Here is a 57671-nt window from a genome sequence, read left to right as displayed (position 1 = left end):
TGGAACATGAAGATCAGCCAGTGGCGCTGCGCGCGCGCCGAGTCCACCCCCTGGTCGAAATCGCGCGCCACCTGGCCCTGCGCCACCGGGAACACCGGCAGGTTGTAGCGATCGCCGCCATGGGGCGCCACGCTGCCCGGCTGCACCCCGCGCGCCAGGAACACGCGCGGTTCGGTCGCCTCGCGCCAACGGGTATCGCCAAACGGATAGGCCAGCGTCCACACCCCCGGCGCTTTGAGCGTGCCGGTGATCACGCGTTCGGCTGCATCGATGTCGCTGGCCGCATCGAACCGCGCCAGGCCGCCGCACGCCTGCCCGAACGGACAGTGATGCCCGGTGTGGTTGCCCAGCTCCCAGCCGGCCTTGCCCGCCTTGCGCCAGCTCGAAACGAAATCGGGCGCCGTCTGCATCGCGCTGCTCACGATATATTCCGTCATCGGCGCGCCGGTGGCGAGCAGTTCGTCGAGGTGTTCGCTTTGCGAGGGCTGGGCATCGTCAAAGGTATAGCTGACCGCCGCGCGCATGCCGGCCCAATCGAGCACACGCAGCTTGGCACGGGTGCCGGCGGGGCGGGGCTGGTCGGCCGCTTGCGGCAGGATCGGCAGATCGTTGGCCTGCGCCGCCATCGGGATTGCGAGGATCGCGGCTGCGGCAAGGATGGCACGGATATGTCGGCGCATGGTCTCTCCCAGTCTTTTGTCCGTGATAGGCTGCATAAAACGCGAATGATAGCGCTATCGTGATCATTTCGCCCGACGACCACATTTTAAGCCCGTAGGATTGCGCATGCCCTGGCTCAGGCGATGGCCACGCCTTGTGCGCCATCCCCGCCGCGATCCTTCATCAGGCGGGACAGGGCCTTGCATCTTCAGATATTTCACGATCCCAGCGGCCGGCGTGGTCGCTGGGTCAAGGCGGCTACGGCATTGCTGGGCGCGATCCTCGTCATCGGGCTTGGCGCCCTGGTGCTGGGCGTGGCCTGGCTTGATCATCGCGTGGCGCCGGTCTTGCCCGGCGGCAGGCCGGCACCCTCGGCGGTAGCCGAACGGCTCGACCGGGTTGGCGAAAGCAGCGAGGACAGCGCATGGCTGCCACCGGCCCGGAGCGGCGCAGCCGCGCCCTTGGCGGCCGAGCGCATCGGTTTTGTCATGGCCGGGGACCGCGCCGGGCGCCAGGCGCTGGCCGCGCACGCCGGCGCGCTGTCGGCCGTGGCGGTGGGGCTGGTTTCGGTGCGCGGGCCGCAGCATGCCTGGATCGAGGCGCAGGACGAGGAACTGGCCGATGTCCTGCGCGCGCAGCCCCGGCTGGCGGTGCTGCTGATGGTGCAGAACGATGCCGAGGGCGATGCCGGGTGGGATGGCGCAGGGCTCGCGCGCCTGCTGGCCGATCCGGCGCAGCGGCTGCGTTTTCTCGACCGGATCGAGGCAGCAATGGCGCGCTGGAACGCACGCGGCGTGGTGCTCGATCTGGAAAACCTGCCCGCCGCCGCGCATGGCGATTACCAGGCCTTTCTGGCGCAGGCGCGGGCGCGCCTCGCGCCACGCGGTCAACAGGTGCTGATCGCCGCGCCGGTGGCCGATGCGCAGTGGGATCTGGCAGCCTATGCGCGCGCTGTCGATCGCGTGATCCTGATGGCCTATGACCAGCACTGGCTGACCGGCCGTGCCGGGCCGATCGCCGCACAGGGATGGTTCGCCCGCGTGGTGGCCGAAGGGGTGGCGGCCGTGGGCGCGGACAAGGCCGTGGTGGCGCTGGGCAGCTATGCCTATGACTGGCCCGATGGCGGCCTGGCCGAACCGATCGGCCTCGATCAGGCCTGGCAACGCGCGCGCGAGGCGGGCACGGTGCCGCTGTTCGATGCGGCCAGCGGCAACAGCGGCTTTGCCTATCGCCGCGACGGGCGCCGGCACCAGGTCTGGCTGCTGGATGCCATGGCCAGTTGGAACCAGATGCAGGTGCTGCGCCGCCTGGCCCCGGCAGGCCTGGCGCTGTGGAAGCTGGGCGGGGAAGATCCGGGGTTCTGGTCCGCGCTGGCCGGTCAGGCGCAGGGCATGGCCGCCCTGCCGGCCCCGCCGGGCGTGGCCCTGCTGGGCGAAGGCGAAGTGCTGCGGCTGGGTGCCCCGGCGCATGGCGGCTGGCGTCAGGCCGCGCCGGCTGGCGATGGCCTGATCCACCAGGCCGCCTATCGCCGCCTGCCCGCCGCCAGCGAAGTGTGGCGCGGCGGGATGATGCGGCGCGAAGTGGCGCTGACCTTCGACGATGGCCCCGATCCGCGCTGGACGCCGCAGATCCTGGCCGTGCTGCGCCGCCATGGCGTGCCCGCCACGTTCTTCGTAACCGGCAGCAACGCGCTGGGCGAACCGGGCCTGCTGCGCGCGATCCTGGCGCAGGGCAGCGAACTGGGCAACCATTCCACCACCCATCCCGATCTCGATCGTCTGAGCGATGCCGCCGTGGCGCTGGAAATCAACGCCACGCAGCGGCTGGTCGAAAGCTATACCGGCCGCTCGCTGCGCCTGTTCCGCGCGCCCTATCTGGGCGATGCCGATCCCGATACCGCCGCGCGGCTGCGCGTGCCGCGCATCGCCGCCGGGCTGGGCTACCTGACCGTGGGCCTCAACGTCGATCCGCTGGACTGGACCGGGGCAGACGCCGCCACGCTGGTGGCGCGCACCGTGGCGCAAGTGGAAAGCGGCAATGCCCATGCCGCCCGGCAAGTGGTGCTGCTGCACGATTCCGGCGGCGATCGCCATGCCACGGTGCAGGCCTTGCCGCAGATCATCGCGCAATTGCGTGCGCGCGGCTATCGCTTCGTCACGGTGTCGGAACTGGCAGGGTTGTCGCGCGATCAGGCGATGCCCCCGCTCGCCGGGGCGCAGGCGCCGATGGCCCGCGCGGCGGGAGAGGGCTTTGCCGCGCTCGGGGCCGGCCGGCGCCTGCTCGGCTGGCTGTTTGCCGGGGCCATCGCCCTGGGCATGGCGCGGGCCTTGCTCATGGCCGGCCTCGCGCTGTGGCAGGCGCGGCGCCAGGCTGGGCGGCCCGCCCCGCTGCCTCACCGCGTGCCGGGCTTTGTCTCGGTGCTGATCCCCGCATTCAACGAAGCGCGGGTGATCGCGGCCAGTGTGCGCCGCGTGCTGGACTCGCAAGGGGTGCGGCTGGAAGTGATCGTGATCGACGATGGCTCGACCGACGAGACCGCTGCCGTGGTGGCACGCACCTTTGGCCACGATCCGCGCGTCGCGCTGCTGCGCCTGGACAATGGCGGCAAGGCGCGCGCGCTCAACCATGCGCTGGCCCTGGCCAAGGCGGACGTGGTGATCGCGCTCGATGCCGATACCCGGTTCGAGCCCGATACCATCTCCCGCCTCGCCGCCTGGTTTGCCGATCCCGCGATCGGCGCGGTGGCGGGCAATGCGCGCATCGGCAACCGGGTCAACCTGCTCACCCGCTGGCAGGCGGTGGAATATGTCACGGCGCAGGCGCTGGAACGGCGCGCGCTCGATGCCCTGGGCGCGGTTACCGTGGTGCCCGGCGCGGTCGGGGCCTGGCGCCGCGCGGCGCTCGATGCGGTGGGCGGCTATCCCACTGATACCCTGGCCGAGGATCAGGACCTGACCATCGCCATCCAGCGCGCCGGCTGGCGCGTGGCCTGCGATCCCCTGGCCGTGGCCTGGACCGAGGCGCCCGAAACCGTCGCCGCGCTGTGGCGGCAGCGCTATCGCTGGGCGTTCGGCACGCTGCAATGCCTGTGGAAGCATCGCGCTGTGCTGTGGCACGGGCAGCCGCGCGGCCTGGCGCGGTTCGGCTTGCCCCAGGCGTGGCTGTTCCAGGTGGTGCTCGGGCTGTTTTCACCGGTGATCGATATCGCGCTGCTGCTCGGGCTGGGCGATCTGGCCTGGCGCACGGCCAACCACGGCTTTTCCGCGCTGGAGGGGGATATCGGCCTGATGCTGGGGTTCTGGGCGCTGTTCCTGGCGATCGAGCTGGGCTGCGGCATGATCGCCTATCGCCTTGATGGCCAGGAAGGACGGCTGCCCGCGCTGCGACTGCTGGCGATGCGGCTGGGCTATCGCCAATTGCTCTATGCCGTGGTCGTGCGCGCGGTCTTTGCCGCGCTGGCCGGGCCGCGCGTGGCCTGGGGGCGGCAGCAGCGCAGCGGCACCTGCACCGCCCCGCTGCCGCCGATGGCGGAGGTTGCGCCGGTCGCTGCGGACGCGCCGCTGCCTGGTCCCTCGCTCGACCGGGCCGCTTAGGCCAGGCGCCGGGCGAGGGCGAGAAGCAAGGCGGCCGTCGCGGTGGCGAGGCTGCCGGTCAGCGCCATGGCCGGGCCAAGCCCAGCGCCGGGCCAGGCCTGCGACACGGCCCCCATGGCCCAGGGGCCAGCCAGCGTACCGCCCAGGTTGATCCCCACCATCAACAATGCCGTGGTGCGGGTGCGCTGCGCCTCTGGCACCACGGCCTGCAATGCCGCCATCCCGCCGCACAGGGCAAAGGCCGAGGCGGCTTGATGTGCCGCCACCAGCACGATGGCCAGCATGGCCGACGGCACCAGCGGAAACGCCAGGGCCAGCGGCACGACCGTGGCCACGGCCGCCAGCGTGATGGTGACCATCCCGCGTGGCCCGGCACGGCGGGCCATCGCGTCTCCGGCAAGGCCCCCGGCCAGAGTGCCCAGCATGCCGCAGACCAGGCTGATCGAACCGAGCAGAAAGCCCGCCTCATGCACTGCCCAGCCGAAATGGCGCTGGAGCAGGGTGGGGGTCCACACTTGCGCGCCGTTGCCGCCCATCACGAAACAGGCATAGGCCGCGATCAGCAGCGCCGGCAGCGGCGCAATGCGCCAGGGCGGGGCAACCCCTGCGCGCGGTTCCAGCCGGGCATCCCCCGGCCCCGGCGCCGGGCACAGCGCCAGCGCGGCCGCCAGTGCCAGCCCGGGCAGCGCCAGCAATGCGAATGCGACCTGCCAGCCGGCCAGGGTTCCCAGCACCGGCACGCGATGGGCGGCCCAGGGATCGAAATGCAGCGCGATCCAGCCACCCACCAGCAGGGCCAGGCCGTTGCCGAGATAGATCCCGCTCTGGAACACGCCGATCATCGTCGCCACGCGCTCGCGCGGGAACTGGCGGTTGATCCAGGCGAGCGCGGCTGGAGTCAGCCCGCCTTCGCCCAGCCCCACTGCCATCCGCGCCGCCGCGAGGCTCGCGAACGAGCGGGCCAGGCCACACAGGCCGGTGGCCAGGCTCCAGACCATCACCGACCCGACGATGACCCGCCTTGGCCCCACGCGATCGGCCAGCCAAGCCAGCGGAAACGCGGCGAACAGGTAGGACAGGGTGAAGCCCAGGCCATAGAGCATGCCCGCCGCCGCATCGCCGAGGCCCAGGTCGCGCCGGATCGGGTCGATCAGCAGCGCCAGGATCTGGCGATCGACGAACGAAAGCGTGTTGGCCGCCATCAGCAGCACCGGCAGCAGCCAGGGCCTCAGGCCAGCGCTCGCCGGGCGGGCGGTCGCTGCCGTCATGGCCCGTCCGCCGGTGCCCCGGTAGAGGCGCGCTCGATCAAGGCAAAATCGAGCACCAGGTCATCTTCCACCGGCTGTCCGCGCAAGCGGTTGATCAGGCGCGACAGGGCCTGTTCGGCCATGGCCTGCACCGGCTGGTGGATCGTGGTCAATGTTGGCCAGATGGTCTGGGCGATGGCTTCGTCGTTGAAGCCGGTCACGGCCAGGCGTTCGGGCACCGGCACGCCCATCTGCGCGGCAACGGCAATCACGGCAGCGGCCATGTCGTCGTTGCTGGCCACGATGGCGCTGGGCGGCGCGGTCCGTTCGAGCAAGGTGCGGGCTGCGGGCATGGCAGAGTGGAAGTGGAACGTGCCCGGCATCACCAGATCGTCGTCGGCCACCACGCCGAACGCGGCGAGGGCCTCGCGATAGCCTTGCAGGCGCGCGGCGCTGGAGGTGTGCCCGGCCGGGCCGGTGATGAAACCGATGCGGCGATGGCCTTGCTCCAGCAGCCGCGTGGTGAGCTGGCGCATCGCCAGCCTATCGTCCACCCGCACGGTGACCAGCCCCGGCATGGCAGAGCCGGCCGCGACCACCGCCACCGGCAGCATCGGCCCGGGCGCCGGCAGCAGCGCCAGCATTTCCGCATAGGGCGGCGACAGGATCAGGCCGCGCGCGCCATTGTCGCGCAGGCTGGCAATGGCCTCGGCCAGGCTCGCCACGTCGCCGCTGTTCACCCCGCGCACCAGCAATTGCGCGCCGTTGAGGCTGGCGGCCTGCAAGGCGCCGATCAGCATCGCGCCCAGAAAGCCGTTGTTCACCTTGGCATGGAGGAAGCCGATGCGCAGCGATGCCGCCCCGGCCAGGCTGCGTGCGGCGGTATTGGGGGCAAAGCCCAGCTCGGCGATCGCGTCCAGCACCGCCTGGCGCGTGGCCGGTGCCATCTTGCCGGTGCCGTTGATCGCGTTGGACACGGTCATCAGCGACACGCCCGCCCGCTGCGCCACGTCGCGGATCGTCACGCCCTGGCTGCCCCGGCGGCGTGTGCGGCGTTCTGGCTCGGCCTCCATGCCGTCGGTCTTGTCTGTCATCGTGCCCTTGTTCCGGTGCGATCGGCTGGCCCCGCATGGGGTCGGCCGGTTTTGCATATGCGGCGGCAAAAGCAAGCCGGGAGAATCGGGTTGACAGCGAAAGACAGATGGTAGATTTAGCGCTAAATCCCACGGCTGACGCAACGGCCTGGGCAATGATGACCACAACAGGGAGGATGTCTTGAAAACCCGTACCCGTATTCTGTTCGCCGCTGGTTCGATGCTGGCGCTGGCCCAGATGTGCGCCCATGCGCAAGAAGCCGCGGCAACCGGTGTCGCCAGCGATGCGGCGGCCACCCAGGCGGCGGTCGCCACGCCCGACAGCGGCGAAATCATCGTCACCGCCACTCGCGAAAACACGCTGCTGTCCAAGACACCGGTGGCGATCACCGCGATCGGCGGTGACAGCCTGACCAAGACCGGCGTGACCAACGCCACGCAGCTCACCGAAGTCGCGCCCAACCTGTCGATCGATCGCGGCGGCTCGGCCGGCTTGCAGATCACCATTCGCGGGGTGAGCAGCACCGACAATTCGGAAAAGGGCGATCCCTCGGCCGGCTTCGTGGTGGATGGCGTGTTCCTCGCCCGCCCGCAGGCGCAGGAAGTCAGCTTCTTCGATCTCGATCGCGTGGAAGTGCTGCGCGGGCCGCAGGGCACGCTCTATGGCCGCAACACCACCGCTGGCCTGGTCAGCCTGATTTCGGCGGCGCCGCGCCTCGGCAAGTTCAGCGCCAGCTTCGACGGCACTTATGGCAACTACAACACGATCCAGGCGACTGGCGTGGTCAACGTGCCGGTGGGTGAGTTCATCGCGGTGCGCGGCGCGGTGAACTATGATCGCCGCAACAGCTATATCCTGCAAGGCGTGTCGCCCTACACGCTCGATCCGGCCAAGGAAAACCTCTCGGGCCGCCTGTCCGTCCTGATCGAGCCGAGCAGCAGCGTGCGGCTCGTGCTGCGCGGGGACTACAGCAGCATGAAGGGCCATCCGGGGGCAGGCGTGCTGCTTTCCAATCTCTACCAGGCGCCGTTTACGGTGCCGGCCGATGGCCAGTTGGGCAACGATCCGGTTGTGCGCACCGGCCGCAGTGCCGACCAGGTGAGCACGCTGACCTATCCCGAGCGCTGGCAATCGCTGCGCGACAACAACACCTGGGGCGTGCAGGGCGATCTCAAGGTTGACCTGACCGACTGGCTCACGCTCAACTATCTGGGTTCCTATCGCGAGTTGACCCGCGACGAGCAGTTCACCGGCCTGACCGGCGTGAACCGCACCTCAGGCGCGGTGGTCACTTCGCCCCAGACGTTTGACGGCTCCTACAACCAGAATTCGCAGGAACTGCGCTTTGCCGTCAACACCGGCGCGCTCAAGCTCCAGACCGGCGCCTATTACTTCAAGGAAAAGTCGGACATCTCGTTCCTGCTCTATGGCACCCAGGGGTTTCAGCAGGGCCAGCGCGGCTATATCTTCGGCTTCCCGCAAAAGACCAATTCGGAATCCTTCGCCCTGTTCGGCCAGGGCACCTACAGCCTGGCCGACACCTTCCGCCTGACCGGCGGCGTGCGCTGGACCAAGGACAAGAAGCGTCGCGTGGGTGCCACGATCTATCACGCGACGGTCAACGATCCGCTGGATTTCACCACGGGCACCCAGCCCGGCACGACCAATCCGCGCGGCGTGCAGGATTCGCTCAACAATGCGGAAGTGAGCTACAGCAAGATCACCTGGCGCGGCGGCTTCGAATTCGATGCCACGCCCACCACGCTGGTCTATGGCACCGTCGCCACCGGCTACAAGGCGGGCGGGTTCAACGATGGCTGCCTGGCCGGCACGGCCAACTGCAACGGCAGTGCGGTGACCACGCCCGATCTGCTCTATTACCAGCCCGAAACGCTCACGTCGTACGAAGCCGGCTTCAAGGCGCGCATCGCGGGCAATGCCCTGCGCCTCAACGGCAGCGTGTTCCACTATGACTACACCAACCTCCAGCTTTCGCAGTTGACGCTGGTGGCTGGCTCGCCGGTCCAGCGCACGCTCAACGCTGGCCGCGCCAAGGTTGACGGGGTGGAGCTGGAAAGCGTGATCAAGCCGGCGCGCAACCACCAGATCGATCTCTCGGTCAACTGGCTCAACGCCCGCTATACCGATTACCTGATCGACTCCGCCGGGCCCCTGACCGCGCAGTTTGCCGGCAAGAAGCTGGACCGTTCGCCCGAATGGACGTTGTTTGCCGGCTATACCTGGACGATCCCGGTCGGCGATGGCGATATCCAGTTGGGCGCGCGCACCCGCATGTCGGCCAGCTACATGATCACCGCCCCGGCGCTACGCGCGCAGTTCCGCCAGCCGGCCTTCACCAAGACCGACCTGAGCGCGACGTACAATGCCCCCGGCGGCACCTGGTATCTCCAGGGCTTTGTCCGCAACATCGAAAACCGCCTGACGCTGTCGAGTGCGCAGATCGTTGCCAACTTTGGCGGCACGTTCGATGATGGCGTGGCGCAACTTTCCGACCCGCGCCTCTATGGCGTGCGCGCCGGCCTGCGCTTCTGATCCACCCTGCGGGGCCGCGCCAGCGCGCGGCCCCGGCTTTTCCCGTTGCCCCGGAAGCCTTGCCGATGACTCTGATTTCCCATCGTCTGCCCGCCCGCATGCTCGCCGTGCTGTTTGCCCACTTGCCGGTGGCAGCGCTGGCGGCGCCCGCAGCCCCGGTGCAGCCGACCATCGCGACCCAGGCCGGGCCGGTGTTGACCGTGGATGGCCTGCGCTTCCGCGATCTCGATCGCAACGGGCGGCTCGATCCCTACGAGGACTGGCGCTTGCCGGTGGCGCGGCGCGTGGCCGATCTGGTCGGGCGGATGACGCTGGAGGAAAAGGCCGGCGCCATGATGCATGGCTCGCTCACCGCGACCGACAGCGCCGTGGGCGCCTCCACGCGCGGCTATGACCAGGACGCCGCGCGCAAGGCGATCGCCGATCAGCACATCACCAGCTTCATCACCCGCCTGGCCGTGTCGCCCGAACGCATGGCGGAGGAAAACAACGCGATCCAGCGGATCGCCGCCGAAACCCGGCTGGGTATTCCCCTGATCATCAGCACCGATCCGCGCCACCATTTCCAGGTGACCGTGGGCGCCAGCGGAGCCACCCAGGGCTATTCGCAATGGCCCGAGACGCTTGGCTTTGCTGCACTCGGCGATGCCGCGCTGATGCGCCATTTCGGCGACGTGGCGCGCCGCGAATACCGCGCCACGGGCATCCACATGGCGCTATCGCCCCAGGCAGACCTGTTTACCGAGCCGCGCTGGCCACGCGGCACCGGCACGTTCGGCGCCAATGCCGATCTCGCCCGCACCATGGTGCAGGCCTATGTCGCGGGCTTCCAGGGCGGGGACCGTGCGCTGGCCCGCGATGGCGTGGCCACGGTGGTCAAGCACTGGGTGGGTTATGGCGCCAATCCGCAAGGCTTTGACGGGCATAACTATTACGGGCGCCTGGCGGTGCACGACAACGCCACGCTGAAAACCCATATTACCCCGTTCCTGGGCGCCTTTGCTGCTGGCGTGGCCGGCGTGATGCCCACCTATGACATCATCAGCGGCCCCACCGTGGCGGGCAAGCCGCTGGAGCCCGTGGCCGCCGGCTATAATGCGCAACTGCTCGGCCTGCTGCGCAAGGACTATGCCTACAAGGGGCTGGTCCTGTCGGACTGGGGCATCACCCGCGATTGCACTCCGGCCTGCCGCGCGCCCAGCCAGCCGCAGACGCCCAACGAGATCGCCATGCCCTGGGGGGTGGAAGACCTCACCCCGGCGCAGCGCTATGCCAAGGCGGTGCACGCCGGGATCGACCAGTTCGGCGGCGTGACCGAGCCGGAATGGATCATCCAGGATGTGAAGGCCGGCACGATTTCGCCCGCGCGCGTCGATGCCGCGGTGGCGCGCATTCTCACGCTCAAGTTCCAGCTTGGCCTGTTTGAAAATCCCCTGGTCGATCCGGCGGCGGCCAGCACGGTGGTCACGCCCGCCACGCTTGCCGAGGGCCGCCGCGCCCAGGCCGAGGCGCAAGTGCTGCTGCGCAACGAAGGTGGCATCCTGCCGCTCGCTGCCGGCACGCGGGTGTTCCTCAAGGGCATCGATCCGGCGCAAGCCCGCGCACACGGGCTGGTGGTGGTGGACCGCGCCGAAGATGCCCAGGTCGCCCTGATGCGCGCCTCCACGCCGTTCGAGCGGCTGCATCCCAACCATTTCTTCGGCTCGCGCCAGAACGAGGGGCGCCTCGATTTCCGCCCCGGCAATGCCGATTACGATGCCGTTGCCCAAGCCGCTGCCAAAGTACCTGTGGTGCTGGCGGTGTTCCTCGATCGCCCGGCGATCCTCACCGAGATCCTGCCCAAGACCCGCGCCGTGCTCGGCAATTTCGGCGTGAGCGATGAAGGCCTGCTCGATGTGGTTACCGGGCGCGAGACGGCGCGCGGGCGCCTGCCGTTCGAACTGCCGCGCTCGATGGCGGCGGTCGAACGGCAGAACCCGGCGGTGGGCGATGACAGCGCCGACCCGCTGTTCCCGTTCGGCTTCGGGCTGGGGGCCGCTCCCCGCTGACCGGTCAGGCTTGCTGCGGTGCTAGCGCCTTGGCCACGAGGCTGCGCCACGGCGTTGTCGGCCGGCCGATCAAGCGTGACAGGATGCGGCTCTGGTCAAACACCGCGCCGTCGCCCGACCGCGCGTCGGCATCGGCCAAGATCGTGGCCATGGGTTCGGGCAGTCCTGCCTGGACCAGGCCTTGGGCCAGGGCAGCCTCGGGCAGGTTGACGAAAGCGATTGGCTTGCCGGCCAGGTCGGTCAGCGCGCTGGCCAGGTCAGCCATCGTGAAGCTGTCATCGCCTGCCAGTTCCAGCACGGCGCCGTCATGCCCGCCCCGCAGCACGTGCGCTGCCGCCAGGGCATAGTCATCGCGCGCGGCTGCTGCGATGCGTCCCGTGCCGGCGGCCCCGAACAATTGCCCGCTGGCCAGCGCCTGCGCCGCGCTGCCCAGGTAGTTTTCGATATACCACCCGTTGCGCAGCAGGGTGTGGGGCAGGCCGCTGGCGCGCAGGTGCGCTTCGGTGGCGGCGTGGTCACGCGCCAGGATCATCGGGTTTTCCGGCGCGCGCAGCACCGAAGTATAGGCCAGGAAGGCCACGCCGGCAGCCTTGGCCGCGTCGATTGCCGCCTGGTGCTGGGCCACCCGGTTTTCCATTTCGGAACTGGAGATCAGCAGCACACGGTCCACCCCGGCAAATGCGGCGGCCAGTGAGGCGCTGTCCTTGTAGTCGCCCCGGCGTGTCTGGATGCCCTGCGCGGCGAAGCGCGCGGCGGCTTCGTCGGAGCGCACGAGGGCGATGATCGAGGCGGGATCGACCAGGGTGGCGAGATGGGCGATGGTCAACTGGCCAAGCTGGCCCGAGGCGCCGGTCACGAGATGGGTGGTCATGGCACGCATTTCCTTCTGTTGCAGAGTGCAGGTCTCAAATAGAGACCTTTGCTGAGCCGTGAAGGAGGCAGTTTTCCGTGACGAGGTTACCCCGAGAGAACCTGCCCGAAGGCATGGGTGGCCATGGCGGCACGCCGGTGTGGCGCCAGCCGGGGTTCGATCCGCACGATTGCCCGGTGCGCAACATTCTCGATCATGTCGCGGCCAAGTGGACGGTGCTGATCCTGCTGGAACTGCATATCGGGCCGCAACGCTTCAATGCGCTGCTCCGCGCGCTGCCGGATATTTCGCGCCGCATGCTGACGCAGGGCCTGCGCGATCTGGAACGCGACGGAATCATTGACCGCACCGTATTCGATACCCGGCCGCCGGCGGTGGAATACCGCCTGACGGCGCTGGGCCAGTCGCTGATGCAGCCGCTGCTCGCGCTGGTGCGCTGGTCGGCGGACCATGGCGATGTCATCGCGGTCGCCCGCCAGCGCTTTAGGCCGTAAACTCATAAATGGCACTCCCGAGGTTTGAGGCCAAAGGCCCCGTCGCGAGGAGAAAGCGCGCAGGAATATTCTACATATTTCAAGTGCTTTCGACGCTGCGAGGGGGCCTTTGGGTCAGCCGAAGGCCAGCGAAGCTAAACCGCGAAGCGGCGCCAAAATGGCTTCCATCTCAGCCCAAAGTGCCCTTGCAAAGGCTACCAGCCTTCGCTGCGGTCACTTTGGCCCGATATGTTCGCCATTTTGGCGCCTCGGAGGTGCCATTTATGAGTTTACGGCCTAACAGCGCGGCGGACGCCGCCTGACCGGGCCTTACGCGCCCGGCAGGATCAGGTATTTCGCGCCGGTGGCGCGGCGGGTGAAATCGCGCACCACGGCTTCGTCGAGAATGTGCGTTAGCGGCACCTGTGCCTTGTAGGCGGAGGCGAACAGGGTCGTCAGGTCCTGGCCCACGCGGGCCTGCATCCGCGCGCGCACGTCGGGGCCGAGCGCTTCCATCACCGGCGACAGCAGCCAGCCCGAAACATCCCAGACAAAGCCGATGTCGCGCGGCAGGGTGATCGGGCCGGTATCGAGCATGCCATAGACATAGGCGCGCTTCTTGGCGGTGGAGCCATAGCGCGAATAGGCGCCGGCGGCGGTGCGGCCAACCTGCTCCATGGTCGACAGGATCGTGCCCAGCAGCGGGCCGCCACCGATTGCGTCGAACACCGTGTCAGCGCCGGTTGCCTCGATCGCCTGGCGCAGGTCTTCGCGGAACGTGGGGCTGGAGCTGTCCACCACGTGGGCGGCGCCGAGGTCTTTCAGCAAGGCGGCCTGCTCGGGCTTGCGCACCACGTTGACCAGCGCGACGCCGTCCGCCGCACACAGCCGCACCAGCATCTGGCCCAGGTTGGAGGCAGCAGCGGTGTGGACGATGCCCTTGCCGCCCACCGCGCGCAGCGTTTCGACAAAACCCAGCGCGGTCAGCGGGTTGACGAAGGCGGCCGCGCCATCCTTTGCGCTCGCGCCTTCGGGCAGCACCAGGCACGAAGCCACCGGCACCACGCGATGGCGGGCATACATGCCGCCCGCAAAGGTTGCCACGCGCTTGCCCAGCAGGGCCTGCGCCGCCGCGCCGCTGCCTGCCGCGATCACCGTGCCGGCGCCTTCGTTGCCCACCGGCAGCACGTCGCCCAGTCGCCCGGACAGGGCGGCCAGCCCGGCCGGGGACAGCGGCGCTTCCACCCGTCCGGGGGCGAAGACGGCATCCTCGATCCGCGCGGAGCTGAACAGCAGGCCCAGGTCGGACGGGTTGATCGGCGCGGCTTCCACCGCGATGACCACTTCATGTTCCGCCGGAGCCGGCAGCGGCATTTCGGTCAGGGCGGCAACGATCTTGCCGTCTTCCTGGACCTGGCTGGTGAGGACGAGAGTGGTTTGCGGGACCATGCGAGAAGGTATCCAGACTGTTCGAGGGCTCTGCAACATGGGGGCGAGGGCGGTGCCATGCAACCGCGCCTTGTCCCGCTCCCGCCTCAGCCCAGCTTGCGCACCGGATCGCTGCCGTCCCAGTCGCGCGCGGCCTCGCGCATCATGGCGAACAGGCCCGCGCCGCCTTCCATCAGCTTGACATACTCGATCACGCCGCCCGGTCCGGCGCCGGCATCGGCATAGATCACCCCGCCGGTTTCGCCCACTTTGCCTTCGATCAGGATCGTCGCGCCGGCCTGCGCCAGGGCCGCGCGCACCGGCTCCAGGTCGTCCACCTCCACGCAGACGTGGTGCAGCCGGTCGGTCACGGCATAGGGGCCGGTATAGATCGAGGGCGCGTCGTTTTCGGGGCGGATCAGCTCGATCTGCATGTCGCCCCAATAGCCCCAGGCGGCGGTAAAGCGCGCGTCGCTGGGTTGGCCAAGATAGGTCATGTCGGACAGCGTGATGCCTTCCATCACGAAGAACGGCCCGGCGCCGACAACGCGCGTCCAGTAATCGATCGCCGCGTCGAAATCGGCAGGCAGGTAGGCCATCTGGAAGATCGGGCCGAATTGGGCCAAAAGACCGGGCCGGGTAAGCGGGCCGCGCTGGGGCATGGGAATCTCCGTGTGGACGTCAGGCGAACAGGCGTTCGGGGGTTTCGAGCAAGTCCTTGAGCGTGGCGAGGAAGGCTGCACCTGCTGCCCCGTCGATGGCGCGATGGTCGACCGACAGGGTCAGCGCCAGCCGCGTTTCAAATCCCACGCTGCCATCGGCCCGCTCGCAAGGGCGCCTCGCCGCCGCGCCCACCGCCAGGATCGCGGCCTGGGGCGGATTGATGATCGCGGCAAATTCCTCCACCCCGAACATGCCGAGGTTGGAGATGGAGAACGTGCCGCCGTCCATGTCTTCATAGGCAAGCTTGCCGGCCTGCGCCTTGTCGATCAGCGCGCGCGTGGCCTGCGCGATGGCGGCAATGCCCTGGCGATCGGCCTGGCGCACGATCGGGGTGACCAGGCCCTTCGGACTGGCGACGGCAATGGCGATATCGGCATGGGCAAAACGATGCACGCTATCCCCGTGCACCTGCACGTTGACATCGCCGTGCTGCGCCAGGGCCAGCGCGGTGGCGCGCACCAGATAGTCGTTGATCGTGGCCTTGCTGCCCAGCACCAGGTTGGCCGTCTTGCGCAGGGCGAGCAGTTCATCGAGCCGCGCGCTCGTGCGCAGGTAGAAGTGGGGAATCTCCTGCTTGGCCTGGGTCAGCCGCTGCGCCACGACCTTGCGCACGCGGTCGAACGGCACGACCGTGGGCGGATTGGGCACCGGCACGAACGGCGCTGTGCCGATGACGGGCGCGCTGCCGGGCTGTGGCACCAGGGCGAGCACATCGGCCTTGGAAATGCGGCCGCGCGGGCCGGTGCCCGTGATCGAGCCCAGGGCTATGCCATGGAGCGCGGCCAGCCGCCGGGCCAGCGGCGAGGCGAAGACCGCGTGGTCTTCCTCTGGCGCGGCCAGCGCACCCTGCAAGGCGGGGCGGGCTGGCGCGCGCAGCGCCTGCTGCACGTCCTGCAAGGTGATGCGCCCGTTGCGGCCCGAACCCTCGATCGGCTCGATATCCAGCCCGCTCTGTTCGGCCAGCTTGCGCGCTTCCGGGCTGATCGCACGGTTGGTCAGCAGGGGCCGGGGTGCGGCAGGTTCGGCAGCCGGGGCCGGAGCAGAGGCAGGCGCCGCAGCGCCGCGCGCGGCCACGCTGGCATCGGCCGGGCGGAACCCGGCGATGAAGGCATCAACGTCCTGTGCGCTCGCGCCAGGCTCGGCCAGCACGGCGAGCAGCGCACCCACCGGTTGCGGATCGCCGCCCGCCGGCACCAGCACGCGGGCCAGCACGCCGTCCCATTCGGCTTCCACTTCGTTGGTGATCTTGGCGGTTTCGATCAGGCACAGGAGCTGCCCACGGGAAAAGGCCGCGCCTTCCTCCAGCTTCCATTCGGCCAGGGTTCCCTCGGTCATCTCGATGCCCCACTTGGGCATGCAGAAGGGGCGGATGTCGGGCATGCGCGCCTCCTTCAGCGCCAGGCCAGAACGCGGCGCACCGCATCCTCGATCTTGTCGACCGAGGGCAGGTACGCGCTTTCCAGCTCGCGGGCGAACGGGATCGGGGTGTGCGGCGGCGTCACTTGCAGCGGTGGCGCCTTGAGGCTCGAAAAGGCCTTTTCCGCCACCAGCGCGCGCAAGTCTGCGGCCAGGCCACAGCGCGGCGGCGCCTCGTCCACCACCACCAGGCGCCCGGTCACTTCCACGCTGTCGAGAATGGTTTCCTCGTCGAGCGGGCTGGTGGTGCGCAAGTCGATCACGTCGCAGCCGATGCCCTCGGCGGCCAGGCGGTCGGCCGCGGCCTCGCACATGCCGAGCAACAGGCCGGTGGACACGATTGTCACGTCGCCCCCGGCGCGACACAGGCGTGCATGGCCGAAGGGGATCATGAAATCAGGATCATCGGGCACGTCGCCGCTGGTGGCATAAAGCGCCTTGTGTTCCAGGAAGATCACCGGATCATCGTCGCGGATCGCGGTGCGCAACAGGCCTTTCACATCCGCCGGCGTGGCGGGCATCACCACTTTCAGGCCGGGCATGCCGGTCAGGATCTGGTGAACCGACTGGCTGTGCTGCGCGGCGGCGTTGAACCCGGCGCCATAGGCCATGCGGATCACCGCCGGGCAGCGTGACTTGCCGCCGAACATATAGCGGAACTTGGCAATCTGGTTCCACAACTGGTCAAGGCACACGCCGATGAAATCGGCAAACATCAGTTCGGCCACCGGCCGCTTGCCCGACAGCGCCAGGCCCGCCGCCGCGCCGACGATGGCGCTTTCCGAAATCGGCGTGTCGATCACCCGGCCCGGGCCAAAGCGATCGTAGAGCCCGGTGGAGGTGGACCAGATCCCGCCGATCGCTTCCGGGCCGCCCGCCGTGCCCATGCCGCCCACCACGTCTTCGCCCAGCACGACCACATCGGGGTCGCGCGCCATTTCCTCCATGATCGTGGAAAGCACGGCATCGCGGTACATCATCTTGGTCATCGTCGTGTCTCCCGCGATCAATAGCTGATGTAGACGTCGGCCAGGACGTCTTCGGCCGTGGGGCGCGCGGCAGCGCGGGCAGCGCTGACCGCCGCCTCGATCGTGTCCATCACTTGCGTATCGAGCGCGTCGATATCGCTGTGTTCGAGCAGGCCGGCGGCCGTGACGGCGGCGCGGAATCGCGTCAGGCAATCGCGCTCGGCGCGGATGCGGTCGATTTCGCCCGGCCCGCGATAGCGCTGCGGATCGCCCTCGAAATGGCCGAAGAAACGCTCGGTATCGAACTCCACCGCCGCCGGGCCGCCGCCGCCGCGCACATGGGCGAGCACCTCGCGCATGGTCTCGTGCACGGCGAAGAAATCGGTGCCGTCGGCGCGCCAGGCCTTCATGCCGAAGGCTTCGGCGCGGCTGGCGATGTCGCGATCGGTGCCCACGGCATAGGAAAAGCCGGTGTGTTCGGAATAGTGGTTGTTCTCGAACACGAAAATGCACGGCGCCTGGGTCACGACGGCCAGGTTCATCGCCTCGAACGTGGTGCCCTGGTTGCAGGCGCCGTCGCCGGAAAAGGCGATCGCCACGTCCAGCCCGTCCGGCCCCGGCCCGTTGGCCCGGCTGGCCAGCGCCGCGCCCACCGCGATCGGTGCGCCCGCGCCGACGATGCCATTGGCGCCCAGCATGCCCTTGTCGGCATCGGCAATGTGCATCGATCCGCCTTTGCCCTTGCACAGGCCTTCGCGGCTGCCCCAGATTTCCTTCATCATCCCTTCCACGTCGCAGCCCTTGGCCAGGCAGTGGCCATGTCCGCGATGGGTGGAAACGATGCGGTCCCGCGTGCCGAGATGCTCGCACACCCCCACCGCCACGGCTTCCTGCCCGCAATAGAGGTGGGTGAACCCGGCGATCTCGCCGGTCTGGATTTCCACGTGCAGCCTTTCCTCGAACTCGCGGATGGTCTTCATCGCGCGATAGGCGTTCAGCAGGGCTTCCCGGCTCAGTTGCATTCCCGACTCCCGACGGTTCTGTTTTGCCTGTTGATGGGCTTAGAGCGTGATGACGTTTCGATGAGACGAAATCACGCTCTAAATATTTGTGGTCGTGCGATTTTTGACAAAAACCGGTTCCCACTTTTTGTCATCGCACTCTATAGATGCAGCACGGTCTTGGCGATGATCCCGGCCTGCACTTCGTTGGTGCCGCCAAAGATCGTCCAGGCCCGGCTGTTGAGATAGCGTGCCGCCGCAACCTGGCTTTGCGGGCCATGGACCGGCACGGGGGCATCCGCGCCATAGAGCGGGCGTTGGCGTTCCAGTTCCAGCCCGGCCAGGCCGAGCAGGTCCATCGCCAGAAGATCGATATCCTGCCGCAGGTTGGAAGCGATCAGCTTGACCAGCGAGGTCTGCGGCCCGGGTTTCTGCCCATGGGCGATTTCCGACAGGATCTTCAGCTCGATCATTTCCAGCGATTCCACGCCCAGGCGAATGCGCGCCACGCGGCGGCGCCATTCGGCATTGCCGGCCATGGTGCCGCCGTGCCCATCGGGCTGGTCTTGCGCATCGGCTTCGATCCGGCGCAGGTCATAGGCCAGCTTGGGCGCGTGGCACGAACCGCCGCGTTCGTTTTCCAGCAGGAACTTGGCCAGTTTCCAGCCATCGCCTTCCTCGCCCACGCGGTCGCTCACCGGCACTTCCACGTCTTCCAGGAAGACCTGGTTGACTTCGTGATCGCCCGCCAGGGTCAGGATCGGCCGCACCGAAATGCCCGGCTGGTTCATGTCCACCAGCAGGAACGAAATCCCCGCGTTCTTGTGCGCGCTGGCATCGGTGCGCGCCAGGCAGAACATGCGGTTGGCCCAGTGCGCATGGGTGGTCCAGATCTTCGATCCGTTGAGCACATAGCGCTCGCCGCGTTCGTCGCTCACCCGCACGGCGCGGCATTGCAGGCTGGCCAGGTCCGATCCGCTGGCCGGTTCGGAAAAGCCCTGGCACCAATAGTCCTCGCCCGACAGGATGCGCGGCAGGTAGTGCGCCTTCTGCTCGGCCGTCCCGAACGTATAGATCACCGGCGCCACCAGCTTGAGGCCCAGCACCGTCAGGTTCGGCGCGCCCGCTTCGGCGCATTCCTTTTCAAAGATATAGCGCTGCACCGGGCTCCAGCCCGTGCCGCCATGCTCCTTGGGCCATTGATAGGCCAGCCAGCCCTTCCTGTGCAGCACGGCGTTCCACGCCTGGCCGATGTCCGGCTCCACGAACACGGAAGGCGTCGCCGCCGCGCCATCGCGGATCGCGTCGGTCAGGTGTTCGGCCAGGAACGCGCGGACTTCGTCGCGAAAGGCCAGGTCTTGGGGAGAGAGATCGAGGTCCATGGGTGCTATTTCTGCAAGATGGTGACGGCCGAGACGCCCGGCGCGCCATAGACGTGGCTATAGGCCGTGCGCGGGGTGCCCGGCACTTGCCGCCCGCCGCCCGCGCCGCGCAGTTGCACGACGTTTTCATAGACCTGACGCAGGCCCGATGCGCCGATCGGCTCGCCACAGGCCAGACAGCCGCCATCGGTGTTGATCGGCAGCGTGCCGTCGATGCGGGTGCGCCCATCGGCCAGCCAGGCTTCCTGCTCGCCATCGGCGCAAAAGCCGTTCTCGGCCATGTGCATGATTTCCGCCCCCGCTTCGGTGTCCTGCAACTGCGCCACGGCGATATCGTCCGGGCCGATCCCGGCAGACTCGAACGCGGCGGCCGAAGCCAGGCGTGTAGCCGTCGCCGTGCCGCCACCGGTCGCGATGCTCGGCGCAAAGACCTCGAAGCTGCCCGGCGGGCGGGTGCGCATCGTCGCGGCGGCAAGGCGGATCGGCGTGGCGCCCAGTTCGCGCGCCTTGCGCTCGCTCGCCAGCACCAGGGCCACCGCGCCTTCGCCCGGCGAGCAGAACATGAACTTGGTGAACGGGTCAGAGACCATCGGCGCATCGAGAATGGCATCGAGCGCGACCGGCTCGCGCCGCCAGGCGTGGGGGGCGTGGGCCCCGTTGGCAAAGGCCTTTTCCGCCACCAGCCCCAGCGTGCGGCACGAAATGCCGTGCAGGTGCATATAGCGCATGATCTTGGCGGCGAAGAACTGCGTGGTGACCATGTAGCCCGCCGCGCCATACCATTCGGGCAGGTTGTATTCGGCGGGCAGGGCATTGAACGCGCCGCGCGGATGCTTGTCGAAGCCCAGCGCCAGGCCCAGCTCGAACTCGCCCGAGCGGATCGCCATCTGCGCGGAAAACAGCGCCGATCCGCCGGTGGCGCAGCCATTGCGCACATTGATGAACTGCACGCCGGTAAGCCCCAGGTGCGACACCATGCTGTCCGGGTTGCCGGCCGCGTCCGATCCGCCATAGGCAAACTGGATGTCGGCCCAGTCCACCCCGGCATCGCCCAGCGCGGCGCGCACCGCATAAACCCCCTGTTCCAGCCCGGAAAGCCCCGGCGTGCGGCCGAACGGGTGAATGCCGATGCCGACGATGCAGACCGCCGCGCTCACGCCGCCTGCTCCAGCGGGGCAAAGGCCGGCAGCCACAGCGGATCGTCGGCGGCCGCGTCCAGCGCCACTTTGGTCAGCGCCAGCGGCATGCCGATGCGGATATCGGCAAAGGCCACGTTCACCAGGCGCGCCTGCACGATCACTTCGCCCGGCAGGTCGACATAGCCCAGCGCCCAGGGCGTGAATTCTTCCGGCCCGGCATAGGGCGGCGTCTTGGGGCGAAAGCGCTGGATGGTATAGGACCACAGCGTGCCGGTGGGCGAGAGCGCCACGGCCTCGAAATCGTCGGTGCCAGGGTGCGGAAAGACGATCCGCCCATCGCCCTTCGCACGCCCGCCGACCAGTCGCAGCGGCGCATCGGGCATGAACAGGGCGGCGGCTGGCGACACGGGCTTTCCTCTCCTGGCAGGCGGATCGTGTTGCGATTCCGCCGATCCGATAAAGCCCGCCCCGGCCCCTCATGGCGACTCTTCAAAACGCTAGGGCTGGGCGAAAGGGCAGGGGCTGGCCAACGGCTCTTTTACTCCCCTCCTCTTCAGAGGAGGGGTTGGGGGTGGTGCGAAGCCCTGCGCTAGGCTGCCACCACCCCCCGACCCCCTCCTCTGAAGAGGAGGGGGAGCAAGACCCCCAGTTCGCCCTGAGCTTGTCGAAGGGCCGGTCTTGAGCCGGGCCTAAGCCCTTAGCGTTGCAGCGAAATGTACCCGAGTTGCGCCGCCTTGAACACGGTCTGGCTGCGGTTGACCGCGTCCAGCTTGATCGAGGCATTGTGGATGTGGAACCGCACGGTCGCGCGGCTGCGGCCGATGATCATGCTGATTTCCAGGTCGGTCTTGCCGATCGCGGCCCAGCGCAGGCATTCCACCTCGCGCTTCGACAGGCGCGATCCCGGGGGCAGGGCCTGGGCCGATCCCATGGTGTTGACATAGCTGGTGATGAACGTGCGCCCGACCAGCCCCAGCACATCGCCATAGCGGCGGAACAGTGGCGCCAGGTCGGTGAGCGACTGGTCCAGCGGATTGAACGAGACCGCGCCGATCTGCCCGAACGGCAGGTGCACCGGCACCACGATCGCGGCGCGGGTCATCGCCCGTGCTTCGAAATTGGTGAGATCGATCGCGGCGAGGTAGCGGTTGGGTGCGCGGGTGTGGCAGCCCTTCTCGTTCATCCAGAACGGCTCGCTTTCAAAGCGGCAGGCGGTGGTGATCGGCGAATCGAGCGCGATGCGCGGGTTCTGCCACCAGGCCTTTTCGCTGGTCCAGCCAAACACGTCGCGCGCCAGCACGCTGCCGTCCACGTCCATCGGCGTGCGCTTGTCGGCAATATTGTGCGCGGGCGCTGCCTGCATGCCGCAATTGCGCGCAAGCGTGTCGAGCGCCTGGGCGGCGCGGCGAATCTCGTCTGGCGCCGTTATGCGAACGGCATCGACCCATTCCAGGCTGGGAACATCCATCTCCAGGACCATGTGCTTGTGCCTTCTTGTGAGCGGGCGTTGGGGGCCATCCTAACCTTTTTCGCAGCGTGGTTGGCCTGACGGTAGTGCTAGATCGTCAGCCAAGGGAGCAACAGCCATGAATTTTGAGCTGAGCGAAGAAGAGACCATGCTCGCCGCGCTGGCTGATCGGTTCGTGGCCGATCGCTATGATATCGAGCGGCGCCGCACCTACCAGGCTGAAGCGACCGGTTTTTCATCGGAAAACTGGGCCTTGCTGGCCGAATGCGGGCTGATGGCTGCCCCGCTGGACGAGGCCGATGGCGGCATGAACCTGGAGCCGGGGGCGATCGTGGCGCTGTTTTCCGCGCTCGGTCGCGGACTGGTGGTGGAGCCTCTGGCCGAAAGCGTGCTGGTCGGCGCGCGGTTGCTGCTAGCCGGTGCGGGGGAAGACCTCGCCGCGCAGTGGCGTGAAGGATTGGCGAGCGGGACGCGGCGCGTGGCCCTGGCCCATGCCGAGCCGGCGCAGCGCGGCAACGCGGCCTGGGTCGAAACGCGCAGCCAGCCCGCACCCGGCGGCACCTGCCTGTCGGGCATCAAGCATTGCGTACCGGCGGGGCTGGGGGCCGATGCCTATCTGGTCAGCGCGCGCGAAGCCGATGGCGGCGCGGTTGCGTTTCATCTCGTGCCCGCCGATGCGCCAGGCCTGGCGATCACGCCGTGGCGCCTGATCGATGGCAGCGTGGCGGTGCACCTGGCGCTCGACGGCGTGACGGTGCCCGCCGACCATCGCCTGTCGGGTGGGCTGGACCTGATGCACGCAATCCTGCCGCTGGCCGACCTGGCGCGCGCCGCCGAGGCGGTGGGCGTGATGCAGCGCATGTTCGACGAGACGCTGGACTACCTGCGCACGCGCAGCCAGTTCAACACGCCGCTGGGTCGGTTCCAGGCGATCCAGCACCGCATGGTGGCGCACTATTGCGCGCTGGAACAGTCCAGGGCCTTGCTCAATCTCGCACTGGTCGGGGGCGAGGGAGGAGATTTCGGCGCGACCGACTTCGCCAGCGCCGTTGCCGGCGCGCGCGCTTTCATCAGCGATGTTTCGCTAGCTTTGGGACACGACATGATCCAGTTCCATGGCGGCATGGGCGTGACCGACGAACTCGCCATTGGCCATGGCCACAAGCGGCTGGTGCTGCTGTCCCGCTGGCCGGAAGACCCGCTGGCCAAGCTCGATCGCTATGCCGGCTTGGCGGCGTAAGCCGGCTGCTTCCTGCGCAGCCGAGGCAAACCTTGGCGACATAGTGAAAAATCGCCACGGGGGGATATTCGCGGCCGATCCGGCAGGATAAGAGCATGCGCGCGGAGACGAGGGGTTTCCGCTGGGCGCGCTCGTTCTTGGTCGGGATGGTGATGATGCGGATTTCCTTGGGGCGTCTGGTCCTGGCTGGCGTGGCCTGTAGTGCGCTGCTCGCGCTGGAAGGCTGCGGTCCGGCGCTGCTGCATCCGCGCGCTGCGGCTGCGCGTCGCACCCGTCCGGTCGAGTCGCCGGCTCCGCCGGCAGTCAGCCCCGTCGCATCCGAGGCAAACCCGGCGCCAACCGCTCCTGAAAGCACGCCGCCGGCACCGGAACCGGAACAGGCGCCCGATAAAGGGCCGATCGCCGACATGATCGTGCCGCCAGCCCCCTCTCCGGCGCCGGCGCCTTCCCCCACACCAGCGCCTGCATCATCGCCAGAGCCAGCGCCTGCACCCGTTGCCGCGCCTGTACCCGTCGCTCCGCCACCGCCGCCTCCCGCGCCGGCACCCGAGCCCGAAGCGCCGCCGATCGTCGTCAATCGTGCGCTCGATCCTCCCCCGCCGCCGCCGCCTCCGCCGCCACCGCCCCCGCCGGTCGATCTTTCCACGATCGTGGTCACGGTGTCGCCGCCGTCTGCCTGCAAGGATTGCGAGACGGTCAGGCTGTCGGTTTCGCCCACGGGCGAAGTGCTGATCGAGCGCGGGCAGTGGGATGTGATCCACCAGAAGTGGGACTATCGCCGCACGCCGACCAAGACCAAGGCGCAGAACGCCGCGGCATTCATCGCGGCGATGGCGCCCGATCGGCCGCTGGGGGTCAAGGCCATTTCGGGCAACGAAGCTTGCACCGCCACCACGGGCGATGCGGGCGGCGGCGTGGCGTTGCGCTGGGTCGATGGCCTGCGCGATGATCGCCTGACCGTCAGCTTTGCCTGCGCGCCTTACGCCGGCAGCACCTGGGAACGCCACGTGCGGGACGCGGCAGCGCTCCTCAAGCTGAGCCGCCCGATTTTCTAGGGTCTGCGGGGAATTAGCCCATGGCGGGCTGCGAACGGCCGCTTTTCGCGCTTCCGGTGCTTACGTACTGAAAAGTACGCTGCGCTCCGGATCACGAAAATCAGCCATTCTCGCTCCACCCTGACCTAAATCCCCGCAGACCCTAAAGGGTCACGCCGCGCTTCCAGATGCCGATGGCGCGCTCGTCATTGGCTTCGTTGCGCGCAGGGCTGCCGCTGGCGATGGCCAGGATCTGCGCCAGCAGGGCCTCGGCCGCCGCGTCCATGCCCAGGCTCAGCGCCTGCCCTGCGTCGAAATCGATCCAGCCGGGCTTGTGCCGGGCCAGCGCGCTGTTGGAGGCGATCTTGATCGTCGGCACCGGGCTGCCCAGCGGCGTGCCGCGCCCGGTGGAAAACAGCGTGAGCGTGGCACCGGCGGCGGCCAGCGCGGTGGTGGAGACGGCATCGTTGCCCGGCGCTTCCAGCACGGTGAGGCCCGGTTGGCTCAGCCGCTGGCCATAGTCGATCACGTCGGTCACCGGGGCCTGGCCGCCCTTCTGCACCGCGCCCAGCGATTTTTCCTCCAGCGTGGTGATCCCGCCGGCAATGTTGCCGGGGCTGGGGTTTTCCGAAACCGGTTCGCCATGATCCAGGAAATAGCGCTTGAAGCGATTGACCAGCGTTGAGAGCCGGTCGAACACCTCGGCGCTGGTGGCGCGCTCCAGCAACAGGGTTTCCGCGCCGAACACTTCGGGAATTTCGGTGAGGATCGCCGCGCCGCCCGCCTGGATGACGGCGTCGGTCATGCGGCCGATCAGCGGGTTGGCGGTCAAGCCGCTCATCGCGTCCGATCCGCCGCATTTCACCCCCAGGCGCAGCGCCGACAGCGGCACCGGCTCGCGTCGATCCTGCGCCATCAGGGCAAGCAGATCGGCCAGGTGCGCTTCGCCGGCGGCAAACTCATCGCCTTCTGATTGCGCGCGCAGCACGCGCAGCCGGGCGCGCCGCTCTTGCGGGATGCGCGCCAGCAGGGCGTCTAGCTGGTTGGATTCGCAGCCCAGGCCCAGCAAGAGCACGCCGCCGGCGTTGGGATTGCAGGCCAGCGCCGCCAGGATGGCCGCCGTGCCCTCCAGATCGGCGCCCAGTTGCGAGCAGCCGAACGGGTGGTTGAACGCATGGACGCCATCGATCTGCGCATCGGGCAGCGCCGCGATCATGGCCTGGCCGCGCTGCGCCAGCCGTTCGCCCAGCCGCCCGACGCACCCCACCGTGGGCAGAATCCACACTTCGTTGCGGGTGCCCACGCTGCCATCGGGGCGGACGTGGCCCAGGAACGTCGGCGCATCGGCGCGGCGCACCGGCATGGTGGGGGCGGCCTGCGGAGCAAAGGCATAGTCCACTTCACCGCGCAGCGCCGTCGCCATGTTGTGGCTGTGCACGTGATCGCCCACCGCGATCGCCACCGTCGCCAGGCCGATCCGCGCGCCATAGCGATGGACCGGCGCGCCCGCCGCGATGGGCACCAGCGCGAACTTGTGCCCGGCCGGAATCGCCTGGTTGAGCGTGATGCTGGCGGTGCCGACGCGCACCGTCTGGCCCGCTTCGAGCGGGCGTAGCGCCACGGCCACATCGTCGCGCGGGGCGATTTGCAGGGCATCGGGCAGGGGTGGGGCCAGCGTGTCGGGGGCATCGGTCATGCCGGTTTGATACACGGTTGCCAGCGCTGGCACAATCCACTACCAAGCCGGCAATTCTGCAAGAGGCCTGTTGTCCATGCCCCGTCTGGTCCTTCATCCCGATCGCCTGTTTCCCGCCGATCCGGCCACCCGCGCTATCGCGCGGGAGCTTTATGCCCTCGTGGCCAAGGCGCCGATCATCAGCCCGCATGGCCACACCGATCCGGAATGGTTCGCCACCGATGCGCCCTGGGCCAATGCCACCGAACTGCTGCTGGCGCCCGATCACTACCTGTTCCGCATGCTCTATTCGCAGGGCGTCTCGCTCGATGCGCTGGGCGTGCCGCGCCGTGGCGGGGCGCTGCCCGATACCGATCCGCGCGCGGCCTGGCGCACGTTTGCCGCGCACTGGCACCTGTTTGCCGGCACGCCTTCGGCGATGTGGCTGGGCCATGTCTTCGCTGAAGTCTTCGGGCTGACCGAAACGCTGAACGAAGCGAGTGCGGACCACTATTACGACGCGATTGGCGCAGCGCTGGCCAGCCCGGCGTTCCGTCCGCGCGCGCTGTTCGAGCGGTTCAACATTGAACTGCTTGCCACCACCGAAGGCGCGGCCGACGATCTTGTCCACCACCAGGCGATCCGCGCCTCGGGCTGGCAGGGCAATGTGGTGACGACCTATCGCCCGGATTCGGTGATCGATCCCGAACACGATTCCTTCGCGCGCGACATGGCGCGCTTTGCCGAACTGAGCGGCGAAGACGTGACCACCTGGAGCGGATACCTGGCCGCGCATCGCCGCCGCCGTGCCGATTTCCGTGCGATGGGCGCCACGGCCACCGACCATGGCTTCCTCACCCCGCAAACCGCCAACCTCTCGCGCGCCGAGTGCGAGGCGCTGTTCGCCAAGGTGATCGGTGGCCAGGCCGATGCCGCCCAGGCCGAGCTGTTCCGCGCCCAGATGCTGACGGAAATGGCGCGGATGAGCCTGGACGACGGCATGACCATGCAGATCCACCCCGGCGCCACGCGCAACCACAACGCGCGGCTCTTCGCCAGCCACGGGCGCGACAAGGGCGCGGACATTCCCCGCGCCACCGAATTCGTCGAGGCACTGCGCCCGATGCTCGATCTGTTCGGCAACGAACCGGCGCTCAAGGTCATTCTCTTCACGCTCGACGAGACGACCTATGCCCGCGAACTGGCGCCGCTCGCCGGGCATTATCCGTGCCTCAAGCTCGGCCCGGCGTGGTGGTTCCACGATAGCCCCGAAGGCATGCGCCGCTTCCGCGAAATGACCACCGAAACCGCCGGGTTCTACAACACCGTCGGCTTCAACGACGATACGCGCGCGTTCCTCTCGATCCCCGCGCGGCACGACGTGGCGCGGCGGGTGGACTGCGGCTTCCTGGCGCGGCTGGTAGCCGAACACCGCCTGGCCGACTGGGAAGCGGCCGAACTGATCGAGGAACTGACCACTGGCCTGGTGCGCCGCGCCTATGGCCTGCCCGTGCCCGCCGCCCGTCAGGCGGTGCCGGCATGACCCGGCTTTCCCCCGAAACGCTGGCCCTTTTGCCCGCAGACGTGGCGCGCCCGGCCTATGACCGCGCCGCCATGCGCGCCGGCGTGGTTCATTTCGGCCCCGGCGCCTTTCACCGCGCCCACCAGGCCGCCGCATTCGATACGCTGCTCGCCCACGATCCGCGCTGGGGCATCACCGGCGTCAGCCTGCATTCGCAGGGCGTGGCCCAGGCGCTCAACCCGCAAGGCGGGCTCTACACGCTGGCGCTGCTCGATGCACAGACCCGCTATCGCGTGATCGGCAGCGTGAGCCACGTGCTGACCGGCACCGAGCCGCCGGCGATCCTTGCCGCGCTGGCCCACGCCGACACGCGCCTGATCAGCGCCACGGTCACGGAAAAGGGCTATTGCCTGGGCGCCGATGGCCAGCTCGATCCTGAGCATCCCGCCATCGCGGCGGATCTGGCAAAAGGGCGCGAGGATGGCTGGGTGCCGCAAAGCTTCGTCGGCTGGCTGGTTCAGGGCCTGGCCGCGCGCCGCCGCGCTGGGCTGCCGGGGGTGACCGTGCTGTCGTGCGACAACCTCACCGACAATGGCCGCAAGCTGGAAGCCGCAACGCTGGCCCTGGCGCGCGAGCTGGACGGCGACACCGCCGCGTGGATGGCCGACCACGTCCGCTTTCCCAATGCCATGGTCGATTCGATCACCCCGGCCACCGACGATGCCCTGCGCGCGCAGGTGCAGGTGGCGACCGGCCTCGAAGACGCCTGGCCGATCCAGCGCGAGGGCTTCACCCAGTGGGTGATCGAGGATCGCTTTGCCGGGGAACGCCCGGCGCTGGACCTGGCCGGTGTTACGTTTGCCGCCGACGTGCGCCCGTTCGAGATGGCCAAGCTGCGCCTGCTCAACGGCGCGCATTCCACGTTGGCCTATGTCGGGCTGGGCCTTGGCCATGAAACCGTGGCCGAGGCAATGCGCGATGCCCCGCTGGCGGCTTTTGTCGAGCAACTGATGCGCGATGACATCGCCCCGGCGGTGGTGGCGCCACCCGGACTCGATCTGCCGGGCTACATCGCCGACGTGCTGGCGCGCTTTGCCAATCCGGCGATCCGCCACCTGCTGTCGCAGATTGCGTGGGACGGGTCGCAAAAGCTGCCCTATCGCCTGCTCGGCACGGTGCGCGAAGCGCTCGAAGCCGGGCGCCCGATCGATCGGCTCGCCGTGCCGATCGCGGCCTGGCTGCGCTTCCTCGAAAAGGCTGCCCACGAGGGGCGGACGATCACCGATCCACTGGCCGAAGAGCTCCTGGGCCGTGCCGCCGATTGGCGCGCGGTGCTGGCGATGCCGGCGGTGTTCGGCCCGCTGGGCCACGATGCGCGGTTCATCGCCGCCGTGGGCCAGGCGCACGAGGCGCTGGCACAGGGCCGCCTGCCGGGCTGACGACGTCTATCGCGGCGCCGGCCCGGTGCTTTCGGCCGGCGCCAGCGTCAGTTCGGGATGGAACAGGGGCGGCGGCGTGCCGCCCTCGATCCGCGCGATCAGGTGGCGCGTCGCCGCCGCCGCAATCGCGCCAAAGGGCCGCACCACCGAGGTCAGCGCGGGCGTGACCATCTGCGCCAGCAGGCTGCCGTCAAAGCCCACCACGGAAAGCTGCGCCGGCACGGCAAGCCCGCGCGCGGCGGCCACCTTGAGCACGGCGGCGGCCATGATGTCGTTGGCGGCAAAGATCGCGGTGGGTGGCGCTGGCGCGGCGAGCAGGGCCTGCGCTCCGGCAATGCCCGCCGCAAAGGTATAGTCCCCCGGCGTTTCGGCCAGGGTGACGCCCGGCGCCTGCGCGATTTCGGCAAGGAAGCCGGCGCGGCGCTCGCGGGCAGAGGCCATGTCGGCCGGGCCGTTGATCAGACCGATGGCACGATGGCCCAGGCCGAGCAGATGCCGCGCCACTTGCGCACCTGCTGCGCGCTCGTCGCTGGAAATGACCCCGGCAAAGCCATCGAGCGGCACCGATGAGACTGCCACGGCGGGAACCTGCACTGCATCGAGCGCCGCGGCCAGCCCGTCCACGCCGGAAATCGGCGGCAGCACGATCAGCCCGTCCACCCGCGAACGGCTGGCAAAGGCCACGGCATCGGCAATGGCCTCGGCCCCCTCGGGCGGCGTGGAGTGGACGATCAGCTCATACCCTTGCGCGGCCGTGACCGAAACGATCCCGCGCTGGATGGAATCGAGCACCAGCGCATTGCGATCGTTGTGGATCAGCCCGATCAGGAACGAGCGCCGCATCGCCAGCGCGCGGGCGCGCAGGCTGGGGCGAAAGCGCAGCGCAGCAATCGCCGCCTCGATCCGCTCGCGTGTCTGGGCGTTGACCTTGGGCGACTTGTTGAGCACGCGCGAGACCGTGCGGATCGAAACCCCGGCGGCGGCGGCCACGTCCTCGATGGTCGGTTCGCCCTGGCGGGCAGGATCGGGTTGGCTCGGCACATTCGCAGCGGTCATCGCTGCGTTCTAAGCCGATATCCCGTGATCAGGCCAGCCCCACCGTGGCTGCCCAGGCGCGCCACAAATCCGGCCAGGCTTCCACTGGCTTGCCGATCGCGCGGCGCAGGCCAAAGCCGTGGCCGCCATTGGCGAACAGGTGCGTTTCGACCGGCACGCCTTTTGCCTTCAGCGCGGCGCGCAGGCGCAGGGTGTTTTCCACCGGCACAGCCTCGTCATCCTCGGCATGGCACAGGAAATGCGGCGGCGCATCGGCGGGCACGCAGCGATCGGGGGAGTGCGCCGCTTCCAGTGCAGGGGTGGGCTTTGGCCCCAGCAGCAACTGGCGCGATCCGGCATGGGCAATGGCCGGGTCCATGCTGACCACCGGATAGATCGGCGCTGCGCTGTGTGGACGGGCAGACAGCGCATCGGCGGCATCGCGCGGCGTATAGACATTGGCGGCAAAGCGCGCGGCCAGATCGGCGCAGACATGCCCGCCAGCCGAAAAGCCCATGGCCGCAATCCGCTCGGGATCGATGGCGAAATCGCGCGCGCGATGGCGGACCAGACGCATCGCGCGCTGCGCATCGACCAGCGGCGTATCCGGCCCGCTCGACCAGCCTTCGCCCGGCAGGCGATAGAACAGCACGAAGGCGGTAAAACCGCGCGCGGCCAGCCAGCGCCCGATTTCATAGCCTTCCTTGTCCACCACGATCCAGCGGTAGCCGCCACCCGGCGTGATCATCACCGCCGCGCCGTTGGGCCGGTCGGGCCGGAACACCGCCATGCGCGGGCGCGTGATGCCCATCACCGCGCGATCGGTGACCAGGCGGTCGCTGGACCGTTCGTTGACCGTCTCGACAAGAGGGGTGGCCAGATGGCCGGGGGAACCATCTGGCCACAGGTCGAGAGTCTCGGTCGGTTGCGGCAGACCGGGGGGCGTGCCGTTTGGCCCGGCCGGGGGTGGGGTCTGCCCCCAGGCCGGCCGGGCCGCTGCCCATGCACTCGCCACCAGGCTCCGGGCCACCAGAGCGCGACGGGAAAGCGTCATGGGCAGATGCTCCTCAAGGCGTCACATCACAGCTTGGCGCGCGCGCCGAACAGGATCGTGCGGCCGAAGTGGTTGTTTTCATAGTTGCGCTGCGCCGACTGGTCGGTGAAGCGATAGCGATAGGCATCGGTCAGGTTGTTGCCGTCGATCGACAGTTCCAGCCAGGGCCGGATCTTGTAGCGCACCGCCGCATCGACGCTGGTATAGGCGCCATAGCCTTCGAACACGTTGCCCGTGCCGCTGGTGCCATCCACGAACGGCCCGCGATAGCTGACCGAGCCGCGAATGCTGAACTTGCCGTCGTCGTAATAAAGCGTGGCGTTCCAGGCCCGCTTCGACACGTTGAGCAGCGTCTGGTTGTAGATCGCCGAAACCCCTGCCAGCATGCAGGCGCCGGCGGTGTTGCGGGTGCAGGCGCTGACCGCGGGGCCGGTGATGGTATAGTCCGCGTCGCTCTTGATCAGCGTGGCGTTGCCCTGGAACCCAGTGTGGCTGAGGAAGCCCGGCAGGAACGGGAAGGGCAATTGCAGTGCCACTTCGATGCCCTTGAGCGTGGCGCCAGCACCATTGACCTGCGACGAGACCACATATTGCTGATCGGGATCATAGTTGATGTAGGCCGGCGAGCTGGGCGTCAGCACCGAGCGATCGAGCCCGAGCTGCGGCAGCGTGGCGACATAAGTGCCCGAAACCGGGAAGCTCTGGATCTGCTTGATGAACCCGGCCACCGACAGCAGCGCCTGCGGCGCGAAATACCATTCGGCCGAAACGTCGAAATTGGTGGCGCGATAGGGATCGAGGAACGGGTTGCCGAAGGTGACCTTGTAGTTGAACCCGTCGACCGAACCGCCCGGATTGAGGTTGCCGAGCGAGGGCCGGGTGATGACCTTGGCGATCGCCCCGCGCAGGATCACGTCGCGGTGCGGATAGAACGCGATGTTGAACGAAGGCAGCCAGTCGTCATAAGTGCGCCCCACCGTGGCCGCGATCCCGGCGCTATAGCCGGTGGAGCGCTGGTCGGTGTGGGCATAGCGGATGCCCGCGTTGCCGGCATATTCCAGGCCGAACAAATCGCCCTTCACGTCGAACTGGAGATATCCGCCCGAGGTGGTTTCCTGCACCTGGCGGTTGGAGCCGAGGTCTTCCACTGCCGTGCGGCCATAGAGCTTGGTATAGGCCGACGCGGCGTCGATATTGGCCGCGAGGAATTGCGAGGTCGTGCCGCTGGGCTGGCCGGCATCGCCCAGGCTGACAAGGTCGGAAATGCTGGAGGTGACCGGCAGGCCATAGACGCTGGACGAACAGGTCGTGGTGCCCAGGATCACGTCGGGCTGGCCGTTGGTCTTGCAGGCCACGGTGTCGCGCGTCCAGAGCTGGGTCTGGAAGTTGTAGCGCCGCCACACCCCGCCGATCTTGACGGTAAAGCCCTTGGTCACGTCCCATTCGGTGCGAAGTTGCACCGTCTTGAACTTGTTGGTGACATAGGACGGGCGATCGCGGATTTCGGCGAGCTGAAAATTGGCCGGGTTGGTCACGTCGATGCCATAGCTCAGCACCGGCGATTTCATGTTGCTGTAATCGAACGTGAAACCGTTGGCGCCCTTGCTGTCGTAGGCAATCGTGCTTTCCACCGGAATGTCGGCATCGGATTGCGAGAACCCGCCCAGCAGGGTGAAGCGCAAGGTATCGCTCACGTCCTGGTCCCAGGTCGCGCCCACCTGGTAGAACTTGGTCTGCGACTGGCGCAGATAGCTTTCGGTGCGGACATAGGCGTTGTTGAACGTGCCGCTGACCATGTTGCCGTTGCTGTCGTACGTGGGGTTGACCACGTTGAAGCTGCGCTCGTTGGAGCGCGCCAGCACTTCCAGCCACTTTTCCTTGCGGTCTTCCTTGAACGAGGAATAGAGCGCGTCGATCGAGATCTTGGTGTGGGTGCTGGGTTCGAATTGGATCGATCCGGTCAGCCCCAGGCGGCGGCGATCGTGCTCGACCACGCCATAGCGCGGAATGCGCGGGTGGAACGAGAGCGCGGCGGCGTCGCAGGCGGTGGACGGGCGATAGAACCCGCCGCTGTTCACCGGATTGCCGCCGGTGGCCGCTGCCACGGAATAGAAGCAGGGCGTGCCATCGACCGAATTGAAATAGGCCTGCGACCAGCGCACCGTGTTGTTGCCGGTTTCCAGCGTATCGGTGTGCGAATAGGCGGCCGAGAAATTCACGCCCAGCGTACCGGCATCGTTCTTCCACGAGAGCAGCCCGGCCACACGCGGGCCGACATTCTTCGACAGGTCGTTATACGATCCCTGCACGTTGAGCACGGCGGTCAGGCCGGTCTTGCCGGCCAGCGGATTGCCGGTGTTGAGATCGACCACGGCACCCAGCGAGCCTTCGTCCAGGCTCGCCTCGGCGGTCTTGTGCACCACCAGGCTGCTGAACAGTTCGGACGCGAAGACGTTGAAGTCGAACGAACGGTCGCGGTTGGCCGAGGCGCCGTCGGACGAGGTGGTGATCGTCTCCAACCCGTTGACGCGCACGCGGGTGAACTGCGCGCCCAATCCGCGGACGGTGATGGCGCGGCCTTCGCCGCCATCCTTCTGGATCGAAATGCCGGGAATGCGCTGGAGCGATTCGGCGATGTTCTGGTCAGGGAACTTGGCGATGTCTTCGGCCACCACGGCATCCACCGCCGAGACCGAGTTGCGCTTCACGTTGAGCGCGGCCTGGAGCGACTGGCGAAAGCCGGTGACGATGATCGCCGGGGTCTGGTCCTCGCCCGTGCCCGGCGCCGTCGCCGCGGCGGCATCGGCCGGCGGCGCGGCATCCTGCGCCATCGCGCCTTGCGGCAAGGCCAGCGCGCTGCCGGCGAACAGGGCGGTCTTGAGCATCGAAACTCGGGAAATATTCTTGCGCATCGTCACATCCCCTCTCAGCCCGTGAGGCTGAATGATACCGGTGTCAACAATGCACGCAATGGCTTGCATCGATCCGGCAACACTACTCCCATCCGCCCACAGCGGATCGCCCGCGCCTTGGGCGGGGCTTGTTCTTCTCCGCTTGCCTTCCCGTCCCGTGGAGCAGGAAAGGTAACCGGTGTCATTGATCCTTGTTTTGCAGCACGATCTTTCCCCTGTCAAGAACCCGGTTGCAAACCGATGATCAAAGAAATTGGCGTTTGATACAGAGATATAAAAAGAAATAGCGCCGCTGTGGAAGCGGATTTGTGGCCATTATGCTGCACTTGGGACGGCGCAGCATCGGCCTGATTCGATGCCTTAACTTCTGTACCCAAACTGCTGAGCCCTAACTGCCGGGCTGGACATAGGGCGCGGTGCTCCACAGCCGGCGTTGCCAGCCGCGCGGATCGTCCACCATGCGCGAGACGGCGTCGAAAACCATCGTGCCCCGCGCAGGCAGACGATAGGGCTGCCATGTCGCCAGTCCGGGGCGCCCGGTCCGGGCCAGGCCGGCAAAGGCCGCCATCATCGTCGCGCTCAGCGCGCGCGCCGTCGCATCGGTCCCGGAATAGCTGCCGGGCGCGTCCAGCGTGCCGAAAACATAGGGCAGGTCATCGGTGTGCGCCGCCCCGCGCAAAGGATCGCGCGGTGAGGGGCGGTCGAGCTGGTAGACCCAGGTATGCTCGGCCCCGGCAGCGGCGCGGGCATCGGCTTCGATCACCTGGCCCGGCCAGGACCGCCCGGCCGTGGTCGCCGCATAATAGATCTGTTCCACGCTCCAGTCAGGCGCCTGCGCGCGATAGTGCTGCACCACCCATTGCGGATCGAGGTCGATCTTCACTTCGGCGGCCATGCGCTGGGGCAGGTTGTCCCAGGTCAGTCCGGCCAGCTTCGGCCCGCGCGGATCGAGAAAGGCGCGGGTTTCGTCGCGCACATTGCCCAGGATCATCGGCACGTGCAGCGATTGCGGCGCGGCATCGGGCCAGAACGGATGGCGCGGCAGGTTGGTCATGTCCAGCACCGGGCCAAAATAGACCCCGCCGCCCATGATCGGATCGATGGCGTCCAGCGCCGCGATCAGCCGCTCCACCGGCAGCGCCCGCAAGGCGGGCACGCCATCGTCGCCCAGTCCCATGCGAGCAAGCCAGGCGCGGGTGCGGGCCAGGGCATGGCCGGGGCCGCTGGCCTGCACCTGCTGCCCGCTCATCGTCGCCGCCGCATGGAACAGGCCCTGCGCCGCCGGCATGGCCATCAGTGTGGCGATCTTCGCCCCGCCGCCCGATTGGCCGAACACCATGACCCGCGCCGGATCGCCCCCGAACGCGGCAATATGATCGCGCACCCAGTGCAGCGCCAGGATCAGGTCGAGCTGGCCCAGGTTGCCGCTATCGGCCGCCTGCGTATCCAGCGGCCGCAGCCAGGCATAGCCAAGCGGCCCGAGGCGATGGTTGACGCTGACCACCACCACGTCGCCGCCCGCCGCCAGATGCGCGCCTTGCGTGAGGGGATCGGTGACCGAGCCGTTGGCATAGGCACCGCCGTGGAAATAGACCATGACCGCGCGGCCCGCGCCAGGATGCGCCTCGGGCGTCCACACGTTGAGGAACAGGCAGTCCTCGCTTTGCGGGGCATCGGCCATGCCGCGCTGCGGGCATACCGGGCCAAACTGCGTCGCATCCACCGGCGGCCCATCGAACGGTTCGGCCACGGCCCGGGCAAAACGCGCGGCGCGGCCATAGCGTATGCCCTTGAAGGCCAGCACGCCGGCCTCGCGCAGCCCGCGATAACGCCCCACGCGCGGTTGTGGCGGCGCGGCGGCGCGCGTGGCTGCCGGTGCCAGGGCAGCCATGGCCGTGGCGCCCTTGACCAGGGCGCGGCGAGTCAGGACATGGCGGGTCATCGCGGTCATCCAGCGCTCTCCCCAATCTGTTCTTGTCGTCCAGCGCCCTAGCGGCGCACATCACCGCCGCTGGCGGAAAAGGCCTCGAGTTCGCTTTTGCCGATGGTGCACATGTCACCGGGCTGGGAATGCTTGAGCGCGGCATAGGCCAGGCCTGCCTGGGCCATCGCGGCTGCGTCCTGGCCTTCGAGCCAGGGGTGCAGCACGCCGGCGGCAAAGGCGTCGCCCGTGCCGATGCGGTCGACAATGCCGGTCACGTCCACTTCGGCGGTCTGGTGCGCGGTCTCGCGCCCGTCCACCCGCGCGGCCAGGCGGTGGTGGTCCGGCCCGGCGATGTGGCGCGCGGTGGAAGCGATCCATTGCAGGCGCGGGAATGCGGCAAAGGCGGCCTGCGCGGCCTCGCGCCGCCGCTCCGCGCCATCGCCGGAAAAGGGCTTGCCCAGCAACAGCGCGATATCGCGGTGGTTGCCGATCATCACGCTGGCCGACTGCACCAGCCCGGTCAGGATCGCGCGCGGGTCGCTGTCCCACGCTTCCCACAACAGCGCGCGGTAATTGCCGTCAAAGCAGATCGGCACGCCCGCCGCATCGGCCGCCGCCACGGCCGCCTGGGCCAGGGCGACACCGCCCGGCCCCAGCGCGGGCGTGATGCCGGACAGGTGCAGCAGCGCCGCGCCATCGAGCGCTGCGGCAAAGTCGAAGTGCTCAGGATCCGACAGCGCGAACACGCTGCCGGCGCGATCATAAGTGATCGCCGAAGGCCGCAGGCCCGCGCCGCTTTCCAGGAAATAGAGCCCCATGCGCCCCATTGCCCGCCCGACATGGCGGGTATCGACCCCCGCTGCACCCAGCGCGGCGCGGGCCTTGTCGCCCAGCGGGCTGGCAGGCAGGCGGGTGAGCATGGCGGTGCGGTGGCCCAGCGCCGCCAGGCCCGCCGCCACGTTGGCTTCCGCCCCGCCGACCACCAGGTCCAGGCTCTCGCTCTGCGCCATCAGCCGCCGCCCGGGCGTCGCCAGCCGCAGCAGAACCTCGCCAAAGCAGACGACGTGGCCCGAACGCTGGCTCATCGCGCCAGCCACCCGCCATCGACGGCCAGGACATGCCCGGTGACATAGTTCGACGCCGGCGAAGCAAGGAACACCGCTGCCCCGGCAATGTCGGAGGGATCGCCCCAGCGCCCGGCCGGAATGCGTTCCAGGATCTGGCGGTTGCGGGTTTCATCGGCCTGGAGCGCGGCGGTGTTGTTGGTGGCGATATAGCCGGGCGCGATGGCGTTGACCTGCACGCCATGCGGCGCCAGTTCGTTGGCCATGGCCTTGGTCACCCCGCCCACGCCGGATTTGGCGGCGGCATAGCTGGGCACACGGATGCCGCCCTGGAAGGTGAGCAGCGAGGCGATGTTGATGATCTTGCCGCCGCCTTGCGCCACCATGCCGCGCGCGGCGGCCTGGCTCAGGAAAAACAGCGTCTTGAGATTGGTGTCGATCACCGCGTCCCAATCCGCCTCGCTGAATTGCAACAGGTCGTCGCGGCGGATGATCCCGGCGTTGTTGACCAGGATGTCGATCCGCCCCAGCGCCGCGACCGCCTCTTCCACCACGCGCGCCACCGGTTCGGTGCTGGAAAGATCGGCCGCGATGTTCACCGCGCGGCGCCCGGCCTTCTCGATCAGGGCCAGCGTTTCGGCCGGTTCGGAGCGGCCGGCGAGGGCGACGTCGGCCCCGGCATCGGCCAGGGCCACGGCAATGGCCTGGCCGATGCCGGTGTTGGCCCCGGTAACAAGCGCGGTCTTGCCGGCAAGGCTGAAGGAAATGGCCATGGCTGCTTACTTCAACTGGCAGATGTCGAGCACGTTCATGTCGGTATAGTCGAGGTTTTCCCCGCCCATGGCCCAGATGAACGCATACTTCTTGGTGCCCGAACCCATGTGGATCGACCACGGCGGGCTGATCACCGCTTCCTCGTTGCCGATCACGATGTGGCGCATGCTGTCGGGCTCGCCCATGTAGTGGAACACGCGGTCGTTTTCTTCCGCCAGATCGAAGTAGAGATAGATCTCGCTGCGGCGGTCATGCAGGTGCGGCGGCATGGTGTTCCACACGCTGCCTTCCTCCAGCACGGTGAGGCCGAGCAGGAGCTGCGCGCTCTCGCACACGCCGGGAATGACGAGCTGGTAGATCGTGCGCTGGTTGGAATTGGCGAGGTCACCACGCGCCAGCGGATTGGCCTTGTCGAGCGGAATATGCTTGATCGGCAAAGCCTTGTGCGCGGGCGTCGAGGCCAGATAGAACCGCGCGCCTTCGCCTTCGAATACCACCTCTTCGCTGCCCATCGGCACGTAGAGGCATTCCTTGTTACCCAGCGCAAAGCGCTGCCCGTCCACCGTGACGAAGCCCGGCCCACCGATATTGACCACGCCCATCTCGCGCCGTTCCAGCAACGAATGGCCCGCTGCACTGGCCGGCGCGGTCTGGCGCGGCAGGGCCAGCGGCGCGGCCCCCGGCACCGCCCCGCCAATCACGAAGCGCTCGTTGTGCGAATAGTTCAGGTTCACTTCGCCCGCCACGAACATGCCCGTCACCAGATAACGATCGCGCAGCGCCTCGTTCGAGACGCCCTCCATCATGTCCGGATGCGTGGCGTGATAGGTCTTGCAGAACATGGCGCGCTCTCCCTTTCGCTGTCGGGGCGTGTGGTATCGGGTTTTGGTAACCGGTGTCAATGGGGTGGCAAAAGGCTTTTTCGCCTTTCTCCTGCCCGGGGAAATCAGTCCTGCACAGGCACCGCTGAAGCGCGCCGCACCAGGTCCGAGGGGAAAAACGCCGGCTCGCGCGCGGCGCTTTCGGGGCGCGTCAGCTTGCGTGCGGCCGTGCGGGCCATGTCCCGGATCGGCCAGCGCACGGTTGTCAGCGGCGGCCAGATATGCGCGGCGATGGCGGTATCGTCAAAGCCGATGATCGAGAGATCCTGCGGCACGCGCAGGCCGCGTTCGCAGGCCGCATGCAGCACCCCGGCAGCCATTTCGTCGTTGCTGGAAAAGATCGCGGTGGGCGGATTGGCGCCGCCGAGCAGGGCCTGCCCGGCTTCGAGCCCGGATTCGAATCGGTAGTCCCCCCGCGCCAGCAGGGCCGGATCGATCGTCAGCCCGGCCCGGCCCATCCCGGCGATGAAGCCCAGCTCGCGCTCGCGGGCCGAGCGGAAGCCGTCCGGCCCGGCGATGAAGCCGATTCGCCGGTGGCCCAACTCGGCCAGCCAGGCCACTGCCTCGCTCACCGCTTCCTGGTCGTTGGACGCCACCAGATGCGCCTCGTCGTCCAGCTTGGCCGATCCCATGCGCACCACGGTACAGCCCAGATCGCGGCACAGCCGGGCCAGCTCGTCGTTTTCTGAAAGCGGCGGCAGCAGCATCACGCCATAGAGGCGCTGTTGTTCGATGAAATGGTGAATGTCGTCGAGCAGGGTGGGCGAGTGGCGATCCACCGGGCGCACCACCAGCGCGAATTCGGTGCTGCGAATGGTATCGAGAATGCCTTCCTGCACCCCCAGCACCATCTGCGCGTTGGGGTTGTCGTGGATCAGGCCGATCAGGAAATTGCGCCGCAGCGCCAGGGCGCGGGCCTGGGGATTGGGCACGTAATCGAGCTGCGCGATCACTGCCTCGACCTTTTCGCGCGTGGCCTGGTTGAGCAGCGGCGACTTGTTGATCACCCGGCTGACGGTCTTTTTCGAGACTCCGGAAAGGCGCGCCACATCGTTGATCGTGGGTTTCTGCGCTTTGGCCATGGGGGATGTTCTCGCTTCTCGTCGTGCGCTATTTTTTCCGACTTGCCTTCACCAATCGGAAAAGGCAAGATGACACCGGTTACCTTGCTGCGACACGCAGGCTGCCCCATCAAAGGCGGGGCGCAGGGGGCCAGGTTCAATGGCGTAGTATCGGGATTTGACACCGGTTTCCATCCGTGTGCCGCCCGATCCGCCCGGGATGGGTTGGGATGGATTTGACGCAAGAGGCAAAGGCCGTGGCCGAAGCATTTGTGGCAGCGCGGCGCGAGAGGCGCCCACTGGCCACCTATCCCGGAGCAGCGCCGGCCGATCTGGCCGGGGCCTATGCCATCCAGGATGCCGCGCTGGCCCTCGATGGCCGGCAGGTGGTCGGGTGGAAAGTGGGCCGCATCAATCCGCCCGACGATGCGCGGCTGGCCAGCAATCGCCTGGCCGGGCCGATCTTTGCCGATAGCGTGGTGATGCCCGGCGCGGGCCAGGTGCCGGCCATGCCGGTCTTCGCGCAAGGCTTTGCTGCGGCCGAAGCGGAATTCCTGCTGCATGTGGCCCCCGGTTGGGCCGGGGCCGTGCCGGTTGACGATGCCGCGACGCTGGCCCTGCTCGATGCCGTCCACATCGGCATCGAGATTGCCAGCTCGCCCTATCCGGGCATCAACGACGATGGCCCGCCGGTCACCGTTTCGGACTATGGCAACAATTATGGCCTGGTCGTCGGCGCGCCGCTGGCTGGGTGGCAAAGCGTTGATTTTGCCTCTATCGCCGTGACCGTGGCGATCGATGGCGCGGTCGTTGGCGCGGCCACCACGGCCACCATGCTCGATGGCCCGCTGGGCGCGGTGCGGTTCCTGCTGGGCAACCTGGCGGCACGCGGCATTGATGCCGCTGGCGGGCTGTGGGTTTCGACCGGCGCGGTGACCGGGGTTCATCCGGTCACGCCGGGACAACAGGTGCGCGCCACTTTCGCTGGCCACGACGGCGTGGACTGCACCATTATCGCCGCCTGAGGTCGGGCGGGCGAGGATCAAGCCGGCAGGGTAACAAGCCCGCCGATTTCGGGAGTTGAAGCAATGGAAGCGCAGATCGAGCAGGATCGGTTCACGCCTGGCTCTCCTGCCACGGCCAAATCGGGCCGCACGCGCTGGATCGTGGTGGCGCTGCTGTTTGCCGCCACCGCGATCAACTATATCGACCGGCAGATGATCGGCGTGCTCAAGCCCACGCTGGCTGCCGATTTCCATTGGTCGGAAACCGATTTCGCCGCCATCGTGTTCTGGTTCCAGGTGGCCTATGCTATTGGCTACCTCTCGTTCGGCAAAGTGGTCGATGCGCTGGGTGCCCGACTGGGCTATACCATTGCCATCGTCATCTGGACGGTCAGCCACATCGCTCATGGCTTTGCCACCGGCCTCGTCTCGTTTGCCTTGGCCCGGTTCGGGCTGGGCATTGGCGAAAGCGGCAATTTCCCCGCCGGCATCCGCGCCGTGACCGACTGGTTCCCCCAGCGCGAGCGGGCCTTTGCCATTGGCGTGTTCAATGCCGGGGCCAATGTCGGCGCGATCATCACCCCGCTCCTGGTGCCCTTGCTGGTGCTGTGGTTCGATTGGCGCATGGCCTTTTTCGTCACCGGCCTGTTCGGCATCCTGTGGGTGCTGGCCTGGTGGCTGCTCTATCGTCACCCGGAACAGCACGGCCGGGTGAGCCCGGCGGAACTGGCCTGGATCCGCCAGGATCCGGCCGATCCGGTCACCCCGATCGGCTGGGCGCGGCTGCTCACGGTCAAGGAAACCTGGGCCTATGCCCTTGGCAAGTTCCTGATCGACCCGATCTGGTGGTTCTTCCTGTTCTGGCTGCCGGGCTATCTGTTCACGCGCTACAATCTCGATCTCAAGAGCTTTGGCCTGCCGCTCGCCGCGATCTACCTGATTTCGGACCTGGGCAGCATTACCGGCGGCTGGCTGTCCTCGCGCCTGATCAAGGCCGGGCGCACGCCCAATGCCGCGCGCAAGATCACCATGCTGATCTGCGCGGTCTGCGTGCTGCCGATCTGGTTCGTGCAGGGGGTGGACAGCATGTGGTGGGCGGTCCTGATCATCGGCCTGGCCACGGCCGCGCATCAGGCGTTTTCCGCCAATCTCTACACCCTGCCTTCCGACGTGTTCCCGCGCGGCGCGGTCGGCTCGGTGGTGGGCATTGGCGGCACGGTGGGCGCTTTTGGCGGCATGGGCATGGCGCTGTTTGCCGGTTACATCCTCGATGCCACGCACAGCTATGAAGTGCTCTTCGCGATCTGCGCCAGCGCCTATCTGGTGGCGCTCGCCGTGGTCCACACGCTCAGCCCGCGCCTGGCGCCGGTGCGGATCGAGGCCTGACCATGGCCGGGGTCGATCGGCGGGGCGCGCTGGCGGGTGCGGTTGGCCTCGCCGGGATGGCGGGCGTGCCTGCGCCGGCAGCCCGCACCGCGCCCGATCCACGCGGGTTCGACAACCAGCGCCTCGCAGACCTTGGCAATGGTCGCTATCGCAATCCGATCATGGCTGGCGATCATCCCGATCCTTCGATCCTGAAGGACGGCGATGATTACTACATGACCTTTTCCACGTTCGATTCCTATCCCGGCCTGGTCATCTGGCATTCGCAAGACCTGCTCAACTGGCAGCCGATCACCGCCGCGCTGACGCAGAACGTCGGATCGGTCTGGGCGCCGGACCTGTGCCGCCACCAGGGCCGCTATTTCATCTACTTCCCCGCCAAGAGCAGCCCCAACGCCAACTATGTGATCTGGGCCGATCACATCGCGGGGCCGTGGAGCGCGCCGATCGACCTGCACTTGCCCGATCACATCGATCCCGGCCATGCCGTGGGCGAGGATGGCTCGCGCTGGTTGTTCCTGTCGGGCGGAGACCGCGTGCGCCTGGCCGATGATGGCCTGTCGACCGTGGGCGCGGTGCAGCATGTCTATGATCCCTGGCACTATCCGCCCGATTGGGACGTGGAAGGGTTTTCGCCCGAAGGCCCCAAGATCGTTGTCCATGGCGGCTGGTTCTATCTGATCACGGCGGTGGGCGGCACGGCCGGCCCACCCACCGGGCACATGGTCATCGCCGCGCGCTCCCGCTCGATCCACGGGCCGTGGGAAAACTGCCCGCACAACCCGATCGTGCGCACGCGCAGCCGCGAGGAAGCCTGGTGGTCGCGCGGGCACGCCACGCTGGTCCAGGGACCGGGCGGGGACTGGTGGTCGGTCTATCACGGCTATGAGCGCGATTACTGGACGCTGGGGCGCCAGACTCTGCTCGATCCGGTGGAATGGACCGCCGATGGCTGGTTCCGCATGCGCGGCGGGGACTTGTCCGCGCCGCTGCCGGCGCCGCATGGCGGGCGCAAGTCCGGCCCGCATGGCTTGCCCCTGTCCGACGATTTCGCGACGCTGGAACTGGGCCGTCGCTGGAATTTCTTCAAGCCCGGCGCGGACGAGGCAAGCCGTGCGCGCGTCGCCGATCACTGCCTGCATCTGGCCGCGCGCGGCACGGCACCGGCCAATTCCTCCCCCCTTCTGCTGATTGCCGGGGACCAGGCCTATCAGTTTGAATGCACGATCGAGATCGATCCCGAGACCACCGCCGGGCTGCTGCTGTTCTATGACCAAGCGCTCTATTGCGGGCTGGGGTTCGACACCGCGCGGTTCGTCACCCACCAATATGGCATGGAGCGGGGACGCCCGGCCAATCCCCATGGCGCCCGTATGCGCCTGCGGGTGCGCAACGATCGGCATATCGTGTCGTTCTTCACCAGCGGCGATGACGGCCGCACTTGGCAGCGCTTTGACCGGGGCATGGAGGTTTCGGGCTATCACCACAACGTGCGCGGTGGCTTCCTGATGCTGCGCCCCGGTCTCTATGCGGCGGGCAAAGGGGAAGCCCGCTTTCGCGATTTCCGTTTTCGTGCGCTGGATTAGAGTCCGCAAAGGACGCCAATTGCCTTCGTCACCCCGGACTTGATCCGGGGGCACTTGATGCCCTCGGTGGCGGAGGACCCCGGATCAAGTCCGGGGTGACGGTGAAAATGAATAGAAATCTGTCTGGGAGAATTGCCGTGCCCCATCCGCTCCTGCGTGGCGCTTCGCTGCTTGCGCTGGTTCTCGCTGCTTCGGCAGCCCGTGCTCCCACAGCGCGCGCCACCCCCGCCGATGGCCTGCTGTTCCACGCGCCGATGGACACCGATTTCACCGCCACCACGGCGGGCGGCGATGCCGTGCCCAATTTCCAGAGCGACGCGGCGACCGTGCCCGATGGCGCCGTGGGCGGGGCCGGGCGCTGGGGCGATGGCGGCTATGTGGCGTGGAATGCGCCGGGCAACATCTATGCCCAGCGCGGCACGGTCTCGTTCTTCTGGCGCAGCCACACCCCGGTGGGCGAGGCGCCCTTCGTGATTTTCCGCGCCGGGGCGGCCGATCATTCCAGTTGGGACATGGCGTTCCTGCGCATCGACTGGAACGGCCACGGCTTCGACGCTTTCGTCACCGACGCCAACCTGTCGCGCGTGCGGGTGAGCTGGGCCATCCCGACGCCGCCCGCGCCCGAAGCCTGGCACCACCTGGCTTTCGCCTGGGACGAGGCGCGCGGCGTCACCCTGTTCTGGGACGGGCGCGAAGTGGCGCGCAAGGCGCAGGCGGCCGATCTCGACATGGGGCTGGATCAGTTCGGCCTGGCCGGGCGGGTGATGGCGCCGCACCAGGTGCAGAGCCGCTACAACTTCATGCGCGGCTCCGATCTCGACGATATCCGCGTCTACGATCACATGCTCGATGGCGCGGGGGTGGCGGCGCTCGCCGCGCGGCACGATCCCGCTGCTCCGGCGCCCGAAGCGCCCGATCGCGCCGCCTGGCTGCACCGCTTTGGCTGGGACAGCCAGAGCCCGCCGGTGCTGGCCGATCCGGTCACCACCGTGCGCAAGGTGGAATTCGCCGACGCGAAAGACCTCAAGGAATGGATGTGGAAAGGGGTGGACGGCATTGCCGAAACCACCTGGCCCGGCGTCTACAACCGCTCCCGCCTGCCGGGCCGCGACGACTATTTCGAGCTGCCCGACTGGAACGTCTATGTCGAAGGGGGCAAGGCCTATAGCCTGACCGTGCCGCCCGGCACTGCGTTCAACCGCGTGGAAATCCGCGGTGCGGCCTATGGCGCACTGGAATGGTCAGCTGATGGCCAGGCTGGCTGGCGCAAGCTGGCGCAGCGGCCGCAGGGCGTGGTGCGCTCGGTGACGCAAACCGGGCCGCTCACCGGCGGCGTGCTGCGCTTCACCAATGTGATGCAGGAACAGCCGATCCAGGAAATCTGGGCCTATGACATCCACCCCGGCGTGGTGCCCGATGGCACGTTCCAGTTGCGCTATACCGTGCGCAGCGCCGCGCCGACCGATCTGGGCGCGCTGGCCCCGCTCAATGCCTTCATCGCCGGCCGCTATCCCATGGCAGAGCGGGCCACGGTGGTGGCCCTGCCCAGCGAGGGCGTGCGCGCCGCGGTGGGCGCTGGCAGCGCGGCGGGCAGCGGCACGGTGGTGCGCCAGCAGGGCGCGCACCTGCCGCTGGTGCATGTCTTGATCCCCTCGAACTTTGGCGATGCGCCGGCCGGGCGGCCGCTGGCGCGGGCGTGGAACTATGGCTGGGAAAACAGCCATGACGGCCTCGATGGCGTGGCGCTCGATCTGCCGCCCATCCACGCCACGCCCGATGCGCGCGGGCTGATCCCGCTCGATATCCGGGTGAAAGACCCGATCTGGCCGCAGCGCGACATGATCGACGTGCAGGTCTCGGTGCGCCCCGGCGAAGCGCGCACGCTCTGGCTCGACTTGCGCGACCGCATACTCACCGGCGACAGCCTCTATCTGACCGTGGCCTCGGCCGCGCCCGATTTCGGCGCCACTTCGCTCGACGGCATGGGCGTGCGCCTGGTGTTCAAGGACCGCGCCGAGGCAATCAAGGAGCATGTCGCCGATCGCTTCAACCAGGTGAAGGACAACTGGGCGTTCCTGGTGGAGGAACACACCGCGTCCAAGCGCGAGGCGCTCTATCGCCGGCTCCATGGCGATATCACCGATCTCTTGCGGGTGGACCCGGACAATCTGGAAGCGCGGCGCTATTGGGCCGATATCGGCTATTCCCAGGCGCAATTGCCGCCTTTCGTCCAGCCCACGCCGCCCAAGGGCGTGCCGCTCTGGGCGTTCCGCCAGTTGGAAGACCTCAAGCTGGCGCGACAGTTCGTCAACTGGTGGATCGACAACCGCCAGGTGCCCTACGGCGATTTCGGCGGCGGCATTTCCGACGATACCGACCTGACGCAGCAATGGCCGGGGCTGGCGCTGATGGGGGTGGACCCTGACAAGATCAACGCCTCGCTGCGCGCGCTGTCGGACGCGGTCTACAAGAACGGCATGATCGTCAATGGCTTGAGCTATATCACCAGCGACGAGTTGCACGTCTATGAGGAAGGCATCAATGCCGATGCCGAACGGCTCTACCTGAACTGGGGCGAGCCCAGGGCGGTGGAGCGGATGATGGCCACGGTCAAGGCGCTGGGTGGGCTGATCCGCACCAACCCGGCCGGGCACATGCACATTTCCTCAAGCTGGTATGGCGGGCGCAAGATCTATCGCGACGAGCCCTGGGCCTGGCAGAAGCCCTATGGCTGGGTGATCATGCACACCCCGATCCTCTTGGGGCTCTACAACGCCGATCCCACCGCGCGCCATCTGGTGACCGGGATGGTCGATGGGCTGCTCGCCCACGGCAAGCAGGGCGCAGATGGCCTCTGGCGCTTTCCCAACGACATAAGCTGGAACAGCGATGCCGAGCGCGCAGGCGATGGCGGCGGGGCCAGCCTGCCGATGCAATCGGCCTGGGCGGCCTGGCGCTTTACCGGCGATGACAAGTACTTGCGGCCCGTGTTGGGCCGGCTGGTGCCTGGGCAGTTCGGCGCGCTGGGCGAATTGAACGAGAACGTTCTGACCGTGTTGAACCAGCGTGCCGCGTGGCAGGGCACCACGCTCAAGGCCGCGCAAGGCGGCAACGACGTGGCCCGGTTCGAGGCGTGGAACAGCACCGGGAACCGCGCCTGGCTGGAAGCGCTCAATGCCGCCGGCATCGCCGACAAGGCGCAGCACATGTACATGTACACACAGGGCCACTGGTGGACCGACCGGGTGGAGGCGCCCAACGAACTGCTCCAGCGCGAGCGGCTGGGCGGCATTGCCCTGAAACGCAACCAGACCTGGCCGGGCAACGCGGTAAGCTGGCGCTTTGCCGATCCCGAAGCTGCGCTCAAGGTGGCGATCCTGGTGCGCGACGCCACGCCCGAAGGCTTTACCGTGATCGCCCACAACACCACCGCGCAGGAACAGCGGGCGCAGATGGGCACCTGGAACGTGGTGGCCGGCACCTGGACGATGACGCAAGGCGTGGCGCCCGACGATGGCGACGCGGCACAAGGCCCGGTGCAGACACACGCGGTGGAAATGGAACGGGGCGGTTCCATTCCCGTGGCCTTCGCGCCGGGGCAGACCACGGTGATGACCTTCCGCCTGAACCAGCGCGCCGCCGTGCAGCCCGAACATCGCCCCGATTGGGGCATCGGGAGCGATGACGTCACCCGCCAGGGCGCAACTCTGCGTGTGCGCGTGCACAGCCTGGGCAGCGTGGCCGCGCCGGCTGCCGTGTTGCGCCTGGAGACGGCCGAGGGCCAAGTGCTGGCCAGTGCGCCGGTTCCGGCCTTGCCCGCGCCCATGGACCTGACACCAAGCACCGCCACGGTCACGCTGCCGCTGCCCAAGGGTGCCAGGCCGGGCCTGCGCCTGCGCATCGTCAGCGACGCGGCCGAAGTGACGCAGCGCAACAATGTGGTCGTGCTGGAGAGCGGCACGTGATCGCGCGCGCCATCCTGGCTCTGGCGCTGGCCCTGCTGCCCGCCAGCGTGGAAGCACGGCAGACCCTGTGGCGCTTCGACAATCTCGCGCACATTGGCCACATGGCCCCGCAAGTGCTGGGTCATCCGCAGGTGCAGCGCACCCCTGAGGGCAAAGCGCTGGTGTTCGATGGCGTGCAGGATGCGCTGATCCTGCCGCGCCATCCCTTGGCCGGAGCGGCGCAATTCACCGCCGAGGCGCTGTTCCGCCCCGATGGCGGCGCGTTCGAGCAGCGCTGGCTGCACTTGGCGAGCGATGATCAACCCGGCCGCCCGCCGGGGGAAACGCGCATCCTGTTCGAAATCCGCGTGGTCGGTGCCGCGTGGTATCTCGATACTTTCGTGAAAGGGCCAGGCTATGCCCAGGTGCTGGTCGATCCGGCCCGGCTGCACCCGCTGGGCCGCTGGTATCACGTGGCGCAGACTTTCGACGGCACCACGTATCGCAGCTATGTCAACGGCGTGCTGGAAGGCGAAGCGCGCGTGGCCTTCACCCCGCAGGGGCCAGGCAGCGCCAGCGTGGCCATGCGCCGCAACGGCGTGAACCACTTCCACGGCGCGATCGCCCGCGCGCGCTTCACCGATCGGGCGCTGGCCCCCCGCGATTTCCTGCCGCTGCCGCGTTAGGCCGGCCAGGCCCAGACGCTGCGCGCCAGACCGACCGCTTCGCCCGCCTGCGCTTCCAGCACCAGCGAGATCACGTGTTCCTGCTCGCCCGGCGGCAGCGCGGCGGCGAGCGGGCCAGGCGCGGCATCGGCCTTGCGCGCCACCAGCGTGCCATCCACCCACAATTGCGCCTTGCCGGCCACACTGGCGAAGGCCACGCGCCCGCCGCGCAGCGCGAGGTCGCGGCGCGGCGTCAGGCGGGTTTGCAGCAGGGTATAGCCCGGCGTGGCCGGCGCTTCCTCCAGCCGCCCGGCGCGCACATAGGACAAGGCGCGCCAATCGCTGCGCGCCAAGGCCTGCGCGCCATCGGGCAAAGTCGCGGCAAAGGCGGTGCGGCGCCATTCGCTGACCGGCTGCGCGCCGGGGGTTGCGGCGAGCGCGGGCATGTCGTTGGCCTGCGGGGCAAAGCCGATGGTCACCCGCGCCACCGGCAGCCCGGCCACTTGCGCGGTCAGCGTCAGGCGGCCCTGCCCGGCGGGCGCGCGCACCAGCACTTGCGCCAGCCCGGCATAGAGCCGGCGGCTGCTGGCCTGTTCGCTGTCATGATCGTTGGCATCGCCATTGCCCACGCCGATGATCTCGCCCCCGCCGGTCAGCGTGAACGTCACGCGGTCGGTCGCGGTGGGCACATGGCGGCCGGCGCTGTCGAGCAGGTCCACGCTCACCGGCTGCACGTCGCGCCCGGTGCCGGCCATCATCGCCCGGTCTGCGGTCAGGCGCAGGCGCACCGGCGCGCCGGTGGTCTCCACCCGCGCCCGCGCCACTTCGCGCCCTTGCGCATAGCCCACCGCTTCCAGCCGGCCCGGCGCATAGGGCACCTGCCAGCTTGGCGCGGCAAAGGGATCGACGGTCTTGCGGCCGAGCGAAGCACCGTTGAGAAACAGCTCCGCCTCGGCTGCATTGGTCGGCACCATGACCTGGATCGCCTGGCCTTCGCGGCCCGGCCAGTTCCAGTGCGGGCCGATGGCGATCACCGGCTGGCCGTCCAGCCACTGCGCACGGCGGATGTGATAGGCCATCTTGGCAAAGCCGCACAGGTCGAGAATCCCGAACGAACTGCTCGCCGCCGGCCAGGGCAGGGGCGTGGGCTCGCCATGGTAATCGAACCCTGTCCACACGAACGTGGCGCCCATGAACGGCCGGCTGCCGATGCGGCGCCAGCTTTCGGTGTGGGTAAGGCCCCATTCCGGGGCATTGGTGTCATACGATCCGAGCACGTTGCGCTGCTCGTCGTTGCGCCATTCGCCGCGCGTCATCACCGCGCTGGTGTCTTCGGTGCTGATGATCGGGCGATCGGGATGGGCGGCGTGATAGCGATCGTACCACTCGGCGCGATAGTTGAAGCCGACCAGATCGACCGCATCGGCGCCGTTGAGCGGGGTGAAGAAGCCGTCGTTCATCGCCGCCGTCACCGGGCGGCTGTCGTCCAGTTCCTTGACCACGGCCGCCAGGCGGCGCACCATTTCATAGCCTTGGGCGCTGCCCTGCATCGGTTCTTCGTTGAGCACCGACCACATGATCACGCTGGGCCGGTTGCGATCGCGCCGCACCATCCAGCGCAGATGCGCGGCATAGTCGGCGCTGGGGTTGAAATGGCGGTTCTCGTCCATCACCAGCATGCCCAGGCGATCGCAGGCGTCGAGCAGGGCCAGCGACGGGGCATGGTGGCTGGAGCGGATGGCGTTGCAGCCGATATCCTGCAAGCGGCGCACGCGCCATTCCACCAGGGCGTCGGGCAGGGCCACGCCCACCCCGGCGTGATCCTGGTGAATGCACACGCCCTTGATCTTGAGCGGCTTGCCATTGAGGAAAAAGCCCTTGTTCGCATCGAAGCGGATGGTGCGAAAACCGAGGCGCAGGCGTCGCCGGTCGATCACCTGCCCGTTCCGGAGCAGATCCACTTCCAGCGTGTGCAGCAGCGGGGCCTGCGTGGACCACAGCGCCGGGTCGGTCACGGCAAGGTCGCAGCCCGCCTCCACCGTGGCCAGCGCCGCCGGACTGGCACTGGCCTGCCCGCGCGCCAGTTCGCGGCCATCGGGGGCGATCAGGCGCACGTCGATGGTGGCGGGGCCAACCGGTTCGCTGGCCTCTGCGCCGCCACCGGCGTTGTTGAGCGTGACGCGCACCGGCACGGTCCAGGTGCCACCGGTCTGCCCCGGCGCGGCGGGCCGGGGATCGGCATGGATGCCATCGGTGGCGATGTGCAGCGCCGGGCGCACCGCCAGCGCGCATTCGCGATAGAGCCCGGCGCCTTCATACCACCAGCCTTCCATCGCCTGGGCATCGACGCGGATGGCGATCACGTTGGCTTCCTCGCCATAGCGGGCGAACGGGGTGATATCGATGTTCTGCTGCACATAGCCGGAAAAGCTGTGCGCCACGGGAATGCCGTTGAACCACACCGTGGCGTTGGTCGCCATGCCGCCCAGTTGCAATTCCAGGTAGCGGCCGCGCCAGGCTTCCTCCAGGCGCAAGGTGCGGCGATACCAGCCCACGCCCCGGCGGCGATAGCCCCAGGCGTTGTTCTGGTCCGCCTCGATCGGATGCTGGATCGCCCAGTCGTGCGGCAGGCGCACGCTGGCCCAGTCGCCATCGTCGAAATCCTGGCCTGCCGCGCCCGGCGCGTTGCCGGTCTTGGTCACGGCGTAGGTATCGTCGTTGCCGCGCGGCGGTGCCACGGCAATGTCGCCTTCAAGGAAACGCCAGCCATCGTCGAGGCGGCGCAGGCTGGGATCGGCAGGGGGCAGGGGATCGAGAAGGCGGCCGAACGGCACCGGCATGTCGGGCGACAGCGGCGCGCCGTCGCTCATGGCCACGCCTTGCCTCGCCGGGGGCGCTTCAGCCGCCCGCGCCATCGCGCCGCCCAGGCCGGGCAGGGCGCCCAGCACCACGCCGGACGTGCTGGCGGAAAGCAAGGTTCTGCGGTCGATCATGCGTGATGCCCCTGTGCCGCGCCAGGCACCTTTCGCGCTGCCCGACGCATGAAACCAATTGCAGACTAGTTGATCGTATTTATCCGATCAGTGCAAGCGCAAGATGCCGCGAAAGCGAAATTGGACAGGCCGCCTTATTGTGTTTCTGGCGGAAATTGGCGGTTTTGCGCTCAAATTTGCTGAAAATGGTATTGACCGTCCGCAATCGGATTGACCAATTCAAGCAGGTGGGCATATTGTCTGATAAATGAAGCCTGCTCTCCCGCTCCCCCTGCGCAAGGCCTGGATCCTGGCCATCGCTGCGCTGCTGGCGTCCCCGGCCATGGCGCGCGACGAAGCCGTGCCGCTGGTGCACGATACCGGCCAACCGGGCGCTTTGCTGCTGGCCGGCGAAGGCCACGCCCTGCCGATCCTGACCGATCCGCACGATGCCGAGGTGGTGCGCCGCGCCGCGGCCGATCTGGCGCAGGATATCGCCACGGTCAGCGGCGTGAAGCCGGTGGTGCGATCCGGCGGCCCGCGCGGGGGCAATGCCGTGGTCATCGGCACGCTGGGCCACAACCGCGCCATCGATGGCCTGGTGGCGCGCGGCCGCCTGTCTGTCTCCGGCCTGGCCGGCGCGTGGGAAAGCTTCGTCATCGCCACGGTGGACCGCCCCTGGCCGGGCGTGGACCAAGCGCTGGTGATCGTGGGCAGCGACCGGCGCGGCACCGCATACGGCGCTTATGAACTGGCGCGCGCGATCGGCGTTTCGCCCTGGGCGTGGTGGGCCGATCTGCCGCCGCGCCACCGCGATGCGCTGTGGCTCGATGCCGGATTGCATCGCTTCGGCCCGCCATCGGTCAAGTATCGCGGCATTTTCCTCAATGACGAGGACTGGGGCCTCTATCCCTGGGCGGCGCAGACCTATGATCCCGCCTATGGCAACATCGGCCCGCGCACCTATCAGCGGGTGTTCGAGTTGATGCTGCGGCTCAAGGCCAACACGCTGTGGCCGGCGATGCACAAGACCACCCGCGCCTTCAACGCCGATCCGGCCAACGCGCGCCTCGCTGACAGCTATGGCATCGTGATGGGATCATCCCACGCCGAAGCGATGCTGCGCAACAATGTGGGCGAATGGAAGGACGATCCCGCCCGCTTCAACTACGCCACCAACCGCGCCGGGGTGCGCGCCTATTGGGACGAGCGGGCGCGGATCAACGCCGGCTATGAAAGCCTGTGGACCGTGGGGCTGCGCGGGCTGCACGATACCGGCATGGTCGGGGCACCGACCATGGCCGCGCGCCAGGCCCTGCTCGACCAGGCGATTGCCGACCAGCGCGCGATCCTCGATGCCCATGTGCCCGGCGGCGCGGCGCGGGCCGGGCAGATTTTCGTGCCTTACAAGGAAGTGCTGGATATCTATCGCGCCGGCATCCACGTGCCCGACAATGTCACCATCGTCTGGCCCGACGACAATTTCGGCTATATCCGCCAGTTCCCCAGCCCCGCCGAAGCCGCGCGATCGGGCGGGGCCGGCGTCTATTACCACTTGTCGTACCTGGGCTATCCGCTGGCCTATCTCTGGCTCTACACCACGCCGCCCGCGCTGGTGCAGGAAGAGATGCTGCGCGCCTATGACGCGGGGGCGCGGCAGTTGTGGATGGTAAACGTGGGCGATATCAAGCCGGCCGAGATCGGCATCAGCCATTTCCTCGACCTGGCCTGGGACGTGGAGCGCTGGCGCGGGACCAGCCAGCATGCCTATCTGGCGCAGTGGCTGGGCGCAGCGTTCGGGCCGCAGGCGGGCGAGGCCGGGGCCGATCTGCTCGACGCGCATTTCCGCCTCAACATGGTGCGCCGGCCCGACCACCTGGAATGGCCCGCGCACGAGGAAGACCGCCATCTCAGCAGCCTGACCCCGGCGCAGGTCGATGCGCGACTGGGCGAAATGCGCCGCATTGCCGCGCATGCCGAGCAAGTGGGGCAGGGCCTGCCGGCCGACCGCCGCGATGCCTGGTTCGAGCTGGTCGGCTTTCCGCTGGGCGCGGCGGCGGCGGCCAACGTGCGCTTCTTTGCCGCCGAACGCTTTGACGAACAAGTGGAAGTCGATCCCGCAGCGGCGCGCAGCGCCGAGGGTGCGGTGGCCCAGGCCGAGGCAGACATTGCGGCGCTGACCCAGCGCTACAACACCGGCATTGCCGGGGGCAAATGGCGCGGGATCATGCCCGCCGAGCCGGCGGACAGCCAGTGGCGGATCTATCGCCCGCGTCCTGTGGTCACGCCTGCCCCGTTGCTGCGCAGCTCGCCGCAGGCCTTCTTCCAGCGCGTGGACAGCGCGCCACCGGCCCGGCCCGATGGGCTCGCCCCGCCCCGCGAAGCGGCCGGCTGGCGCTGGATCGACGGGATCGGACCGCGCGGCGGCGCCCTGATGGCGCAGGCGCCGGGCGCGACGATGGCCTTCACGCTCGATCGCACTGCGCCGGGCGCCGCCGCGCTCGATATCCTGCCGCTTTTTGCACAGGGCGATGCGCGCAGCCTGCATCTGGCGGTTGCGCTCGATGATGGCCCGCCGCAGGATATCGTGGTGCCGCGCCAGGTGGGCGACGCGGCCTGGGTGGCGGGCGTGCTCGACAACCGCTTGCGCCTGCCCCTGCCGTTTGTGCTGCCGGCCGGTCATCATCGCCTGCGCGTGGTGGCCCAAGGCAGTGGTATCGGTGTGATCGCCCTGGTCGATACGTCCCAACCATGATGGAACCTGCGCCAATGAAACGCTTGCTTGCGCCTCTGCTTGCCACGATTGCCGGTTGCACCCTGGCCGGATCGGCCTTTGCGGCATCCGATCCGCTGGCGCCGACCGGGCAATGGAGCGCCAACACGCGCGGCCAGGCGCAGACCCCACCGATGGGCTGGAACAGTTGGAATGCGTTCGGCGCCGATATCGACGAGACCAAGCTGCTTGCTTCGGCGCAAGTGCTGGTGGACAGCGGGTTGGCCGCCAAGGGCTATCGCTATGTCGATATCGACGATGGCTGGTGGGCCAAACGGCGCATGCCCGATGGCCGCATGCTGGTGCGCACTTCGGCCTTTCCTTCGGCGGTGACGGCCGATGGCGCCACTTCGCTGCGGCCGCTGACCGACCGGCTCCACGCCATGGGCCTGAAGGCCGGGATCTATTCCGACATCGGCCGCAACGGCTGCAACCAGGTGTTCGGCGCGCCCGATGCGCCGGGTCTGCCCCAGGGCACCCAGGCCGAGCGCGAGATCGGGCTCTATGGCCATGTCGAGCAGGACATCGCGCTCTATTTCCACGAGTGGAACTTCGACCTGATCAAGGTGGACGGCTGCGGCATCCGCGCATTGGGGCCGGACAATCCGCGCGTGAAGGCCGGGCTCTATCGCCCGCTGGGGCCGGTCATCGATTTCGACGAACTGCCCCGCACCGATATTGCCGAAGTGCGCCGGCTCTATGGCGCGGTGGCCGATGCCCTGGCGCGGACGCGCCCCGCGGGGGACTATGTGCTGTCGCTGTGCCTGTGGGGTTCGGCCAACGTGCGCAGTTGGGGCAAGGACCTGGGCAACATGAGCCGCACCAGCGAGGATATCTCGCCGACCTGGGCACGCATGCTGCACAACCTCGACAGCACGGCGCGGCGCCCGCTCTATGCCCATCCCGGAAGCTGGAACGATCCCGACATGCTGTTCATCGGCAAGGGTGAATTCGATGCGACCCATGCCGTGGAAGCGCGATCGCACTTTGCATTGTGGGCCATGGAAAACGCCCCGTTGCTGATCGGGATGGACTTGCGCCAGGCCAATGCCGAGCAGATGGCGCTGCTGGGCTGGAAAGCGGCGATCGCGCTCAACCAGGATCCCGCCGGCAACCAGGCGGTGCTCGCCTATGACAGCGCCGAAGTGCAGATCTACGTGAAGACGCTGGCCGATGGGACCAAGGCCGTCGCCCTGCTCAACCGCAGCGCGGCCGCAACCCACGCCACGCTGACCGCCGCGCATCTCAAGCTGGTGGGAGAGATCGCGACGACCGACCTGTGGACCGGCAAGTCCGGCCGCTTCACCGACGAGACGACAGTACCGCTGGCCCCGCACGAGACCGTGCTGCTCAAGGTGTCGGGCCGACGTCGCCTGCCCGACGGGCTCTATCTGTCGGAAATGCCGGGCCGGGTGAACCCGGCGGTGGATGGCGTGGTGCAGCCGCAGCCCGATCCGCTGGTCCATCGCGGCCTGTTGCCGTGGAACGACACGCGCGGCACCGGGGAGCATCCGCGCTATGGCGGTTGGGGCGGCGCAGCGGTGGATAGCGGGCCTTACGGGCAGGAATTGCAGGCCGGCCACGAGAAGATCGACACCGGCATCGGCATTCTCGCCGGTTCGCGGCTGCAAGTGCGCAATGCAGGACAGGCGCGCTTCACCGCGCGGGTGGGCGTGGACGATGCCGCCTGGGGCAACAGCGGCGCCGTGACGTTCCAGGTCTACGGCGACGGGCGCCTGCTCGCCCAGTCCGCGCCGCTGCGGGCAGGGGCCGCGCTGGTGCCACTTGCCGCCGATGTGCGCGGGGTGCGCCTGATCGAACTGGTGACGCGGCCGGCGCGAGCGAGCGATGCCCCCGATCCGGTGATCTGGGGCGAGGCGGCGCTGCGCAATTGAACCAAGGCGTTTCATTGTGATGAAGAACTGGGCAGCATGGTGGGCGGCGGCCCTGGCCCTCGCGCTGGCAGTCATGCCGGCAGGCTTGCGCGCGGCCGATCCGGCGTGGGACCGGCCCCACGCGGCCAATCCCCTGCTGCCCGGCTATTTCGCCGATCCGACGATCGTTCATGACGGCAGGCGCTGGACCATCTTTGCCACCGCAGATCCCTGGGGCGGCGATCACCTGGCGATGTGGCAATCGACCAATGGCCGCGACTGGACCTGGTCGCAGCCGGCCTGGCCCAGCAAGGCGGCCGCCACCAGCCCGAGTTCGGGCGATGCCATGGTCTGGGCGCCTTCGGTGGTGAAAGGGCGCGACGGGCGCTGGTGGATGTACGTTTCGGTCGGCAGCGAAGTGTGGGTCGGCAGCGCCCCGGCGCCGGGCGGTCCATGGGCCGACGCCAACCACGGCCGCCCGCTGATCCCCGGCAATTTCCGCCCCGGCTTCCACATGATCGACGCCGAGGCTTTCATCGACCGGGATGGCCAGGCCTGGCTGGCCTGGGGCTCAGGGCTGAACTGGGTCAACGGCCATTGCTTCGTGGTGCGCCTGGCGGCGGACATGGTGCATTTTGCCGGGCCGGTGGAGGACGTGACGCCCACGCATTATTTCGAGGCGCCGTTCCTGCTGCGCGCGCGCGATGGCTATGTCCTGTCCTACAGCGCGGGCAACACCACGCGCGATACCTATCAGGTGCGCTATGCCACCGGGCCAAGCCCGCGCGGGCCGTTTACCGAGGCGCCCAACAGCCCGATCCTGCAAACCCAGCCGGGTGACGCGATCATCAGCCCGGGCCATCACGCCTTTTTCCGCAGCGGCGGCCGCGCCTTCATTCTCTATCATCGCCAGGCCTTGCCCTGGCGCGCCGGCCAGCCCGAAACGCTGCGCCAGGTCGCGGTCGATGGACTTGAAATTTCGCCGGGGCCACGCCTTCTCGTGCGTGGCCGCTGGGGTCCGGGGGTCGATCATGCCGGGGTGGCCGTGCCTGGCTGGGCGGCGCATCGCACCACCGGCCTGCCCTGGCGCGCGTTGGGCGGAACGGACCGCGCCGCCTCTGACGACAACTTTGCCACGCTGTGGCGCCCCAGCGCCGATCGCCGCCTGGTGGCAGATCTGGGCCGCGTGCGAGCCTTGCGCGAAACCTGGCTGCGGCCGGAATTCCCCGACCGCGCGATGCGCGTGTCGCTGTCCACCTCGCGCGACGGGCGACACTGGCGCGCCGTGACCGGGCCAGTTGCGCGCAACGGATCGCCGATCCATCTCGGCCGCAACCTGACAGCGCGCTATCTGCGGCTCGATCTGCTGGACGACAAGCCGATGGGCCTGTGGGAATGGACGATGCTGCCGCGATAGAGTGCGATGACAAAAAGTGGGAACCGGTTTTTGTCGAAAATCGCACGACCACAAATATCTAGGCCGTAAACTCATAAATGGCACCCCCGAGGCGCCAAAATGGCGAACATATCGGGCCGAAGTGACCGCCGCGAAGGCTGGTGGCCTTTGCAAGGGCACTTTGGGCCGAGATGGAAGCCATTTTGGCGCCGCTTCGCGGTTTGACCCAAAGGCCCCCTCGCAGCGTCGAAAGCACTTGAAATATTGCCGATATTCCTGCGCGCTTTCTCCTCGCGACGGGGCCTTTGGCCTCAAACCTCGGGGGTGCCATTTATGAGTTTACGGCCTAGCACTACTTTGGCAGAAGTGTGATTTTTGGGATTCCCAAGGC

39 protein-coding genes (1 of these 39 running past the window's edge) are annotated in these 57671 nt (G+C 68.1%); 16 read left to right on the top strand and 23 right to left on the bottom strand.

The features are described from left to right. A protein-coding gene (locus IE191_RS06945) for a polysaccharide deacetylase family protein (RefSeq protein ID WP_191323644.1) crosses the window boundary here: on the bottom strand, positions 1–680 show its 5' portion. The gene continues 352 nt to the left of window position 1, outside the view; only the first 680 of its 1032 coding nucleotides appear in the window; it begins with the start codon at positions 678–680; its stop codon lies beyond the left edge, outside the window. A 180-nt stretch (positions 681–860) separates the two neighbouring features. On the opposite strand from IE191_RS06945, the gene IE191_RS06940 reads away from it, so the two are divergent. Further along, on the top strand, positions 861–4253 hold the full coding sequence (locus IE191_RS06940; RefSeq protein ID WP_191323643.1) for a glycosyltransferase: 3393 nt from the start codon (positions 861–863) through the stop codon (positions 4251–4253). On the opposite strand, the gene IE191_RS06935 is transcribed toward IE191_RS06940, so the two are convergent. Together IE191_RS06935 and IE191_RS06930 are read right to left on the bottom strand one after the other, a co-directional pair. Then, positions 4250–5521, bottom strand: a complete 1272-nt coding sequence (locus tag IE191_RS06935) for an MFS transporter (RefSeq protein ID WP_191323642.1) — start codon at positions 5519–5521, stop codon at positions 4250–4252. The genes IE191_RS06940 and IE191_RS06935 overlap by 4 nt on opposite strands. Then, positions 5518–6594, bottom strand: coding sequence for a LacI family DNA-binding transcriptional regulator (locus IE191_RS06930; protein ID WP_191323641.1), 1077 nt, complete (start codon positions 6592–6594; stop codon positions 5518–5520). Before IE191_RS06930 ends, IE191_RS06935 begins: the two co-directional genes overlap by 4 nt. 181 nt (positions 6595–6775) lie before the next feature. Between IE191_RS06930 and IE191_RS06925 the strand changes: the two genes are divergently transcribed. Together IE191_RS06925 and IE191_RS06920 are read left to right on the top strand one after the other, a co-directional pair. Beyond that, complete coding sequence (locus IE191_RS06925) at positions 6776–9148, top strand: TonB-dependent receptor (protein WP_229815160.1); 2373 nt, start codon at positions 6776–6778, stop codon at positions 9146–9148. A 65-nt stretch (positions 9149–9213) separates the two neighbouring features. Beyond that, positions 9214–11196 carry a glycoside hydrolase family 3 protein gene (locus IE191_RS06920; RefSeq protein WP_229815159.1) on the top strand — a complete coding sequence of 661 codons (1983 nt, stop codon included), beginning with the start codon at positions 9214–9216 and terminating at the stop codon, positions 11194–11196. Between the two features lie 4 nt (positions 11197–11200). Here IE191_RS06920 and IE191_RS06915 read toward each other — a convergent pair whose 3' ends face one another. After that, on the bottom strand, positions 11201–12067 hold the full coding sequence (locus IE191_RS06915) for an SDR family oxidoreductase (RefSeq protein ID WP_191323640.1): 867 nt from the start codon (positions 12065–12067) through the stop codon (positions 11201–11203). Positions 12068–12144: 77 nt separating this feature from the next. Between IE191_RS06915 and IE191_RS06910 the strand changes: the two genes are divergently transcribed. Further along, positions 12145–12561 carry a winged helix-turn-helix transcriptional regulator gene (locus tag IE191_RS06910; protein WP_229815158.1) on the top strand — a complete coding sequence of 139 codons (417 nt, stop codon included), beginning with the start codon at positions 12145–12147 and terminating at the stop codon, positions 12559–12561. Positions 12562–12870: 309 nt separating this feature from the next. On the opposite strand, the gene IE191_RS06905 is transcribed toward IE191_RS06910, so the two are convergent. From IE191_RS06905 to IE191_RS06865, 9 genes are all read right to left on the bottom strand, one after another. Beyond that, complete coding sequence (locus tag IE191_RS06905; protein ID WP_191323639.1) at positions 12871–13989, bottom strand: zinc-binding dehydrogenase; 1119 nt, start codon at positions 13987–13989, stop codon at positions 12871–12873. A gap of 86 nt (positions 13990–14075) precedes the next feature. Further along, positions 14076–14630: a VOC family protein gene (locus IE191_RS06900; RefSeq protein ID WP_191323638.1), complete on the bottom strand. Its 555-nt coding sequence runs from the start codon at positions 14628–14630 to the stop codon at positions 14076–14078. Between the two features lie 19 nt (positions 14631–14649). After that, a complete protein-coding gene (locus tag IE191_RS06895) occupies positions 14650–16071 on the bottom strand; it encodes a 2-oxo acid dehydrogenase subunit E2 (protein WP_191323637.1) in 1422 nt (473 codons plus the stop codon). Between the two features lie 11 nt (positions 16072–16082). Further along, a complete protein-coding gene (locus IE191_RS06890; RefSeq protein WP_191323636.1) occupies positions 16083–17096 on the bottom strand; it encodes an alpha-ketoacid dehydrogenase subunit beta in 1014 nt (337 codons plus the stop codon). 17 nt (positions 17097–17113) lie between these two features. Further along, complete coding sequence (locus IE191_RS06885) at positions 17114–18097, bottom strand: thiamine pyrophosphate-dependent dehydrogenase E1 component subunit alpha (RefSeq protein ID WP_191323635.1); 984 nt, start codon at positions 18095–18097, stop codon at positions 17114–17116. A gap of 140 nt (positions 18098–18237) precedes the next feature. Beyond that, on the bottom strand, positions 18238–19458 hold the full coding sequence (locus tag IE191_RS06880) for an acyl-CoA dehydrogenase family protein (protein ID WP_191323634.1): 1221 nt from the start codon (positions 19456–19458) through the stop codon (positions 18238–18240). Positions 19459–19463: 5 nt separating this feature from the next. Further along, positions 19464–20615 carry a thiolase family protein gene (locus IE191_RS06875; protein WP_191323633.1) on the bottom strand — a complete coding sequence of 384 codons (1152 nt, stop codon included), beginning with the start codon at positions 20613–20615 and terminating at the stop codon, positions 19464–19466. Beyond that, on the bottom strand, positions 20612–21004 hold the full coding sequence (locus IE191_RS06870) for a Zn-ribbon domain-containing OB-fold protein (RefSeq protein ID WP_229815157.1): 393 nt from the start codon (positions 21002–21004) through the stop codon (positions 20612–20614). The genes IE191_RS06875 and IE191_RS06870 overlap by 4 nt, the downstream gene beginning before the upstream one ends. 290 nt (positions 21005–21294) lie before the next feature. Then, positions 21295–22065, bottom strand: a complete 771-nt coding sequence (locus IE191_RS06865) for a helix-turn-helix transcriptional regulator (RefSeq protein WP_191323794.1) — start codon at positions 22063–22065, stop codon at positions 21295–21297. Between the two features lie 118 nt (positions 22066–22183). On the opposite strand from IE191_RS06865, the gene IE191_RS06860 reads away from it, so the two are divergent. Both IE191_RS06860 and IE191_RS06855 read left to right on the top strand, forming a co-directional pair. After that, on the top strand, positions 22184–23305 hold the full coding sequence (locus tag IE191_RS06860) for an acyl-CoA dehydrogenase family protein (protein ID WP_191323632.1): 1122 nt from the start codon (positions 22184–22186) through the stop codon (positions 23303–23305). 155 nt (positions 23306–23460) lie between these two features. Then, positions 23461–24360, top strand: coding sequence for a hypothetical protein (locus IE191_RS06855; protein ID WP_229815156.1), 900 nt, complete (start codon positions 23461–23463; stop codon positions 24358–24360). A gap of 142 nt (positions 24361–24502) precedes the next feature. Here the strand turns inward: IE191_RS06855 and IE191_RS06850 are convergent, their stop codons facing one another. Beyond that, positions 24503–26035, bottom strand: coding sequence for a UxaA family hydrolase (locus tag IE191_RS06850; protein ID WP_191323630.1), 1533 nt, complete (start codon positions 26033–26035; stop codon positions 24503–24505). Positions 26036–26111: 76 nt separating this feature from the next. On the opposite strand from IE191_RS06850, the gene uxaC reads away from it, so the two are divergent. Both uxaC and IE191_RS06840 read left to right on the top strand, forming a co-directional pair. Next, positions 26112–27557 (top strand): glucuronate isomerase, encoded by a 1446-nt coding sequence (gene uxaC / locus IE191_RS06845; protein WP_191323629.1) that lies wholly within the window; start codon positions 26112–26114, stop codon positions 27555–27557. Continuing rightward, complete coding sequence (locus IE191_RS06840; protein ID WP_191323628.1) at positions 27554–28975, top strand: mannitol dehydrogenase family protein; 1422 nt, start codon at positions 27554–27556, stop codon at positions 28973–28975. The genes uxaC and IE191_RS06840 overlap by 4 nt, the downstream gene beginning before the upstream one ends. 6 nt (positions 28976–28981) lie before the next feature. Here the strand turns inward: IE191_RS06840 and IE191_RS06835 are convergent, their stop codons facing one another. The 8 genes from IE191_RS06835 to IE191_RS06800 all read right to left on the bottom strand — a co-directional run bounded on the left by IE191_RS06835 (position 28982) and on the right by IE191_RS06800 (position 39701). Further along, positions 28982–30031, bottom strand: a complete 1050-nt coding sequence (locus IE191_RS06835) for a LacI family DNA-binding transcriptional regulator (RefSeq protein WP_191323627.1) — start codon at positions 30029–30031, stop codon at positions 28982–28984. A gap of 28 nt (positions 30032–30059) precedes the next feature. After that, the gene (locus tag IE191_RS06830; RefSeq protein WP_191323626.1) at positions 30060–31064 is read right to left on the bottom strand and encodes an alpha/beta hydrolase; all 1005 of its coding nucleotides are present in this window, start codon (positions 31062–31064) and stop codon (positions 30060–30062) included. A 26-nt stretch (positions 31065–31090) separates the two neighbouring features. After that, positions 31091–33949, bottom strand: a complete 2859-nt coding sequence (locus IE191_RS06825) for a TonB-dependent receptor (protein WP_373299255.1) — start codon at positions 33947–33949, stop codon at positions 31091–31093. A 415-nt stretch (positions 33950–34364) separates the two neighbouring features. Continuing rightward, on the bottom strand, positions 34365–35927 hold the full coding sequence (locus IE191_RS06820) for a carboxylesterase/lipase family protein (protein ID WP_373299254.1): 1563 nt from the start codon (positions 35925–35927) through the stop codon (positions 34365–34367). Positions 35928–35965: 38 nt separating this feature from the next. Further along, on the bottom strand, positions 35966–36985 hold the full coding sequence (locus IE191_RS06815) for a sugar kinase (RefSeq protein WP_191323624.1): 1020 nt from the start codon (positions 36983–36985) through the stop codon (positions 35966–35968). Continuing rightward, complete coding sequence (gene kduD, locus IE191_RS06810) at positions 36982–37737, bottom strand: 2-dehydro-3-deoxy-D-gluconate 5-dehydrogenase KduD (RefSeq protein WP_191323623.1); 756 nt, start codon at positions 37735–37737, stop codon at positions 36982–36984. Before kduD ends, IE191_RS06815 begins: the two co-directional genes overlap by 4 nt. A 6-nt stretch (positions 37738–37743) precedes the next feature. Further along, positions 37744–38580, bottom strand: coding sequence for a 5-dehydro-4-deoxy-D-glucuronate isomerase (gene kduI / locus IE191_RS06805; RefSeq protein WP_191323622.1), 837 nt, complete (start codon positions 38578–38580; stop codon positions 37744–37746). Between the two features lie 104 nt (positions 38581–38684). Next, positions 38685–39701, bottom strand: a complete 1017-nt coding sequence (locus IE191_RS06800; protein ID WP_191323621.1) for a LacI family DNA-binding transcriptional regulator — start codon at positions 39699–39701, stop codon at positions 38685–38687. 209 nt (positions 39702–39910) lie between these two features. On the opposite strand from IE191_RS06800, the gene IE191_RS06795 reads away from it, so the two are divergent. From IE191_RS06795 to IE191_RS06775, 5 genes are all read left to right on the top strand, one after another. Next, entirely contained in the window at positions 39911–40705 is a 795-nt protein-coding gene (locus tag IE191_RS06795; protein ID WP_191323620.1) for a 2-keto-4-pentenoate hydratase, read from the top strand. Positions 40706–40768: 63 nt separating this feature from the next. Further along, a complete protein-coding gene (locus IE191_RS06790) occupies positions 40769–42070 on the top strand; it encodes an MFS transporter (protein WP_191323619.1) in 1302 nt (433 codons plus the stop codon). 2 nt (positions 42071–42072) lie between these two features. Next, on the top strand, positions 42073–43656 hold the full coding sequence (locus IE191_RS06785; RefSeq protein ID WP_191323618.1) for a family 43 glycosylhydrolase: 1584 nt from the start codon (positions 42073–42075) through the stop codon (positions 43654–43656). 137 nt (positions 43657–43793) lie between these two features. Continuing rightward, positions 43794–47621: a LamG-like jellyroll fold domain-containing protein gene (locus IE191_RS06780; RefSeq protein WP_229815155.1), complete on the top strand. Its 3828-nt coding sequence runs from the start codon at positions 43794–43796 to the stop codon at positions 47619–47621. Beyond that, positions 47618–48286 carry a LamG domain-containing protein gene (locus IE191_RS06775; RefSeq protein ID WP_229815154.1) on the top strand — a complete coding sequence of 223 codons (669 nt, stop codon included), beginning with the start codon at positions 47618–47620 and terminating at the stop codon, positions 48284–48286. The genes IE191_RS06780 and IE191_RS06775 overlap by 4 nt, the downstream gene beginning before the upstream one ends. On the opposite strand, the gene galA is transcribed toward IE191_RS06775, so the two are convergent. Further along, positions 48283–51258, bottom strand: coding sequence for a beta-galactosidase GalA (gene galA / locus IE191_RS06770; protein ID WP_191323616.1), 2976 nt, complete (start codon positions 51256–51258; stop codon positions 48283–48285). The genes IE191_RS06775 and galA overlap by 4 nt on opposite strands. A 247-nt stretch (positions 51259–51505) precedes the next feature. Here galA and IE191_RS06765 point away from each other — a divergent pair, with 247 nt between their 5' ends. From IE191_RS06765 to IE191_RS06755, 3 genes are read left to right on the top strand one after another with little or no spacing between them, the layout of a single operon-like run. Continuing rightward, positions 51506–53992: a glycosyl hydrolase 115 family protein gene (locus tag IE191_RS06765; RefSeq protein ID WP_191323615.1), complete on the top strand. Its 2487-nt coding sequence runs from the start codon at positions 51506–51508 to the stop codon at positions 53990–53992. A 14-nt stretch (positions 53993–54006) separates the two neighbouring features. Then, positions 54007–55905: an NPCBM/NEW2 domain-containing protein gene (locus IE191_RS06760; protein ID WP_191323614.1), complete on the top strand. Its 1899-nt coding sequence runs from the start codon at positions 54007–54009 to the stop codon at positions 55903–55905. A 19-nt stretch (positions 55906–55924) separates the two neighbouring features. Beyond that, positions 55925–57301: a family 43 glycosylhydrolase gene (locus tag IE191_RS06755; RefSeq protein ID WP_229815153.1), complete on the top strand. Its 1377-nt coding sequence runs from the start codon at positions 55925–55927 to the stop codon at positions 57299–57301. Positions 57302–57671 lie beyond the last annotated feature (370 nt).

It is taken from the genome of Novosphingobium pokkalii (assembly GCF_014652855.1).
Lineage (GTDB): Bacteria > Pseudomonadota > Alphaproteobacteria > Sphingomonadales > Sphingomonadaceae > Novosphingobium > Novosphingobium pokkalii.
Note: the sequence above shows the minus strand (reverse complement) of the source record. Positions and strands in the feature narration are given on the sequence as shown.

Coding starts and splice junctions, on each gene's coding strand:
- IE191_RS06760 (WP_191323614.1), top strand. CDS start 54,007: ATGAAACGCTTGCTTGCGCCTCTGCTTGCCACGATTGCCGGTTGCACC.
- galA (WP_191323616.1), bottom strand. CDS start 51,258: ATGATCGACCGCAGAACCTTGCTTTCCGCCAGCACGTCCGGCGTGGTG.
- IE191_RS06825 (WP_373299255.1), bottom strand. CDS start 33,949: ATGCTCAAGACCGCCCTGTTCGCCGGCAGCGCGCTGGCCTTGCCGCAA.
- IE191_RS06905 (WP_191323639.1), bottom strand. CDS start 13,989: ATGGTCCCGCAAACCACTCTCGTCCTCACCAGCCAGGTCCAGGAAGAC.
- IE191_RS06915 (WP_191323640.1), bottom strand. CDS start 12,067: ATGACCACCCATCTCGTGACCGGCGCCTCGGGCCAGCTTGGCCAGTTG.
- IE191_RS06880 (WP_191323634.1), bottom strand. CDS start 19,458: ATGGACCTCGATCTCTCTCCCCAAGACCTGGCCTTTCGCGACGAAGTC.
- IE191_RS06930 (WP_191323641.1), bottom strand. CDS start 6,594: ATGACAGACAAGACCGACGGCATGGAGGCCGAGCCAGAACGCCGCACA.
- IE191_RS06935 (WP_191323642.1), bottom strand. CDS start 5,521: ATGACGGCAGCGACCGCCCGCCCGGCGAGCGCTGGCCTGAGGCCCTGG.
- IE191_RS06820 (WP_373299254.1), bottom strand. CDS start 35,927: ATGACCGCGATGACCCGCCATGTCCTGACTCGCCGCGCCCTGGTCAAG.
- IE191_RS06890 (WP_191323636.1), bottom strand. CDS start 17,096: ATGACCAAGATGATGTACCGCGATGCCGTGCTTTCCACGATCATGGAG.
- IE191_RS06755 (WP_229815153.1), top strand. CDS start 55,925: ATGAAGAACTGGGCAGCATGGTGGGCGGCGGCCCTGGCCCTCGCGCTG.
- IE191_RS06850 (WP_191323630.1), bottom strand. CDS start 26,035: ATGACCGATGCCCCCGACACGCTGGCCCCACCCCTGCCCGATGCCCTG.
- IE191_RS06865 (WP_191323794.1), bottom strand. CDS start 22,065: ATGGATGTTCCCAGCCTGGAATGGGTCGATGCCGTTCGCATAACGGCG.
- IE191_RS06840 (WP_191323628.1), top strand. CDS start 27,554: ATGACCCGGCTTTCCCCCGAAACGCTGGCCCTTTTGCCCGCAGACGTG.
- IE191_RS06885 (WP_191323635.1), bottom strand. CDS start 18,097: ATGCAACTGAGCCGGGAAGCCCTGCTGAACGCCTATCGCGCGATGAAG.
- IE191_RS06800 (WP_191323621.1), bottom strand. CDS start 39,701: ATGGCCAAAGCGCAGAAACCCACGATCAACGATGTGGCGCGCCTTTCC.
- kduD (WP_191323623.1), bottom strand. CDS start 37,737: ATGGCCATTTCCTTCAGCCTTGCCGGCAAGACCGCGCTTGTTACCGGG.
- IE191_RS06795 (WP_191323620.1), top strand. CDS start 39,911: ATGGATTTGACGCAAGAGGCAAAGGCCGTGGCCGAAGCATTTGTGGCA.
- IE191_RS06855 (WP_229815156.1), top strand. CDS start 23,461: ATGCGGATTTCCTTGGGGCGTCTGGTCCTGGCTGGCGTGGCCTGTAGT.
- IE191_RS06765 (WP_191323615.1), top strand. CDS start 51,506: ATGAAGCCTGCTCTCCCGCTCCCCCTGCGCAAGGCCTGGATCCTGGCC.
- kduI (WP_191323622.1), bottom strand. CDS start 38,580: ATGTTCTGCAAGACCTATCACGCCACGCATCCGGACATGATGGAGGGC.
- IE191_RS06835 (WP_191323627.1), bottom strand. CDS start 30,031: ATGACCGCTGCGAATGTGCCGAGCCAACCCGATCCTGCCCGCCAGGGC.
- IE191_RS06830 (WP_191323626.1), bottom strand. CDS start 31,064: ATGACGCTTTCCCGTCGCGCTCTGGTGGCCCGGAGCCTGGTGGCGAGT.
- IE191_RS06860 (WP_191323632.1), top strand. CDS start 22,184: ATGAATTTTGAGCTGAGCGAAGAAGAGACCATGCTCGCCGCGCTGGCT.
- uxaC (WP_191323629.1), top strand. CDS start 26,112: ATGCCCCGTCTGGTCCTTCATCCCGATCGCCTGTTTCCCGCCGATCCG.
- IE191_RS06790 (WP_191323619.1), top strand. CDS start 40,769: ATGGAAGCGCAGATCGAGCAGGATCGGTTCACGCCTGGCTCTCCTGCC.
- IE191_RS06785 (WP_191323618.1), top strand. CDS start 42,073: ATGGCCGGGGTCGATCGGCGGGGCGCGCTGGCGGGTGCGGTTGGCCTC.
- IE191_RS06920 (WP_229815159.1), top strand. CDS start 9,214: ATGACTCTGATTTCCCATCGTCTGCCCGCCCGCATGCTCGCCGTGCTG.
- IE191_RS06895 (WP_191323637.1), bottom strand. CDS start 16,071: ATGCCCGACATCCGCCCCTTCTGCATGCCCAAGTGGGGCATCGAGATG.
- IE191_RS06900 (WP_191323638.1), bottom strand. CDS start 14,630: ATGCCCCAGCGCGGCCCGCTTACCCGGCCCGGTCTTTTGGCCCAATTC.
- IE191_RS06815 (WP_191323624.1), bottom strand. CDS start 36,985: ATGAGCCAGCGTTCGGGCCACGTCGTCTGCTTTGGCGAGGTTCTGCTG.